Annotated in this window: 54 protein-coding genes; 10 read left to right on the forward strand and 44 right to left on the reverse strand. The window is 48.2% G+C overall.

The genetic code is table 11. The features are described from left to right. The 31 genes from LPA26_RS10875 to LPA26_RS11025 all read right to left on the reverse strand — a co-directional run. On the reverse strand, positions 1–462 hold a 462-nt coding region (locus LPA26_RS10875; protein WP_229008358.1), incomplete at its 3' end, for a transposase. A 60-nt stretch (positions 463–522) separates the two neighbouring features. Beyond that, positions 523–966, reverse strand: coding sequence for a hypothetical protein (locus LPA26_RS10880; protein WP_229008359.1), 444 nt, complete (start codon positions 964–966; stop codon positions 523–525). Beyond that, positions 963–15,212 (reverse strand): LysM peptidoglycan-binding domain-containing protein, encoded by a 14,250-nt coding sequence (locus LPA26_RS10885; protein ID WP_229008360.1) that lies wholly within the window; start codon positions 15,210–15,212, stop codon positions 963–965. The genes LPA26_RS10880 and LPA26_RS10885 overlap by 4 nt, the downstream gene beginning before the upstream one ends. Positions 15,213–15,494: 282 nt before the next feature. Continuing rightward, positions 15,495–15,872 carry a hypothetical protein gene (locus tag LPA26_RS10890; RefSeq protein ID WP_229008361.1) on the reverse strand — a complete coding sequence of 126 codons (378 nt, stop codon included), beginning with the start codon at positions 15,870–15,872 and terminating at the stop codon, positions 15,495–15,497. Next, a complete protein-coding gene (locus tag LPA26_RS10895) occupies positions 15,872–16,438 on the reverse strand; it encodes a hypothetical protein (RefSeq protein WP_229008362.1) in 567 nt (188 codons plus the stop codon). Before LPA26_RS10895 ends, LPA26_RS10890 begins: the two co-directional genes overlap by 1 nt. 20 nt (positions 16,439–16,458) lie before the next feature. After that, entirely contained in the window at positions 16,459–17,196 is a 738-nt protein-coding gene (locus tag LPA26_RS10900) for a sigma-70 family RNA polymerase sigma factor (protein ID WP_229008363.1), read from the reverse strand. 2 nt (positions 17,197–17,198) lie between these two features. Then, complete coding sequence (gene fliP, locus LPA26_RS10905) at positions 17,199–17,948, reverse strand: flagellar type III secretion system pore protein FliP (RefSeq protein ID WP_229008364.1); 750 nt, start codon at positions 17,946–17,948, stop codon at positions 17,199–17,201. 16 nt (positions 17,949–17,964) lie between these two features. Then, the gene (locus LPA26_RS10910) at positions 17,965–18,285 is read right to left on the reverse strand and encodes a flagellar biosynthetic protein FliO (protein WP_229008365.1); all 321 of its coding nucleotides are present in this window, start codon (positions 18,283–18,285) and stop codon (positions 17,965–17,967) included. Between the two features lie 30 nt (positions 18,286–18,315). After that, positions 18,316–18,681: a FliM/FliN family flagellar motor C-terminal domain-containing protein gene (locus LPA26_RS10915; RefSeq protein ID WP_229008366.1), complete on the reverse strand. Its 366-nt coding sequence runs from the start codon at positions 18,679–18,681 to the stop codon at positions 18,316–18,318. Positions 18,682–18,693: 12 nt separating this feature from the next. After that, complete coding sequence (locus LPA26_RS10920) at positions 18,694–19,479, reverse strand: hypothetical protein (RefSeq protein ID WP_229008367.1); 786 nt, start codon at positions 19,477–19,479, stop codon at positions 18,694–18,696. Next, positions 19,479–20,663, reverse strand: a complete 1,185-nt coding sequence (flgF, locus tag LPA26_RS10925) for a flagellar basal-body rod protein FlgF (RefSeq protein ID WP_229008368.1) — start codon at positions 20,661–20,663, stop codon at positions 19,479–19,481. Before flgF ends, LPA26_RS10920 begins: the two co-directional genes overlap by 1 nt. Before the next feature lie 15 nt (positions 20,664–20,678). After that, the gene (locus LPA26_RS10930; RefSeq protein ID WP_229008369.1) at positions 20,679–21,098 is read right to left on the reverse strand and encodes a flagellar hook assembly protein FlgD; all 420 of its coding nucleotides are present in this window, start codon (positions 21,096–21,098) and stop codon (positions 20,679–20,681) included. A gap of 3 nt (positions 21,099–21,101) precedes the next feature. Then, the gene (locus tag LPA26_RS10935) at positions 21,102–21,761 is read right to left on the reverse strand and encodes a hypothetical protein (RefSeq protein WP_229008370.1); all 660 of its coding nucleotides are present in this window, start codon (positions 21,759–21,761) and stop codon (positions 21,102–21,104) included. Then, positions 21,761–22,192, reverse strand: coding sequence for a hypothetical protein (locus LPA26_RS10940; RefSeq protein WP_229008371.1), 432 nt, complete (start codon positions 22,190–22,192; stop codon positions 21,761–21,763). Before LPA26_RS10940 ends, LPA26_RS10935 begins: the two co-directional genes overlap by 1 nt. A gap of 8 nt (positions 22,193–22,200) precedes the next feature. Further along, on the reverse strand, positions 22,201–23,535 hold the full coding sequence (locus tag LPA26_RS10945; RefSeq protein ID WP_229008372.1) for a FliI/YscN family ATPase: 1,335 nt from the start codon (positions 23,533–23,535) through the stop codon (positions 22,201–22,203). Continuing rightward, positions 23,535–24,266 carry a FliH/SctL family protein gene (locus LPA26_RS10950; protein WP_229008373.1) on the reverse strand — a complete coding sequence of 244 codons (732 nt, stop codon included), beginning with the start codon at positions 24,264–24,266 and terminating at the stop codon, positions 23,535–23,537. The genes LPA26_RS10945 and LPA26_RS10950 overlap by 1 nt, the downstream gene beginning before the upstream one ends. 17 nt (positions 24,267–24,283) lie before the next feature. Beyond that, a complete protein-coding gene (locus LPA26_RS10955) occupies positions 24,284–24,853 on the reverse strand; it encodes a hypothetical protein (RefSeq protein WP_229008374.1) in 570 nt (189 codons plus the stop codon). Next, entirely contained in the window at positions 24,840–26,294 is a 1,455-nt protein-coding gene (gene fliF / locus LPA26_RS10960) for a flagellar basal-body MS-ring/collar protein FliF (RefSeq protein WP_370634372.1), read from the reverse strand. Before fliF ends, LPA26_RS10955 begins: the two co-directional genes overlap by 14 nt. Positions 26,295–26,300: 6 nt before the next feature. Further along, positions 26,301–26,588 (reverse strand): flagellar hook-basal body complex protein FliE, encoded by a 288-nt coding sequence (gene fliE / locus LPA26_RS10965; RefSeq protein WP_229008376.1) that lies wholly within the window; start codon positions 26,586–26,588, stop codon positions 26,301–26,303. A gap of 1 nt (position 26,589) precedes the next feature. After that, entirely contained in the window at positions 26,590–27,024 is a 435-nt protein-coding gene (gene flgC, locus LPA26_RS10970) for a flagellar basal body rod protein FlgC (protein WP_229008377.1), read from the reverse strand. Positions 27,025–27,026: 2 nt separating this feature from the next. Further along, positions 27,027–27,377 carry a hypothetical protein gene (locus LPA26_RS10975; RefSeq protein WP_229008378.1) on the reverse strand — a complete coding sequence of 117 codons (351 nt, stop codon included), beginning with the start codon at positions 27,375–27,377 and terminating at the stop codon, positions 27,027–27,029. A gap of 17 nt (positions 27,378–27,394) precedes the next feature. After that, positions 27,395–28,513 carry a flagellar basal body P-ring protein FlgI gene (locus tag LPA26_RS10980; protein WP_229008379.1) on the reverse strand — a complete coding sequence of 373 codons (1,119 nt, stop codon included), beginning with the start codon at positions 28,511–28,513 and terminating at the stop codon, positions 27,395–27,397. Between the two features lie 10 nt (positions 28,514–28,523). Beyond that, positions 28,524–29,111: a flagellar basal body L-ring protein FlgH gene (locus LPA26_RS10985; RefSeq protein ID WP_229008380.1), complete on the reverse strand. Its 588-nt coding sequence runs from the start codon at positions 29,109–29,111 to the stop codon at positions 28,524–28,526. A gap of 2 nt (positions 29,112–29,113) precedes the next feature. Then, the gene (flgG, locus tag LPA26_RS10990) at positions 29,114–29,887 is read right to left on the reverse strand and encodes a flagellar basal-body rod protein FlgG (protein WP_229008381.1); all 774 of its coding nucleotides are present in this window, start codon (positions 29,885–29,887) and stop codon (positions 29,114–29,116) included. A gap of 47 nt (positions 29,888–29,934) precedes the next feature. Further along, positions 29,935–30,639 (reverse strand): flagellar hook-basal body protein, encoded by a 705-nt coding sequence (locus LPA26_RS10995; protein WP_229008382.1) that lies wholly within the window; start codon positions 30,637–30,639, stop codon positions 29,935–29,937. Further along, positions 30,636–30,914 carry a hypothetical protein gene (locus tag LPA26_RS11000; protein ID WP_229008383.1) on the reverse strand — a complete coding sequence of 93 codons (279 nt, stop codon included), beginning with the start codon at positions 30,912–30,914 and terminating at the stop codon, positions 30,636–30,638. The genes LPA26_RS10995 and LPA26_RS11000 overlap by 4 nt, the downstream gene beginning before the upstream one ends. Continuing rightward, positions 30,914–32,116 (reverse strand): hypothetical protein, encoded by a 1,203-nt coding sequence (locus LPA26_RS11005; RefSeq protein WP_229008384.1) that lies wholly within the window; start codon positions 32,114–32,116, stop codon positions 30,914–30,916. The genes LPA26_RS11000 and LPA26_RS11005 overlap by 1 nt, the downstream gene beginning before the upstream one ends. Beyond that, the gene (gene flhA / locus LPA26_RS11010; protein ID WP_229008385.1) at positions 32,113–34,149 is read right to left on the reverse strand and encodes a flagellar biosynthesis protein FlhA; all 2,037 of its coding nucleotides are present in this window, start codon (positions 34,147–34,149) and stop codon (positions 32,113–32,115) included. Before flhA ends, LPA26_RS11005 begins: the two co-directional genes overlap by 4 nt. A 7-nt stretch (positions 34,150–34,156) precedes the next feature. Continuing rightward, positions 34,157–35,230 carry a flagellar biosynthesis protein FlhB gene (locus LPA26_RS11015; RefSeq protein WP_229008386.1) on the reverse strand — a complete coding sequence of 358 codons (1,074 nt, stop codon included), beginning with the start codon at positions 35,228–35,230 and terminating at the stop codon, positions 34,157–34,159. Next, positions 35,223–35,990: a flagellar biosynthetic protein FliR gene (locus tag LPA26_RS11020; protein WP_229008387.1), complete on the reverse strand. Its 768-nt coding sequence runs from the start codon at positions 35,988–35,990 to the stop codon at positions 35,223–35,225. Before LPA26_RS11020 ends, LPA26_RS11015 begins: the two co-directional genes overlap by 8 nt. Before the next feature lie 5 nt (positions 35,991–35,995). Beyond that, positions 35,996–36,265, reverse strand: coding sequence for a flagellar biosynthetic protein FliQ (locus LPA26_RS11025; RefSeq protein WP_255659233.1), 270 nt, complete (start codon positions 36,263–36,265; stop codon positions 35,996–35,998). 403 nt (positions 36,266–36,668) lie between these two features. On the opposite strand from LPA26_RS11025, the gene LPA26_RS11030 reads away from it, so the two are divergent. The 4 genes from LPA26_RS11030 (at position 36,669) to LPA26_RS11045 (ending at position 39,868) form a co-directional block, all read left to right on the forward strand. Then, a complete protein-coding gene (locus tag LPA26_RS11030) occupies positions 36,669–37,244 on the forward strand; it encodes an MOSC domain-containing protein (RefSeq protein WP_229008389.1) in 576 nt (191 codons plus the stop codon). 412 nt (positions 37,245–37,656) lie between these two features. After that, a complete protein-coding gene (locus LPA26_RS11035; RefSeq protein ID WP_229008390.1) occupies positions 37,657–38,007 on the forward strand; it encodes a hypothetical protein in 351 nt (116 codons plus the stop codon). A gap of 132 nt (positions 38,008–38,139) precedes the next feature. Continuing rightward, positions 38,140–38,535 carry a YccF domain-containing protein gene (locus LPA26_RS11040; protein ID WP_229008391.1) on the forward strand — a complete coding sequence of 132 codons (396 nt, stop codon included), beginning with the start codon at positions 38,140–38,142 and terminating at the stop codon, positions 38,533–38,535. A gap of 25 nt (positions 38,536–38,560) precedes the next feature. Beyond that, positions 38,561–39,868 carry a chloride channel protein gene (locus tag LPA26_RS11045; RefSeq protein ID WP_229008392.1) on the forward strand — a complete coding sequence of 436 codons (1,308 nt, stop codon included), beginning with the start codon at positions 38,561–38,563 and terminating at the stop codon, positions 39,866–39,868. Positions 39,869–39,898: 30 nt separating this feature from the next. On the opposite strand, the gene LPA26_RS11050 is transcribed toward LPA26_RS11045, so the two are convergent. The 5 genes from LPA26_RS11050 to LPA26_RS11070 all read right to left on the reverse strand — a co-directional run bounded on the left by LPA26_RS11050 (position 39,899) and on the right by LPA26_RS11070 (position 44,357). Further along, complete coding sequence (locus tag LPA26_RS11050; protein WP_229008393.1) at positions 39,899–40,999, reverse strand: mechanosensitive ion channel family protein; 1,101 nt, start codon at positions 40,997–40,999, stop codon at positions 39,899–39,901. 148 nt (positions 41,000–41,147) lie between these two features. Beyond that, positions 41,148–41,894 (reverse strand): phosphatase PAP2 family protein, encoded by a 747-nt coding sequence (locus tag LPA26_RS11055; protein ID WP_229008394.1) that lies wholly within the window; start codon positions 41,892–41,894, stop codon positions 41,148–41,150. A 30-nt stretch (positions 41,895–41,924) separates the two neighbouring features. Further along, positions 41,925–42,725 carry a metallophosphoesterase gene (locus tag LPA26_RS11060; protein ID WP_229008395.1) on the reverse strand — a complete coding sequence of 267 codons (801 nt, stop codon included), beginning with the start codon at positions 42,723–42,725 and terminating at the stop codon, positions 41,925–41,927. After that, on the reverse strand, positions 42,722–43,738 hold the full coding sequence (locus LPA26_RS11065; RefSeq protein ID WP_229008396.1) for a diacylglycerol kinase family protein: 1,017 nt from the start codon (positions 43,736–43,738) through the stop codon (positions 42,722–42,724). The genes LPA26_RS11060 and LPA26_RS11065 overlap by 4 nt, the downstream gene beginning before the upstream one ends. Before the next feature lie 235 nt (positions 43,739–43,973). Continuing rightward, the gene (locus tag LPA26_RS11070; RefSeq protein ID WP_229008397.1) at positions 43,974–44,357 is read right to left on the reverse strand and encodes a DUF6232 family protein; all 384 of its coding nucleotides are present in this window, start codon (positions 44,355–44,357) and stop codon (positions 43,974–43,976) included. Positions 44,358–44,527: 170 nt separating this feature from the next. Between LPA26_RS11070 and LPA26_RS11075 the strand changes: the two genes are divergently transcribed. After that, complete coding sequence (locus LPA26_RS11075) at positions 44,528–44,683, forward strand: PEP-CTERM sorting domain-containing protein (protein ID WP_082504813.1); 156 nt, start codon at positions 44,528–44,530, stop codon at positions 44,681–44,683. 205 nt (positions 44,684–44,888) lie between these two features. Here LPA26_RS11075 and LPA26_RS11080 read toward each other — a convergent pair whose 3' ends face one another. The 4 genes from LPA26_RS11080 to LPA26_RS11095 all read right to left on the reverse strand — a co-directional run bounded on the left by LPA26_RS11080 (position 44,889) and on the right by LPA26_RS11095 (position 47,918). After that, entirely contained in the window at positions 44,889–45,767 is an 879-nt protein-coding gene (locus tag LPA26_RS11080) for an alpha/beta fold hydrolase (RefSeq protein ID WP_229008398.1), read from the reverse strand. Between the two features lie 2 nt (positions 45,768–45,769). After that, a complete protein-coding gene (locus LPA26_RS11085; RefSeq protein WP_055827647.1) occupies positions 45,770–46,390 on the reverse strand; it encodes a LexA family transcriptional regulator in 621 nt (206 codons plus the stop codon). Between the two features lie 154 nt (positions 46,391–46,544). Beyond that, complete coding sequence (locus LPA26_RS11090) at positions 46,545–46,919, reverse strand: DsrE family protein (protein WP_055827650.1); 375 nt, start codon at positions 46,917–46,919, stop codon at positions 46,545–46,547. Between the two features lie 114 nt (positions 46,920–47,033). Continuing rightward, complete coding sequence (locus tag LPA26_RS11095) at positions 47,034–47,918, reverse strand: LysR family transcriptional regulator (protein ID WP_229008399.1); 885 nt, start codon at positions 47,916–47,918, stop codon at positions 47,034–47,036. 179 nt (positions 47,919–48,097) lie between these two features. Between LPA26_RS11095 and LPA26_RS11100 the strand changes: the two genes are divergently transcribed. From LPA26_RS11100 to pdeM, 5 genes are all read left to right on the forward strand, one after another. Beyond that, entirely contained in the window at positions 48,098–48,736 is a 639-nt protein-coding gene (locus tag LPA26_RS11100) for a pyridoxamine 5'-phosphate oxidase family protein (RefSeq protein ID WP_229008400.1), read from the forward strand. 478 nt (positions 48,737–49,214) lie between these two features. Next, complete coding sequence (locus LPA26_RS11105) at positions 49,215–50,336, forward strand: ligase-associated DNA damage response exonuclease (RefSeq protein WP_229008401.1); 1,122 nt, start codon at positions 49,215–49,217, stop codon at positions 50,334–50,336. Next, the gene (locus tag LPA26_RS11110) at positions 50,333–52,096 is read left to right on the forward strand and encodes an ATP-dependent DNA ligase (protein WP_229008402.1); all 1,764 of its coding nucleotides are present in this window, start codon (positions 50,333–50,335) and stop codon (positions 52,094–52,096) included. The genes LPA26_RS11105 and LPA26_RS11110 overlap by 4 nt, the downstream gene beginning before the upstream one ends. After that, a complete protein-coding gene (locus tag LPA26_RS11115) occupies positions 52,093–54,885 on the forward strand; it encodes a ligase-associated DNA damage response DEXH box helicase (RefSeq protein WP_229008403.1) in 2,793 nt (930 codons plus the stop codon). The genes LPA26_RS11110 and LPA26_RS11115 overlap by 4 nt, the downstream gene beginning before the upstream one ends. Before the next feature lie 17 nt (positions 54,886–54,902). Beyond that, entirely contained in the window at positions 54,903–55,598 is a 696-nt protein-coding gene (gene pdeM / locus LPA26_RS11120) for a ligase-associated DNA damage response endonuclease PdeM (protein WP_229008404.1), read from the forward strand. A gap of 60 nt (positions 55,599–55,658) precedes the next feature. On the opposite strand, the gene LPA26_RS11125 is transcribed toward pdeM, so the two are convergent. The 4 genes from LPA26_RS11125 to LPA26_RS11140 form a co-directional block, all read right to left on the reverse strand. Next, positions 55,659–56,207 carry a GAF domain-containing protein gene (locus LPA26_RS11125; protein ID WP_229008405.1) on the reverse strand — a complete coding sequence of 183 codons (549 nt, stop codon included), beginning with the start codon at positions 56,205–56,207 and terminating at the stop codon, positions 55,659–55,661. A gap of 351 nt (positions 56,208–56,558) precedes the next feature. Continuing rightward, positions 56,559–56,906 (reverse strand): EAL domain-containing protein, encoded by a 348-nt coding sequence (locus tag LPA26_RS11130; RefSeq protein WP_370634376.1) that lies wholly within the window; start codon positions 56,904–56,906, stop codon positions 56,559–56,561. Between the two features lie 7 nt (positions 56,907–56,913). After that, positions 56,914–57,129 carry a hypothetical protein gene (locus LPA26_RS11135; RefSeq protein WP_229008406.1) on the reverse strand — a complete coding sequence of 72 codons (216 nt, stop codon included), beginning with the start codon at positions 57,127–57,129 and terminating at the stop codon, positions 56,914–56,916. Positions 57,130–57,137: 8 nt separating this feature from the next. After that, a complete protein-coding gene (locus LPA26_RS11140) occupies positions 57,138–57,620 on the reverse strand; it encodes a transposase (protein WP_370634377.1) in 483 nt (160 codons plus the stop codon). Positions 57,621–57,671: the final 51 nt, after the last annotated feature.

The raw sequence follows: 57,671 nt of genomic DNA on the forward strand, positions 1-57,671 counted from the left end.
ACAAAGCGAAGAAACTTTGCCCAATGCATTTATTTGATAACTAGACCATACATAACTTGCGGGGTCTCCAACCATATTTGCCCTGACAGGATTTAATTCTATGTAACGAGACAACTCTAAAAGATACCTCTCAGCATCTACCAAACAAGACTTATAGCGCCCCTCCCATAAAGTACCACTGCGCTTGTAGGTATAGTTATAGTACTGCACATAGAAACGCCCCAACATTTGCATCATTTTGGAAAGCCCATATTCTTTGTGGGGTGTGGCTAACAGATGTATGTGATTGGTCATTAATACATAGGCGTGAATATCGCATTGATGCTTTTTGGCCGCGTCTGCCAATTTATCTAAGAAGAATTGATAGTCGTCTTCCGCAGCAAAGACTGGGGCGCGGTTATTCCCTCGGATAATAACGTGCTGTGGGTGACCAAACAGAACAAAACGAGGGAGTCGGGCCATGGCAGATACCGCTCTCAAAAAACACAGAGGGATGCTCGAAAGCAAATTAATCCGACTAAGTCAATCGAGTCTGACCCCACTGATTACTTCCCTGATAGATGCTGCATGCGAAATACCAATCTGTTTCAATAATTGAAGTGCAGGCTCTGAGACTACCAGATTTAGCTCAGATGACATTCCAAAGTCATCTTTGCCAGCAACTCCAAACACCTTTAACCATAAAAAGTCCGGAAGTTTCAAATTTTCGTGTAAATCATTAAATTCGTCTGAGGTTGTAATTTCAGCATCAGAAAACATAACACCAGTATACTTTTGGTTTTCGATCTCATTAGCCAATCGAGTCGAGACAATAAAACAAGGCGTACTCTCTAAAAGCTCATCACCAAGCCACCCATCAAAGTGATAGTGTAGTTTCTTAACTTCAATACGTCCTGAAGAACGATCTATGACTGTTCGCTCTCCAAGTCCACCAGCAACTTCTGGTTCTATCACATAGTATTTCATCGATTACCACCTCCAATTGGCGGATTAAATTGAGAGCCATACTTAGCATCAATCTGCGTGGCTTTTTCTAAAAGCTGAGCCTGAGTGGGGCTTGTGCCATTTGCGATAAATGGCTTATAAAACCGATTCCACTCAACCCTAATTTCGCTTAGATGTACTTTATTATTTATCTCATGCGGTATACCGCGTAGATTCTCAAGTGAATGAATTTCAGTATTACTTACAACTCCAGGGAATTTTGTGAGAACCTGCTGTTCAACTGCATGATGAACTACAACTTGGCCTTTTAGCTCTGGATGGGCCGTAAAGAATGTTGCTTTATAGTCACTTGTTAAGGCAACGCCAAAAGTAGCATATCTGCTTGGATTTGCTAATGTAAGTTTACCACCTACTATGCCTAGCAATGAGGCCCCACCACTCCCAATCTTATCTGCATTGCCATAACGCAAGCCATCCGCTAAATCAAATGGTGCTCTTAATGTAGCAGTTACAGTTCCACCTACGATATTGGCACTATTTTGCAGTAAAGTCCCGTTTTGGAATGGCTGTATCAAGCCACTTGAGGGTTCAAATTTACCGGTTATCACACTACGCTGACTACCCGATACAAAGGCTTGAGCATCACTTGCAATATTGTAAAGACCAGTGATAGTAGAGCCGACTCCGCCTACAAGATTATTACCAATATTTGCCAAGCCTTTTAGACGGACACCTACAGGGTTAAATGTAGAGAAACTCTCCATCGGTGTCATCGCCCTGACTTCTGCACGTGGCAAACTCTGCGTAAGTCGATCTATCTGCATCAATCTGTCCGCTGTCTGGCCGACCAAGGTATCTACAGGGTTAGGGCGCTTGGCGGTCACTACAACATCTTCAAGTTGCAAATCATTGTTGTCACCCGCAACATTAATCCGCTGGCCAGTAAATACTGAATCAGCTTTTGCGACCTTACCTCCATCCTTCGGATTGTAATATCCAGCCAATGCTCCCACACCTGCACTCACACCACTAATCGCAACATTCGCCCAACTCAGCTTGCCTTTACCATCCAATGCGATTTGCGTCAGTTGACCCGCAACACTTGAAGCAAGGCCTTGACTCGCTGCAGTTATAAATTGTCCTGTTTTACTAATAGAATTGGCTGTTTGATCAAAAAATGCGCCACCCACCTTAACGCCAATAGAAGACCCGGCCGCTGCACCAGCACCTGCTGCTGCTACACTGGCCCAATTAAAGCCTTTCTGACTTCCAGTGATATTACCCACACCTTGACCAATCACATTACCGACTACGGCCCTTGCAGCAATTGCAGCAGTGGTGCTACCAAGACCAGACTGAATCGCTTTACCAATGACGCCAGATGGATTTGCGGCACTTGCACCCATGAGTCCATCGGTGATGCCAGCAGTAACCACTGCTGTTGCAAAGCTCTTGAAGTCAAAGCCTTTTTGAACACCTAATACATTTCCGGTAACTTGCCCCGCTAAATTCCCAACTACTGCTCCACCTATTGGCCCTAATGTGGCTGTCGCAACCACACTGACTGCAATCGTTACGATTGCCACTATCAGCTGCGCGAAGCCGCCGCATTTCTTTTTCTTCTTAGGCGGCGGCGGAGCTGTTGGCAATGTCGGGTTGATGTCTCCTATCGCCTCTCCTGGGTTATAAACTCGATAGGTACTACTGTTGTTATGGACATTAGTGATCTTGTTAGGGATGGTCAGTACTTGACCAGCCACTAATTCACTATTACTCGCAAGACCGTTAGCATCTGCAATCAGATACCACATTGCCGAATCGCCCCATACTGCCTGTGCAATGCTCTGCAGGGTTTCACCACTCTTTACCGTATAACTAGTCGCGGCAAAGCCAGGATAGCCGGGACTGACAGGCTCATAGTTTTGATCAAAGTCCGCACTGGATACGGGCTTAAAGTTCTTATACTCAGTTTTTGAGACACCTCGACCAGCCATAGCCTGCACATAGTCAGTACGACCAGGGCCATCATTACCCACATCGCCCACACGCTTGCCATTCACATAGTAAAAGCGTTGCACGCGATTAACGGAAGTACCGGCAATCTCATCCCGTAACAGAATCAGTCCTTGAGCATCCGTTACATAGCGGAAACTCCTATCATCTGCACTGCCTCTGTTACCATCAGCGCCCGCGTCATTAGCACCAGCCAGATGACCATTTACATCATATTTGAGATCAGAGTAGCCCGGCTTCCAGAACGCATTATTTTTCTTAAGCGTAGGGTTGTAACCCTGGTTGGAAATAGCAAGCTGTTTGGCCTCATCCCAATACTCGTAAGCATAGTAAGTGTTAACCGTAGTACCACCCTTAACGTTTTGTACCCTAGCTAATTGACCTGCTCCAGTTGCAACTGCGGCACTCGTGTTATCCGTGTTATTGGTGTGGTAAAAATAATCCGTCGTACCATCCGTACCAGTGTCTTTGGTAACTCGATTGTCTTTATCATAAGAAGTAGTCTTGGTGTAATTAACGGTAGTGCCATTCGTGGCATATTCGTTATATGTGGTAACGCGCCCCAACCCATCGTTAGTACGACTACTCCTGAGTACATTGTTGATTTTGACATCTGTCAAATAACCATCATTGGTATATGTGTAGCTCTCGGTACCGTTATTGCTCGCATAAAGTGCTTGCTTACGCTGGCCTGCCTGGTTGTAGCTGATAGACACAGCAGTATTCTGGTTAGGGCTACTCATCGTCCCTGTGACCCCTAAACCAATGCTGCCACTACCTCGAGTACCTGTAAAAGTACCCATACTAATCAGGAAGCGATTCATGCTGTCATATTTATACCAGTACTCTTGCGTTTGTTTGCTACCAGTCACTCCATCATAGTATTCACTTTTAACCATACGGCGATTACCAACAGCATCGTACTCGTAATTAATACGGGCTTTACTATCAACGATACTGATCATGCGGTTCATCGCGTCGTAACTGATGTTGGCATATTGGTAGTAATCTTTGGCACCGGCTGCAAAGTTAGATGCATCCTTGAGGCTGATATATCCTTCAAAGGTACGATTACCATCTTTGTCGTATTCGTAATAGGTGTACATACCCAAGGCTTTATCGTGTATCGATTTGATATTGCCGTTGTTATAGTAGCTATAAACAATATTCTGGCCACTATATTGTGAGCCTGCCCCTAAGCTGGTTTGGCTTGTAAGCCAACCCGCCTGGTTATAAACATAGGTAAACTGGTGCCCTCCTAAATCCTGATGCCAAGTGACATGGTTAAACATATCAGTCTTGTCCACTAGGGCTCTACCCACAGCATCGGTAGTAGTCTTTTGCCAGCCAGCAACGGTAGCGCTACCAACTCCAATAATATTACTGACGTAGGTATAGGCATAGTTAGTCTCAAAGCCCATGAAGCTGCTGGTTTTAGTCACGCGACCCAAACTATCGTAGTAGGTTTTCTCAATCTGGCGGGTATTATCAATCTGCGTAACATTAGTCACGTCACTACTGGTGGTATGGCTGATACGATTGCCAGCGGCATCATATCCGTACTCATCATAGCTTCTCGTACCATTGGCACGTGCCTGGCGATCAATACGCGTCAGGCGGTTTTCTTGGTCATAAGTGTAGTCAATACGGTGAATAGCATCTGCAGATGCAGTCGTGCGTGATGTGGCAAGCTCATCATATTCAGTGCGTTTATTACCAAAGATGTCATAGCCAACCGATTTGATGCCCCCATCAGCGTGCTTCTCTAAAACGACGCTTTCGCTACCAGTCACTCCCGTCAGCCATACTTGGGTATTCACATTACCATTGGCATCCTTAATAGCGATCACTCGACCAGCTGCATCATAAGTGTACTCAGTAACAGGAGGTGTATTGCTTTGCGCACCATTCTCTGCCGTGACACTGACTGTCGGCGCAGTCTTCTTCGTCATTGCTCCCATAGTATTATAGGTATAGCTAGTTACATTCCCGCGACCATCGGTTTCGCTGACGATCTCTCCAAAGGCGTTGTAGGCTTGGGAGCGATTGATTTCATTATTACCAGGGCTAGTAATATAAACCGTGACATTCGCAAGCGAGCCGATACTCAGTGCACCACTGGAATCTTTGTTAATCGTAGCTGTAACTGTACGTAATACAACCCCGCTACTATTTTTAATATCAAATTGCACCTCGTAGTCGTTGCTGTTACTCATGCCACTTAACCCTGTAGGATCAAGCACGAAGCTTCCAATACCAAAGCTTGAATTGGCAACAAAGCTTGTGCTTGGAGTAATCCAACTACCACCACTACTCTTGAGACGATAGCGCGTAACAACACTAGTTGCATCCGCTCCCTGATCAATCAATTGCAGACCAGAGGACATGCCAGCGACAGACGTATTAGTAAATAATGCGCGACCTATTCCGCCAATGGCTAATGGCGCTTGGACTGAGATAGATGGTGCAAACAATAAGGCAGTTGCAGTCGCAGCATTGCTCCCGAACTTAATATCATTCAATCTATAACCAGTATTATGGAAACTAGAGTCCAAGTAGAAAGTACGGTTAGCAGTGGTAGTGGCAGTACGGATGACCGTACCGTTTTTAAAATACTTAATTGTTGTACCTTGATACTCAATCGCCAATACATCTGATGGTGTATAAGCACCAAACCCGTTTAACTGTGTTCCACTTTCATAAATATAGAGATTACCGTCTGCTGCTGGATACCAGGCATAATCAAGAGAGGTGTAACTTTTATCTGTCATCGGATCACTATTTAACCCGAACATCCCATACAAGTTAGTCTGTCCGGCTCGTGCCGATACATATGCATTCGCTGTATACCCAAGAGTGGTGTATACATCTGCATCCCATACACCGTTTGCTCCCGTTTTTACTATTGAATTGTCATTATTTAAAACAACTGCTGCCGCACTTGAAGCGTTGCTTCCAAATTTCACATCATTAAAGATATATCCAGTATGGAGGAAGCTCGAATCCATATACAAAGTACGGCCTGCCGTTGTTGTGACACTGCGGATGACTGTGCCATTTTTTAGATAATTGACAGTCGTTCCCTGATATTCAACTGCCAGAACATCAGATGGAAGGTAAGCACCAAAACCTGCAGCCACAACGTTGGCACCATTCTCGTAAATGTATAATTTCCCATCTGCTGCTGGATACCACGCATAATCAAGAGAGGTATAACTCTTATCTGTCATCGGATCACTGTTTAGTCCGATCATGGCATATAGATTGGTTTGACCTGCGCGCGCTGATACATAAGCACTACCGGTATAACCAACTTTACTAAATGCATCGGCATCCCAAGCTCCGCCGTTACTTCCACCGGTTTTAACTAATGCAGTATCGTTATTCAGTACAATATCTGTAGCGCTCGCAGCATTGCTGCCAAACCTCACTTCATCAAAGACATACCCAGTGTTGTAAAAACTGGAATCCATATACAAGGTGCGCCCTGCCGTCGTTGTGACACTGCGTATGACCGTGCCATTCTTCAGGTAATTAACGGTGGTACCCTGATAGCTGATTTCTAATACATCAGAAGGAAGATAGGTGCCATAACCCGCAGCCACCACATTGGCACCATTCTCGTAAATGTATAGTTTGCCATCTGCTGCTGGATACCATGCATAATCCAGTGATGTATAGTTCCTGTCTGTCATCGGGTCGCTGTTCAACCCAATCATGGCATGTAAATTGGTCTGTCCGGCACGTGCTGTCAGATAAGCGCTACCGGTATATCCTATTTGGCTAAATACACCCGCATCTGTCCAAACGCCATTCGTTCCGCCAGTCTTCTTGAGACTATTGCCGATTTGAGTGAACGCATTAGGTGGGTTGTAACTGATGTTATTGGCAGGGTTAAGGCTGACCCCTCCGCCAGAAGCTGCAAATGTGGTGTTAAATGTTCCACTTTGCTGATTGAGGATTTGACCGTTACTATCGAGTGCAACATACTGAAACTCATACTCCCCAGCCCCAAGAGTACTCCAGTCAAAAGCATACATGCCGGACATCGCTGCACCAGCACTATTGAGCATCTGGGGGACGGATATCGTTGTATAAGCGCCTGTTGAACCTGTAGGTCGATAACTCAGCAATAGCTTCGAGGACGAAGGCGGCTGATTCGAAATATATATGACCTTAGCATTACTCCCGACACCATTAGCACTCGAATTAAATTCCGGCCTTGCTTCCCAGTTCTCAATCCAATAGTTGTCAGTTTCTAGTTGGCTTCTAATATCGTCTGTATATACTACTTCATTAAATAATTGAATTTGACCTTGCGCAGTTTCTTTTGTTAAGCGTATTTTTACACTCATTGCGGGGGTGTCTGGAAACCGCCAACTTCCTTTAAGCAAATACAATGTTGAGTCATATCCTCCGCTCCCACGCTCAGAATTGTAGTAGCCAGAATAATTGAAAGCCCCGCCGGAAGAGTCAAGATACTTCACTACCGAATCAAATTGCACATTTTGACCAATATCAACATATATCATCTCTAACTTTAGGTTGCCACTACCTAAATAAGAAGTATCTGCAATATTAATTGAAGTTGATAATGTGTGCATCCCGATAAGCCAGGCTATCCCATCATTCTGGGTCATATCTACCACGAATCGATTATTGGATGAGTAACTCCAGTTTAATAAACTACTTTTACTAGGTATCTGTAATGTCCCTGTTTTGACAGAATTATTACTATCCACATCCATGTTCGGCTGCACAGTGGTAATCGCCTGGTTCTTCTTGTCATACACACTGTAGGTATACATCGTCTGCTGTGCTACGTTGCTCTGACTGTCCAAAGACCTTTGATTCACTACTTGCGCTAATGTCATATTGCGCATATCCAACGTGCCACTAATAGCCGCCGTTGCATTACCATTCTTGTCGTTAATGTAGACTTTTGTTACACCTTCACCAGAATTAGACTTCCATACCCTGCCAGCCTGATCATACTGGCTATACTCATCCCAGCTAGTAGGGTTTACGCTGGTTGTGTAGGTGCGTTTACCCGTCACTTGGTTAAAGTTGTTGTACTGAACCTCCTGTACTACTGTCGTACCTTGATCCGTGGTCTTGACCTGACGGCTGAGTGAGTCGTAGGTATAGGTGGTGACATCATCTACCCCTGTACCTGCTGCAGTCTGATTCGCATTCCTGCGATCCTTCTGCACCTGCTTGATCACATTTCCGTTCAGGTCATATTCATACTGAATCACTGCACCTGCTGCATCAGTTTCGCTGATCAAGCGTCCACCTACACCGTAGGTATAGGTCGTAATCTGGTCATCAGTTTCTACCGCATTATCACGGCCACGACGGATTTCCCTGGTCACATTGCTGAGGCCATCATATTCCTTATCCGTACGTGTTCTGACTGCATAACCCTCGAAGTCATTAAACTGTGGATTGATCACACTAAGCTCACGACCAAGACCATCATACTCCCAGTTCTTTACAGCACTCGTCGCATCAGTTTTCTGTATGACATTATTCAGGCCATCATATTGATAGCTAGTCGTCACATTAGTAGACGATGCCGCAGTGAGTACCCCTGTCGTTGCATTAACACTGCCAGCTTGCACATTGTTAATCGTCTCAGTACTCACACGGTTCAGCTTGTCATAAACAATGTTGGTTATGCGGTCATCTGTCGCTTTTCTTACGACATAGACACTGTTACCTTCAGGCGCTACATCCACTGGAACAGGAACGCTACTATCCAACGTTGCCGTACCGCTTAGCTGCACTTTATTGGCATAACGCGTCTCTCGACTGATATTGCCATACATATCCCGATCCCAGATGGTCACATAGCCTTCGGCATCCAGCTTGGCGACTATCTGACCAGCCTTGTTGTACCAGCTACGGGTCACGTTGCCGTTACCATCGGTCTGCTTGATGATATTGCCCAATGCATCGTATTCGGTTTTAGTGGTGATGCTGCCAGTGCTGACCTGGTACTGGCTGCTGGCAGTGTTATACACACCTGTGGTGATGTTCTGGATTTCAGTGCCGGTCTGACGACCTACCTTGTCGTAGGTGTACAGGATGCTACGGTCATTGGTAGCATCGGTAAGCAGGTAGACCGCATTACCGCCTGGAGCTGTTGTCACCAGTTGTATGCTGCTGGTCGCAGACAGTGTCCCGGTACCGCTGACCTGTATCTTGTTGGCATACTGTGTCTGTTGGCTGATATTGCCTAGGGCATCGTAGGTCCAGGTGGTGTAACTGCCATCCGCCTTGACGCTGGCTGTACGACGGTCTTGCTGGTCATAGTAAGTGTAGGTCCAGTTGTTATTGGCATCTTTTTCAGAGGTGAGGTTGCCACGGGCATCATAAGTCTTCTGGGTAATCGCAGGCGCACTGACCCCAGTAGTCGTCTGTACACTTTGCGTAGTCTGTTGCTGACGGCCCAATTTGTCATTTACGTAGGTGGTCGTGCGGGTGGTGAGTGCACCATCAGCTTCAACTTTAGTGAGCAGGTTGCCAAAGGCATCGTAGGTAAAAGTGTTGCTGACGGCGATATTACCGCTGTTGGCAGCATTGCGTGTTGTGACAGGCAACACTTCCGTCAGCTTGCGGCCGGCAGCGTCATAGCTGTAAGTGGTGGTGGCGCCGTTACGGGCGGTAGTGCTTAAGGCATTGCCCAGCGCATCGTAGCTGAAGCTTTCGCTGTAGTAGTCAGTAGCGACGTTACTGCTGGTAGCGCCAATCCAGGTTTTAATATTGAGCTTACGGTTGAGGCTGTCATAGGCGGTGGTCTGCTTCTCGTCTTTATTGGCGTCGCTAAGCACGTAGACGCTATTTCCGGAAGTGGGCGCCGCGCTGACGATTTGCGGGATAGTGGCGGTGCCTAATGTCGCCGTGCCGATGGTTTGGATGCGGTTGGCGTAGCGCAGACTTTGCGTCAAATTGCCCAGCGCATCGTAGCTGTTCTGTGTGACTGCGCCGTCCGGGTTGACCTGCAGGACAGTACGTCCCGCCGCATCGTAGTAGTAATAGCCTAGATTGCCCAAGGCGTCCTTGATGCTAGTGATATTATCGGTGGCATCGTATGTAGTTTCGGTACGGTTACCCAAAGCATCGATGGCGGCGATCTTGCGGTTGGCAGCGTCAAATACCTGCTGCGTGATACGGGCATTGCTGAGGTCAGCGGGTGTGGCCAGGTTGTAGCCGACGGTGACCTTGACCTGGTTGCCGTTGGCGTCATAGTCGTAGTGGGTGGTGACGGCATTGGCGCTGCCGTAACCCAGCGTTTCATTGACCAGGCGGTTATCCTTGTCGTAGCCGTATTGTGTGACCTGGTCTGTTAAAGTGGTCGCCGGCGCGATAGTGACGGCGGCATTGCTCTGCGCACTAGCAGCGACGTTTGTCTGTAAGCTGGACAGTGCGGCAGCAGCCAGCGGCGTGGCATAAGCGGTCTTGGTACTGATATTGCCATTGGCATCATATTCATTCTTGGTAATGTAGCCTAACGGATCAACTGTATATACCAGACGGTCATTCGCATCATAGGTATAGACGGTCTTGTTACCATTTGCATCCGTCTTCAATACTACGTTGTCGTTCTTGTCGTAAGTGTAGCTGGTCGTCAGGTTGAGCTTGTTCGTTCCTGGATCAACGATGCTGCTGGTCAGGCGACCCAGTTTGTCATATCCATACTTGGTGGTGCGCGCTGATGTAGTACCATCCCCTTCGATCACCGTCAGCTTCTTGCCACGCGCATCATAGGTGTAGCTGGTCACTAGACTGAGGCCAGCGGCATTTGCAACCGACCCCGTGATTACGCCGTTCGCATCGTTGGTCGGCACGCTAGTCGGATCGATGGTGACCTTGGTGAGCTGGCCCTTTTTATCATAATCCATCCGCGTCCAGATATTCTTGGCATCCTGAGTCCAGATCTGGCGACCTTGGGCGTCATAGCGGTATCGGGTAGCCAGGTTTAACCCTGACGGATCAACCGTTTTACTCAATACCCGGTTAATCGGATCCCAATTGTATTGAGTAATGGTGCCTTTAGCGTCCTTGGTCTGATAGACACGCCCAGCCTTATCATAGATATTCTCAGTAGTAATGTTGAGCTTGCCACTGCCACTGTGCTCTACTGTTTGGGTAAGTTGGCCATCGGTATTGTATTGATAGCTGGTGATACCGCCTCGACCATCGGTGACTTGCACCACTTCACCAAATGTATTCCTCGTGGTGACTACACTGATATTCTCAGGCGTAGTCATCGTCATGGTACGATTGGTGGCGTTATAGCTCCAGCTGGTAGTATTGCCTCTGGCATCCAGCAAACTCACCTTGCGGTCAAACGCATCGTAAGTCACGGTGGTGTTCTGGCTCAGGGCATCAGTAGTCGTCACCGTGCGACCTAAACGGTCATAGCTGTATTTGGTTAGGGTATTGCGGCCATCGATGGTCTGCGTGACTCGGCCAAACGCATCATAAATAGCAGAGGTAATACGATTGATGCCAGCTGAGTCCTCTGTGGTCGTCTTTAACAGGCCTTTGCGGTCATACTGGTAGCTAGTGAGTACATTGGTACTGCCATCTATTTTGTCTGTACGGTTATTCAGCTCACCAAAGGCATTGTAGGTGCGGCTATTCACATTCGTCAGTTCATCAGTCGTACTGATCAACTGACCCAGCTTGTCGTAACCAAGTTGGATATTGCTATACCCACCGGCATTAATCCCGGTAATCGCACTGGCCACCGCAGTATCCGCACCACCCGTCAAACCTGCCAAGGTGGCAGACGCAATCCGGGTGTTATAGCGACGAGTCTCAGCTACCTGGTCGAAGCTGTTATACACTGTCTGGCTCACTTCACCCAACGCATTGATGGTGTAGATCAGCTTGCCTTCTTTGTCGTAGTAGTACAGGGTCCTGTTACCCGCTGCATCCAGACCATTAGGCTCTATCTTGCTGATCAGTCGGCCTGCAATGTCATAGCTATAGCGAGTGCCATAGCTGTTCCAGATGCTGTCTATCTGTGGCTGGGTCGGGCTGGCACCCAACAAATTCAATGCAGCAACGCCGACCGGACTTAACTCGGCTATCAGGTTACCGCGGCTGTCATATTGACGGCGTTCTATCCTATGGTCCGCCTGATTGAGATTAGAATAAAATTGCCTTGTGGTGACCAAATTACCAACACTGTCGTACTCATAAATAGTGTTCAGTCCGGCTTGGTCAGACTTCGTCACCAACCGGTTGTTGGCATCATATTCTGTAACAAGGTATTGGTCTTCCGGGCTTCTCACCACATAGTTTCCAGTTCCTGCACTTTCCAATATCTGCGGCAATGTATTGGCAGTGAGCGTACCTACCATCCTGTTGGCAAATCGCATGACTGCAAAATCATTGCCCGCGTAGTCATATGCGTATAGTGTCAGGTAACCTTCTGAATCCACCATCCCAGTTAGCTGACTTGCTGCATTGTAGATATAGTCGGTGACGATATCTTTGGTGCTGGATCTTGCTGTTACGTTATCCGTGATCACATACAATGTATTAGCGCCACTAGCAAGTGCCGCTGTTACGACTTGGGGAATAATCCCGCTATCTAGGCTAGCCACGCCGGCAATTTGTACCTGGCCTGCATACTTCACTGTACGGGTCTTGCGACCAGCAGCATCGTAGTCATAACGGGTGTAATAATTTTCAGCATCGATAGTGCTGATCAAGAGACCATCTTTGTTGTAAAGATTGCGACTGATCCGGTCATTAGTACTGTCTGCCGCAGGAATGGTATTGCTGTCTGTCGGCAGGATCTCGCCAGTCGCGGCATTGAGGGCATTCAGTTGAGTGGTGTTTAGCGAATTAGCGTAAGCAATGGTCTTCAGCAAACGGCTGGCACCATCATAGATATATTCAGTGACAGCCCCCAAGCCATCGATCTCTTTCGCCAATCGGCCCGCTGCATCATAAAGTTTATGCGCAACACGGTCATTGGCTGCATCTTTAATTCTGACGCCACTAGTGGTCAGCGTATTGGTCAGTGCAGTAGCAGCACTAAGGGTAGCGGTGACGGGGCTGTTATATTGAATGCTGCGGATGACCTGTCCGTTGTTGTTATATACCCACTCCGTCAGGTTCTTGTTTTCGTCGATCTCACCTACCTTGCGGTTTGCACTGTCGTACAGGTAATAGGTGATGTTGCCTAACTCATCGGTCACCGTACGCAGGTTGTTTTGATTATCGTAGGCGTAGCTGACTGTGCCAAGGTTAGTAGCGCTGGCATCCGTCTTCTGTACCGACATCAGCCGGCCTGCCAGGTCATAGGTGCTGGTAGTCACCAGGCCATTGGCCAGAGTGAGCGTGACCTGGCGGCTGCCTTCATTATAAGCTGTCACAGTAGACACACTTCGAGCTTCCAATCCGGTAAAATCGTACTGCTTAGTCACGGTCAGGCGGTTCAGACCATCGTAGCTATAACTGGTCAGGTAATCGTTGGTTGTGGTGGATGCCACACCTCGTGCATCGATCTTTTGTACCAAATTACCAGACTGGTCATACACATACTGGGTTCGCATTTGCGTGCCATCAGCTATACCATTGCCTTCACTACCTGCCGTCGCATCTACATTTGTGTAAACAATCTGCTCTCTCAATTGACCTCGAGAATCATAAAGGTAATCCGTGCGTTGTGATTTGGACTTGATCGCAGCAGTCAGCCAGTTGTTTATTAATGCTTCAGTCTGGTTACCTGTGTTAGTAAACAGGTTGTCTGTATATTGGTGTGTGCTGCTTAACTGACCTTGCGCGTTGTAACGGTATTCAGTCACCCGTCCTTCAGCACTAATAGTGAAGCGCACATGGTTCTTGCTGTCGTAGGTATAGCGCGTGGTTTGGGTTGTGCCATTGCCTGCAATGGTGGCGTCGCCTGGTGTGGCGTCCACTGCCGTATAAACCGTTTGAGTGAGCAACTGATTGAAGCCTGTCGCTGTGCTGTCGTAAGTGCGGACGATGGTATTGCCCAAGTTGTCCTGTTGGGTTAACTGGTTACCTTGGGCATCGTAAGTGTACTTTGTCCAGTTACCACGACTGTCGGTTACCTGAGTGACATCACCGTTAGTGTTATAGGTGTAACTGACATTCTGGCCAGACCCTGATGGACCCTGGATATTGGTTAACTGCTTATTAGTGTCATATGTGAGTGTCGTCACCAGGCTGGTACCAGCGTTATTGGTGTTGGTCACCGTCGTGGTAGTGGCACTGGCGTAGCTGAGGGTGGTGGTGTTATTGATGGTGCTGCTGTTGGTGACATAGTCACTAATGGTCAATAGACGGAATGACCCACTGCTCTCATAAGTAAAGCTGACTTTGCTGCCATCACTGTTGGTGATGCTGGCAATCCGCTTGCTGGTACCATCGTAGGTGTAAGTCGTGGTGTAGGTCTTGCCATCGGCAATGCTGCTATCGGCTGGGGTCAGGTCTGTGGAGACAGCGGTCAGGCGCGCGGTGGTAGCTGTACTCTCGTAGGTGTAAAGGATACGGGTAGTAGTGACATTGCTGCTATTGATGACGTTGATCTGCGTCAGTTGTTTGCTGCTGTTGTAGATGAGTTGCGTGATCTCACCATTGGCACTGGTGACCTTGTCGATTAGGCTGGTTAAGCCTGAGACTGTGCTATAAGTGTAGGTGAGGCTATTGTTGTCCAGGTCGGTGACACTGGTGATGCGCCACTTGCTGCTGTCATTAGGATCAACCGCGTAGCTTTCCTTAATGCGGCTATCCCCATCTTGCCATACCCAGGTATTGGTACCTGAGGTGTAGGTCAGGGTGTCGAAGCTGCCTGAGCCATCCTTGTTGACGTATTTTCCTAGGGTAGCACTGCCGGTTGTGCTGTCGTAGGTATAGACTAATGGAGAGCCATCGGCACCAGTACGGGTAACTGTGCTACCTGCGGTATTGTAACTACCAGTATGACCAGATAACTGGCGATACAGGGAGACTTGCCAGTTGTCGTTATTATCAAAGTCTAGACTACCCTGGCTGTTGTAGGTCTGGTATACGCCGATATCTGGACCACGGCCGATAAGTAACTCATCCTGGCGCTGGATGATCAGGTTGCCATTACTGGCATTCACATAAGCTGCTCCCGCAGCTCCAGGTAACTGCCCTAATCCTAACTGCCCACCTTGACCCAATACCTCAGATGAACTCTTGCCAAGACCTACGCCGTTACCAGTGACGATCGCTACCATAGCTAAACCTTCCAGATTAGTGTTGTTTGTGTGATCGAGTACCGTGCGTCAAACATCTATCCGACACAATGATACTTCCCCTACTTAAACAACTTATCCGGACTTTTTTGAAAGTGTTTAGCGAAATGTAAGATTTATTTTAAATTAAATTGAAATATCTAAATTTCGTACTAATTTATGGTCGGCATTGGCATTATGAAGAAGAATAAATATAGAATTTTTTTGAAATATACAATACGCCTTTAATACACTGAAAGAACTGAAAAAGACGTGACAGGCTTATCAAACGAGTTCGTTCAACATTGTCTCGAACTGTCGTTTTAAATTAGCATCCTGAAGCATTAAGTGCTCAACTTCATAAGCAATTTCATTAAAAGCAGTATCGTTCAAAATCTCCGACCCAAGTTTCCAGGCCAGTATATTGTGCACAAAAATACGGAAGGCCTTGCCGCTGAATTCAGGGTCTTTTTTGTCCATCTTTTTCAGCTGTTCTTTCACACTTAGCTTTACTTCTTCCAGCGTAGCCGCAGTACTCCCTGTAAAATGCCCACCTGCAGCAACCGTTTTTGCATTGCCTCGTGCAGTATCTTTGGTGACCTGGCCCGATGACTGCTGGCGTTGATATTCCAGCAGTTTTAAAAGGGAACTAATGGGATCCATTATTCGCTCTTATTCATCCCATAAGCATTCATCCATGCCTGGCCGCCTAAAGCTTCTGACGGATCAACTTCGCTATTTATCTCGTCGTTGGGTAGCTCATCAAGCACCATTCTCATATCTTTGGTTAATTCCGGGCTAAAATCGTTGGCCTGAATCCCCTCTTCCAGTAATTTTCTGGCAAGCTCATTTTCCCCGGCGACCATATGATTCAGGCCCGTTTTAAAAAGCCATAAACAATGTGTTTCCGGTAAAGCATCTAGCGACTTCCAACTAATTGCAGCATCCTGATTTCGCCCCTGCGTTAATTGCATCAACCCCAGTTGGAAACTTGCCGTGTGCAAACTAGAATCCAATTCAATGGCTCTCCGCATTTCCAATTCAGCTTTTTCAAACATGCCAATTTGCGCATATTCTGCGCCGAGCACATAAGCAATCTTAGGATCGTCAGCAAACTTTTCTACGCCTTCCTTAAGGTAAGAAATAGCAACCCCATGGTCACCTTGTTTGATTGACTCAATCGCAAGATGTAATAGTTCTTCCTGATTTAAATTCGAATAAATGGCCATTATGGATTCCTAATTTTTAATCAATAATCAATCCTATGAAGTTTTAGCTCATCATAGTATCGCTGTAAACCTAAAATTGCTCTTTTATGAATCTGGGATACTCGCCCCTTTGTAATTGCAAGTGAGCGGGAAATTTCATCAAACCCCTGTTTTTGATAATAATGCAGCTGCAGTACTTGCTGCTCCTGCTTTGGCAACAACTCAATCAATCTTGTAATCAGTTTTGATAAGTCAGACAACTCGCGCTTTTTATATACATCTGATTGTACCTGTACCACTTCAGTATTAAATAGCGTTGTTCCTTCAAGCATGATACCAATCGCAAGGCCAAATGCGACTTCAGCCAACTCCAAGAAAGCATCGCGCTCTACTGCTTTAGCTTGCGTATTTACCAAGCTCTGCATACGCTCTTGTCTTAATCTAGCAAGGTGCGAAATCTGCTGCTGCTGCTCGGAGTACTTTTCAATACCGCTAAGAATGGAGCCACGAATACGGTGTGTCGCATAAGTTTTAAAATGCACACCCTGGGCTGGGTTAAATCGCTCCAACGCCTCTAGCAATCCAACCAAGCCATATTGCTTATATTCATTAAACTGTATGTCGATGACCTGTCTGTTCGCAAATAAATTAGCGGCAATCGCATTCACATACCCATCATAACTAGCCACTAATACTTTTTTGTTTTCCTGAGTAGGATTAGAAATATATGTGTCCCATATATATTTCTCTTCCTCCTCTGTGACAGAAAACCGTTGCATACCTACAATGCAAAACTTGCCATCAATGCTTTCACAACCAGGTTCCAGCCATCAATCAGAATAAACATCAGAACCTTTAATGGCAACGCAATTGTCACCGGTGGCACCATCATCATGCCCAAGGAACTCAATATACTCGCGACAATAATATCCACCAACAAAAAGGGCAGGAAAATCATAAAGCCGATCTGGAATGCCGTTTTCAGTTCGCTCAGCATAAAAGCAGGGATCACTTTGAGGATGGAAACATCCTCCACCATCTCTGGCGGCTCTTCATTGGAAACCTCATACATCAACTGCAAGTCGCGCTCTTTAATATTGTGCAGCATGAAGTCTCGGAACGGTTTCTGCGCTTCATTGAAAGCGGTACTGAATCCTATCTGGTTATTATTGAATGGCTGCCAGGCGTTATTAATGACCTGTGTGAATACGGGTTGCATGGAAAAAAGTGTCAGGAACAAGCCTATGCTGATCAGCGCCACATTGGGTGGTGTGTCCTGCATGCCGATGGCATGTCTGAGCATGGACAGCACAATGATGATGCGCAGGAAAGAAGTGGTTGCCACCAGCAGGGACGGCATCACACTGAGCAAGGTTAGGTAGACAAAAGCCTTTAACGGCTCAGCCAGCGCCGTGCTTTTTACACCAGGAAACAGCTCGCTGGCGCCAGCTGCGCCATTGATTTCAACAGCATATGCCGCATGCTGAAAAATGAACAATAGCAGCAAGAGAAGGAACGATCTTTTAAGCATGTGTAATAGCCTGCTTTTACTCATTATTTTTTAATTCTGTTAAAAAGGTGACGTTATCGCCCGCTTGCGAGAGCATAAAACGCTGCTCCCTATAACTGGCGACAATCAGTTGGCTTTTAGGACCAAGCTGTATGCGCTCTTCCACTTTAAGTTGTTGTGGTTTGCTTTTAACTTCGCCCAGCCCATATCTTTTTTTCAGAAAAGCCAACACGCCCACTGCTACAATCGCCAGCGCAAGAAAGCTACTGAAAAAGTTCATCCAATAGTGACTCTCATCTCCTGCAGTTGCCTGCGGATGCCCTTCACTGCCTGTCATGTATTTACCTTGTGTTTGCAAAATGCTATTCCTGTCAGTGAATCCAGCAACTTAATCTTGTGGTTGCTCAGTCTCTATGGATTCGATCTTGAAAGCGAAAGAATCCTCCTGTACCACCAACTGCCCGGTAGCGATGACTTTGCCATGCATCTTGAGCTTGATCGGGGTATCCACGTTTTCATTTAACCGGATGATTTCACCTTGCTTCTTGGCCATGAGAGCACTCACAGTCAAAGCCACTTCTCCAACCACTGCATCTAAGGTGACTTCAAGGTCGGAGAACAACTCATACTTTTTCTCGCTCAGCCCGGCTTCGCCGATATGCTCTTGCAATTCGGGCAAAGCTACTTTTTTATCTACTGCACTCTTATCCGCTTCTGTTTTACCTGATCCACTTGCTGCTTTTTCTTGTACCATGCTTTTTTCCTGCTATTTGATTAATAATTGGAAGACTTTATGTGCGCTCTGGCGCCCATATTGCACATCTTCTATATGGGTAGGAAGCGGACCATGCCCTTGGTAAACCAGACTGAAAGGCTCAGAGGTTTTCTTGTCAAGCCGCAGCACCTGTCCCACTTTGAACGCTTTTACCGCTTGCAGGGGCAATGTCAATCCGCCGGCTGACACCGCCACATGAACGCTGAGCTGATCGAACAGTGCCCTGCCAAAAGACTGCGCACCTCTAGTATCTGCCTCCCGGACAGTGAACCGTTCAGCGAGCAAATGCTTAATGAAGTCGCCGCCGAGTGCCAGATTGAACACCTGTTTGTTTGCCATGGTCACCTTCAGCACCAGCGCGCCACAACCTTTGTTTTGCAGTAGAGCGTGAACGCCCCCTAACACCACCTGGCCTATACTGCCAAAGATGATTTTCCTGAAATCGGCAGCAAAACGTTCATACAAAGCTGAGATCATGGAAGAGCTTTCAGACACTTTGCGCCTGGGGATGCCTGTCAACTGCGCCATGAAAAACTCATTCAACTTATCCGCATGTTCGATCGCCATCCAAGTAGATGGTGTATTGCTGGCAATCTCCCAATGTGGGACATGAATATTCAGGTGCTGGTTAGCACTCTTAATTTGCAACTCAAGCGGCTGTTTATCAGAAAACCAGCCTACCCAAAAAGGCTGTATCACCTCCTGCAACCTGCTTAGTACTTTCTTGATATCTGAATCACCAAGCAGCACATACGGGTAATATTCCTGGTTAACCACTATCGTCTGCCCCTGATATCGCCTAATTGCTGGATCATTTCATTCGCTGCAGAAATCACCTGTGATGAAGCCTGGTAGCCGCGCTGTACCACGATCAACTCACTGAATTCCCGTGCCAGATCGACATTGGATAATTCCACACCGGATACTTGCAAGGTACCCAAGCCCATGTTTCCCGCTGTGCTGATCACCAGCTTGGCCTTGCCATCCTGTGTGAAGCGGTTACCTCCAACCGGCGTTAAAGACGACAGGTTATCCACGTTGGCTAGTGCCAGTTGCTGGAACTGTCTGGTTTGACCATTGGAATAACTCAGGACCAGGAAACCATTATTGTCCAGCGCCGTTTTGGTGAGAAAACCTGCTTTCACGCCATTCTGGCTGGATAGCTTGATGGAGGAACTGCTGGCGGACAAGGAATTAGTATTGCTGAAATCGATAGTCACCTGATTAGAAATGGCACCAGTCGGCGCAAAAGTAAAAGTGAACTGCTCCTGCCCAGGAACCGGGACGCCAGAGCCAGAGTAATTAATCGCGCCTGTGGCTAGTGTGTTGGTGCCTTCTTTAATGGTGAAAGTCCATTGTCCGGCAACCGTGGCATTGTTATTAACAAAGCTGATGGTCACCGGATGCTCCTTGCCTAGCGAGTCGATGATATTTACATTGGATAAATTAAAGGTGGCGTCATTGATGGACAACGTATCTGACAGCCTGACCTGAGTGGTGGCGGTGGCTGGCACACTACGGCTACCAGAGATATTGATATTTTTGAGCGAAGTACCACTGTAGCCTTGCACCAATGCGCCGTCATCTCTGGTGACCAAGTTACCGCTATCATTGATTTCAAATTGTCCGGCCCGCGTGAAAAAGGTTTTATTGTCTTTCTTGACAATAAAGAAGCCATTACCGGTGATGGCGGCGTCAAGGTCATTACCCGTTTGTCGGAAATCGCCCTGGGTGAACTTGACAGAAGACTCACCTGCTTTCACACCACTACCCTGATAATGGCCATTACCGTTGGAGGCATACCCGGAAGAAAGCTGGCGCTGGTAAAACAGATCTAGAAACTGTAATTCGCTGCCTTTAAAACCTGTTGTATTCAGGTTGGCGACATTGCTACTGATGTTGGACAAGCCCTTGGAAAAACTGGTCAGGCCACTCATCCCTATATAAATACTATCAAGCATATGTGTCTCCTTGCCTTATCGGATGACCGAAATCTGGGAAAGCGTAATGCCAGTCAGTATCTCGCCATCAGCTTTTTTAACATTGATAAACGGCTGCCCACTGGAAAAACTTAGTGATGTGACCACACCGACTGCAGCTACATCACCTACCGTGGATTGCACTTCCACCGTGCGGCCTATCAGACCTACCGATTGATTGGCTGACTGAATATTAAGCAGGGTATCTATCCTGTCATTTAATTGCGAAGTCTGTGCCAGTGTGGAAAACTGCGCCAGTTGCGCCAGGAACTGCTGGTTATCCAAAGGCTTGAGCGGATCCTGGTATTGCAACTGGGAAAGCAATATCTTCAAAAACTCTTCCTGGCCCAATGAGCTTTGTACAGCATTGGTAGCCTGCTGTACTGAGGATGCGCCACCTAATAAATCGACCGCCATAAACTACTCCTTTATTCCGTGATTTTTTGCAAAGACCAACTGACCATTGACCACGACACTGTTCAACTCCACCCCTAATTGCGACATAGAGCCTAACAAGCCCGCAGCCAGCTTTCCTGTCATTCCTTTTGTAACCGTATTGTCCCGAATCCATAGCTGCTTCACACCCTCGATATCAGACATGAAGATGTGCTGCTTCTGCCAGATGCGTGCATTCGTCAACAACGGCTTGAGGCGCGGACTGAATAGCGAGGCATCCGTTTTATTCGCAGCCACGGCTCCCTCCACACTGTATTGAGGAAGCGCCCCAGCTTGAGCAGTCACGGCTTGACCATGACGCTCGACGCTATGCAGGCCCGCAACGGTGGTGCGGCTGGCTACCGCAGCTTGAACATGCTTATCCATACTCGGTTCAACCAAATGCTTGCTGCCCGTCGTAGATAATTGCTCGGCCTGCAAGTGGCGGGCTTCGCTTTGCGCATTCTGATGGCTGTCTCGTTGTGGTAAATCATATTGGCTCTTGAAGGAAGTAATAGACAGGTTGGTTTGCCACAACGAAGCCTGTTCCAGCTGTTTCTGCCATAAACCTTGGTTTTGGTTTTCACGTGGCATTTGCCCAGTCACAAGGCTTAACGCCTGGCCACTAATCAATCCGCTTTTCACTATTTGCCTCCCTGTGCCAATAAGGCCATCTCATCATCCAGCTTGAACTGGGCATTCAATGTCTCAGCCAGGCTGATTGAGGCGCGACGCTCGAAAAACCGCTCCAGCACCCGGTACTCCTGCATGGTTTCGTTCAAACTTGCAAACGCATCTTTTACCAGTTGTCCGGCTTGCTCAATTTTTTGATGCATCTGCTTTTCTGCCTTCGCCAGCAACTCAAGGTAGTTTTTGTTTTGCAATAAGACATCACGGCTGAACCCGGCCGCTGTGAATTGTGATTCCGCGATGAATTGCTGCACCATGTGCCTGTGATCGCGCAGCTCTTTTTGCAGTCCTTGCTCCATGTCAAGCAGGCGCTGGTAATCGGCACGCTGTAACTGAAGGGTCTGCTCCTTCAGTTTTAACAGGCTCTTTAATGATTCCAGTCTCATCCTGTCACCTATTCATTCAGTATCTTTGCCAGGTGCAGGAACAAAGTTTCCTTTGCCACCAGTTCGCCCTGGCTCTGTGTCAGGAATGTCTCTAGCCTGGGCAATATCGCTAGTGCCCTATCCAGCTCGGGATTACTCCCGGAGCGGTATACGCCCAGATCTATCATGTCTTTGTAACGAACCGATAGACTGAGCACTTTCAGCAGGCCGCTAATGACTTCTTTCTGTTCACTATTCCATAGGTCGCTGGCCAGGCGACTAATACTTTTCAGCACATCTATGGCCGGGTAATGGTTTTTATTGGCCAGGTCTCTACTTAACACGATGTGCCCGTCAAGCACTGCCCTCAAGCTATCTGCTACCGGCTCATTCATGTCATCACCTTCTACCAGTACCGTATAGATGGCGGTGATGGAACCCCTGTTTTTGAAACAACCAGCCCGTTCAATTAATTTTGGCAACTCAGTAAAGGTCGAAGGCGTATAGCCTCGGGAAGTCGCGGGTTCTCCAATCGAAAGCCCTAATTCTCTGAGCGCCATGGCAAAGCGGGTGACGGAATCCATAATCAGCAACACGTCCTTACCTTTTTGCGAGAAGTATTCTGCGATGGCAGTCGCGGTATACGCCGCCATCTCGCGCAGCAAGGTAGGTTGGTCTGCCGTTGCTACCACCACGATAGACTTCTTGATGCCATCTTCACCCAGCGTATGGTCGACGAATTCATTGACCTCACGCCCACGTTCACCGATCAGGCAGATCACATTGACATCGGCTTCGGCATTTTTGGCGATCATACCCAGTAGAGTACTTTTACCTACGCCACTGCCAGCAAAGATGCCTATCCTTTGCCCTTTGCCCACCGGGATAAAAGCATCTATTGCGCGTACGCCGGTCAGGAACGGGCGATCAATCTTTTGCCTTCCCAGCGGATTAATGGCAGGCGTCTTGACATTCACTTCTTCATGTTTCTTGTAGCCATCACGGCCACTCAGGCTATGGCCCAGGCTATCCACCACATCGCCTAGCATATCGTCTGCCACTTTTATCTTGAATGACTTACCCAGTGCATTTACTTCACAACCGATGCCGACACCGGCAGTATCGCCCAGCGGCATCAGGTAAGCGCTTGCTTCTGTCACCCGTACCACCTGGGCCAGTAAGACACCTGCCGCCTGCTGGCTGGCAATGATCTCGCACAGGTCACCGGCTGCCGCTTCCAGCCCTACCGCTTCCAGCCCCAGCGGAGAGACGGAAGTCACCTTGCCACCTTTGCGCACGAGCGCTGCCGTTTCAAGCTTGTGCAGGTATTGAGTCCAGCGCTCTGTCGGCAGCAAGGTATCCATTACGATGACTGTCCCAGAGTATGCTGAGAAAGGTGCACAGCGAATGCCTGCAACTGTTTGTGTATATCCGTATTCACAATTCCCTCTTTGAACACAATGCGACAACCACCCACGGCGACTTTGCTATCAGGATAGACTAAGGCTTGCAGCGTCGCCTGCTCGGCATCGCTGTGCTGTAATGTCTGTTTGAGAGTCTTTATATCCGCAGGATTAACCAGTATCTGCAACATGTGGTGGCCGTCATACTGCGCAATCACCTGCTGTATGATTTCAGCACGATTCACCGGCTGCTTGATCTCGCTGCCAACAATTTTGAGTACGGCTTCAAAAACGATAGCGGCAATCACCGTGTCCAGGTCCGCAATGTATTGCTGGCATTGTTCCTTGAAGGTCTCTTCTACTTCTTTTAATAACCCCAGGCTTTGCTTCATGTCAGCAGAAACTCGCTTGAGTCCATCTTCCTTGCCTTGCGTCAGGCCTTCGGCGTAGGCTTTTTCATAGGCCAGGGTTTTGAGCGCTTCTATTTCCGAGAGTAACTTTTCACTATTCTCCGGCTGTGGCGCCTCAGCCGGCATTAAGGTTTTATCATGCAATGGTACAGAGGCGACAGAAGCAGATAGACTTGTATCGGGGGCGACCTGTGCAGGTGAAAAGATTGCGTCAATCGCTGGCGTGACAGGCACTTCCACCGGTGGAAGCTGATGCAATATGGGAATCAGGAATTCTGACATATGAATGATCGTTTCATCTAAAACGGCTGCTTACGCCTAAATGTGCAGGCGCGGTGGATACCACTTTTCACCGTCTCACTGAACTTTGCCCAGCGACTTTTACCTATATGTGGCACCAAATGGGCATCGTTCAACAATGCATCGCCAACGATGCTCAGCAAAGCTTCTTTCAGCAATGGTCTTTCGACCCAGTGCTCACCAAACTGATGACTACGGCGTTTCCGGTACTCAATGAATTTAGGGCTGCTTTTCCATTGCCAATCATGCAAGCTGCTGAACAGTGGCAACAAGGTATCCGTTTCATTATGAAACAGCCGTAATAAATCCTCCCATTGCAGGTCGTTCATCAGCTCGTGCTGGCTTTTTTGTTTAGCTGCATCCTTCTTGCTATTTAACTTTAGCAGTTCGATCAGCTCTGCATACTGCAACCCAAAATTCAGCTGCCTTATCTCATCAACCAGCGGAATCAGCGTATGCAATGTGTCCTCAGGCACATGCGCCTGCACCCATTGGAAATCCTCAGGGGTCAAGGTACTCAGTTTTAAAGCCAGCATCCTGGTCTGGTTCAAATGCTCAAGGTCCATCATGCTTGCCAGTCGCCCAATGGTTGATTTCTTGCAGCAATTTATCCCGCTCAGCCTGCGATAGCTTATTGGATGGCTGGGGGCGGCGCCATTTCAGCAACAACACCAGTAACAACAGCACAGCCAGTATTGGCACCAGCCAGTAATAAGCCGCATATTTACTGGTCGCTGGCACCGCGATAGCATTCGTTGACTGCGCTGGCTGTTCCAAAGCGGGCAATTCAGACATTTGGTCCGGCGACTGACTGACTTCAGGTTGGCTGGTTCCAGACTGGTAAGTACTGATAGCATGCACGATGACTTGATCGCCACGTACGGGGTTGATGCCAGCAGAAGCAGCCACAACTTCCCTGACTTTTAACAGTGTCAGCGAATCGGTGTTTTCTGGTAACACCACCGCTACCGATATCTTATGTATGGCCCCCGGTGCACTTAATATATGCTCAATACGCCTGTTATTGGCAAACTCAACTTCTTGAGAGCCACTGGTTGGCGGCGGCATCTGCGCCTGATCCTCAGAGAAATTACTTAGTTTGTCGGCCGACTCTACCTGGCTGGTGATACGCTGTTTATAGATGGCGCCCACCGATTGCCCCTTGGTATTGGGCAAGGGAACAATATCTTCCTTGGTGACCTTCACTTCATCGTAATTGAGGGAGATATCAGTGGTGACGATGGCCTTGCCGCTGCCCACTACTTTATCCAGGATACGATTTAGCTTATTGGTGAAATAATTTTCCAGCTGTTTCTTGACCTCTAATCGCTGGTAGGGATCGGCCTCTTCATTGTTAAGCATAACCTGCTTGTTGAGCGCGACGCCCTGCTGGTTCATCACAGTGACATCCGCCGGGCTGAGATCAGCCACTGAAGAAGCCACCAGGCGCTGAATACCCACCACTTGTTCAATGGCGATATCCTCGCCATCTTTGGTGACAATAGAAACAGAGGCTTTAGTCTTACTGATCTTGCGCTTGAACAGTGTGGATTCTGGCAGCACCAAATGCACCCTGGCACTTTTCACACCGGCAAAAGTCACGATGGTGCGCTCAAGCTCGCCTTGCAATGCCCGCAGATAATTAATCTTTTGCGCGAACTCAGTCATACCGAATTCGGCATTATTAAATAACTCGAAACCAACATTATTGGTACTCGCGACACCTTTGCCAGCCAGTTTCAACTTGATTTGTGCAGCTTCCTCTTTTGGCAACAAAATGGTCGTACCTGACTGATTAAGCCGATAAGGCACTTTGACGCGCTCCAGCTCGGTGACGATGGCAGCGGCATCCTGTTGCGTTAGATCATCATAGACAACTTCATACTCATCTTTTAATAGCCAATAAGCCCCTAATCCGGTAAACACAAGGATCAGGCTTAAAAAAAGCACGAACATCACTTTCGCCAGCGGACTTGATCCCGCCCAGCTTGTTTTTATAAAATCCACCACTTACCCCTAAATTTGCATTCTTAATATTTCTTGGTAACCTTCAACCACTTTGTTTCGTACCTGCAAGGCCATTTGCAAAGTTAATTTGGCATCTTCCAGCGCTAGCATGACATGGTGGATATTGTCGGTTTTGCCCGCCGCCAAGTCTTGTAATAAGGCTTCACTGCTGGTGACGGTATGGTTGAGTTTATCCAGCTCATGCATGAATAAACCCGGTTGAACTGCAGTAGCAGGCTCGCTACCCTGAATGGGAAACGCTGCCCCTACTGGAAATACACCTTCTAAACCTTGCATCTTAAGCTCCTGAACCCAGATCTATCGCTTTCATGGCCATCGCTTTGGCGGCGCTGATGGCCACTGTATTTGCCTCATAGGCGCGGACCGCTGACATTACGTTGACCATCTCCATGACCGTATCTACCCCAGGATAAGCTACAAAACCTTCTTTATTGGCATCCGGATGAGAAGGTTCGAATACCAGTTTTGGCAAGCTATTGAACTGCTGGGTGACACTGGCGAATGGGATGGCAACACGGTCGCCCATCTGCAATCCCTGTGCCTGGAACCCTTTAATTTTGGAAGAGGTGGTCACGGTTAATGGGATGTATTGCGCGCCATTGACCGTACGGGTGGTATGCGCATTGGCAATATTCATGGCACTGGCATCCAGCCGGGTACGTTCCACGTTGAGGCCAGCCGCACTGATCTCAAATGCTTTTAGATAGTTCATACTTAACCCCTGCCCTCTCTCAATACAGCACTCATCATGCCGAGGTAATGGTTCATACCTTTGATCAGCGATTGGTAGTGCAAGGTATTCTGGTTTAGCAGCACCATATTGATATCCACGGCGTTGCTTCCGCCTGTGGTGTTGGCACCATAGGTGATTTGCGGCGTTAGTCCTTGATGGCTACCCGCCATGCCGCTGCTACGCAGGGCTTCAACCTGCGACTCAAATTCCACCTGCATAGGCCTATAGTTTTCCGCATGCGCATTGGCAATATTGCTTGCAAGTGCCATGTGCCGAAGCGATGTGCCATCAAGTGCAGATTCGACCATCACTGACGTTAGTGAATGAACCATTTCTTATACTCTCCTGATTATTGGATGATCAAGTCAGCATGCAGTGCGCCAGCTGTCTTGATACCTTGCAATATAGTGATCGTGTCTCGCGTGCTCGCCCTGGTTTTCTTCAGGGCATGCAGCAAATCACCCACACTGGAGGACTCGGGTAACTCCACCAGATCGCCTTTTTCTTCATTGACGTTGATTTGCGTATTGGGGATGACTTGAGTACGGATGCCAGCTGAGGGACGGAATAGAACGCCCTGTGGTTGTGAAACCGAAAACCTGTTCTGGATAGAGACACGCAAATCACCATGGGCGATTGTTACTTTGGATAGTTTGACTTCGCCACCAGAAACGATAGTGCCGGTTTTTTCATTGACCACCACCCTGGCCCGGGTATCAGGTTCGATCTGAATCGCTTCTATGACAGAGACGAAATCCATCCGGTTATTGGCAAACCTGGCAGGCGGTGTGATATGCACTGTGCTGGAATCAACAATTTTCGCGTAGCCGAAGCCCAGTTTTGAGCTCAGGGCGCGTTCCACTCTTTCCGCTGTTGTATAGTCGGGGTCCGCCAGCACATAATTGACTGAGCCATCAGCGTTAAGGGCAGAAGCGATGACTTCCACTTCTACCTGCGCCCCACCAGAGATTGCACCTGCGGTAGGATGGTTTTTTTGCGCGACATTGCCAAATTGGTCATAACGATAACCACCCACCGATACCGGGCCTTGTGCCAAGGCATATACCTTGCCATCTGGCCCTTTCAATGGCGCCAGAAGCAAAGTGCCCCCGACAAGGCTTCTAGCGTCACCCATTGAAGTAACAGTGACATCAACACGGTCACCAAGGTGTGCTACTGGCGGCATTAAGGCCATCACACTCACGATTGCTACGTTGCGGCTATTTACCTGCTCGGGAGCAATCAACACATCAAAATTGGACATGAAGTTGGCTAATGTCTGGCGAGTTGCTTTACTCCTTGTGGAGTCGCCGGTGCCAGCCAGGCCGGTTACGATACCGAATCCCACCAAGTGGTTTTCGCGCCATCCGTCTATCTTGCCTAATTGCTTCAATCTTACCGATTCAGTGGCCTGTACTGATTGAACAGACACCAGCATGCATAGCAAAAGAAATTTCATTGTGCGCATCACCCGTCTCCTAAAATAAACCAAACAAAGTGATCAGCCTGGAAAGCCAGCCCTTATGCTGACTTTCAGCCAGTACACCATTGCCTACATAGGTGATCTTTGCATTGGCAACTCTTGTAGAAAGCACGGTATTGCGCTCATCAACATCAATAGACCTAACTTTCCCGGCCAGGTTAATGGTTTGCTTTTCATCATTGATCTCAATATCCTGCACGCCGTTGATCAGCAGGTCGCCATTCGACTCCACCCCTTTGACCTCTACCGAAATTTGCGCCAGTAACTTGCCGGTCCTGGCGCTTTTACCGCCACCATCATAGTTTTGGTCTATGGATAAACCGTAGTTTTTTTGCGTGGTATTAGGAGATGAAAATTGCACACCCAATTCATTGCTTTTATCGGTATTGGTGCCAGCAGTGGCCGAAGCTGAAGAGTTCTCGACAACCAACACGGTGAGGATATCGCCTACCCTATGCGCGCGCCTGTCCGACACCAATGGCCGATATTGGTCGGCGCGGTAAAGGTTTTGCGCCAGGCCATCAAGGCTAACCAGCAGCAACAGCGCAGCCGTTATAGGCAATGTGAAATGGGATGTTCGCATGGTTATCTTCTCAGGTTATTGCTGATTGAAAGCATTTCGTCAGAAGCCTGTATCACTTTGGCGCTAAGCTCGTATGCCCTTTGTGCCAATACCAGGTTGACCATTTCTTCGGATAATTTGACATTGGAGCCTTCCAGGTAGCCCTGCGCCAAAGTGCCCAGGCCATCTTCACCCGGCTTGTTAACAGTGACTTGCCCGGCAGCGTCCGTCACCGTGAAAAGATTATCCCCCACCGGCTTTAAGCCTTCACTATTGGAAAATGACGATAACTCGATCTGCCCGATCTCAGCCAGTGCGTTATCTTTCGAATTACGTGACGACACTTTCCCACTGGCGTCTATGACCACTTCTACAGAGTCCACGGGGATCTCGATCTGTTGCTTGAGTTCATAGCCGGACACTGTCGCAAGCACACCATTCTCATTGACTTTCAATGCGCCGTGCCGGGTATAAGCACTACTACCGTCCGGCAGCAACACTTCGAAGAAACCATTGCCACGGATAGCCAAATCCAGAGGTGACTCAGTCGCTTTCACATCACCCTGCAAAAAAGACTTGTTGTTACTGGCAATCAGCGTGCCCATGCCCAGCAGGATGGCCTGGTTGGCCTCCCCACTAGCGGAGAGTTGTTGCGCCCGGTAATAGGCATCCTGAAACAAGACCCGATTCTTCTTGAAACCCGAGGTATTTACGTTGGCCAAGTTATTGGCAATCACATCCACATGCTGTTGCTGTGCCTGCATGCCGGTGGCACCTATATATAATGCGTCAATCATTATTACTCCCTGTGTCTTTTTTATTGTTTAAACAACTAACTGCCTACTCAGAACTGCCCGAGATTCCTGACCATCTTGTCGCTCAAATCATCATAGGCCTGCATCACTTTGTGACTCAACTCGTAATGACGCATAGTTTCAATCAAACTCACCATTTCAGAGGCGGAATCCACATTCGAACTTTCCAGTCCACCCTGCACTACTTTTGGGTTATCCAGTAACTGCGCCTGTGTGTTGTCCTGCGGCAAATAAATGCCGCCCCCTATGTGCTGCAATGTGTCTGGTTGCGCCACATCCACTATTTTCAACTGGGCAATCAATTTGCCATTCTCGTAAACCTGGCCTTGACCATCAACCACGGGGGTATCTGTCAGTAATGTGATTTTCCCATTCACGCCATAGACAGCATCACCCTGTTGTGTCACAAGAGTTCCGTTTTCATCCAGCCTGAACGCTCCCGTGCGGGTATATGCCCGGCCATGAATAGTGTCGATTTCAAAATAGCCTTTACCAGAAATCGTAAAATCCAGAGAGCGACTGGTTTGCCTGTAAACCCCGGGCCTATAGTCCACATTTGATGACAAAGTGGTACTAAGCAAAGGTGGCATACTGAAATCATATTGCCCGCTCAGGGAAAGAAACTCGCGTTTGAAGCCTGGCGTTAGTGCATTGGCGGCATTATTTGAAATCGTATTCAGGCGCTGAACATCGTATTGGACGCTGCTACCGATTAAATACACTGGATCAATCACGACTTACTCCTCTTTAATAATGCCTCAACCGAAAACACATGCACAATCAGCATGGCGACTAGCTGGTATAAATCCGGTGAAATAACACTATTCACCGGCAATGCCGACAAGCGCTGTAATAACTCAGGGTCTTTGATGATCCGGTGATCAGCATGTACTTTCCTGAATTCGGCTTCAAAATTTTCCGCATATTTGCCACTATCGTTAAATACGACTTGCGGCAGCAAAGACTCTGGGGCGAATGACAAGGCGACCACGGTTTTTGGCTTATGCATCACAACACCCGCTCCATACTGCCCTGTGCAAGCACATGGTCTATGACTGCCGCCATGGCTGAACCTTGCGTGGTATGCGATGCATAATGTGCCTGCTCCAATATCCAGCCTGCTTCAGTCAATGTCTCGGAAAACGTCTCTTTTTGCTGCTGCAAGGCTTCAAGTAGCGCGGACTGTTCGGCATTGAATGCCAGGCTGAGCCGGTTATTCACCAGCTTTGCCACCACACCAACTTTGCCTGCGCCGGTTTCCAGTTCGAACACGATTTGCTTGCTTGAGGTTGCACCAGTTTGCGTGTGCGCCTGGTCAAAAAAAGCAACATCAAATTCCAACAACCGATCATTGATAATAAGGGAGAGCACATCAAAAGAATGGGCAATAGCGCCTTCGGTATCAATATTCAGCAACTTCATGAAGGGTGTCTGCTCAGACTCATCATCGAAGTCGGATTCACGCTGTTCAAACATTGATGCGAGCGTATAACCACCATTGACATTTTGGTCCCGCACGCCATCTTGTGTACGAGATTCCTGCGAGGCTTCATTCTCATTTTCTGGATGCATGCTTGCACCTCTGAATGCTTCGGCTATGGCCTGGTAAAGCACGGGCATTTCTTCAGAAGGCCTGGACAAGCCAGCATAGTCTACGGGTGTGTCAAGCACCGCCAGCCGTGCAGGCTCGGTGGCACTTTTTATGAGGTTTCGGATCAGCGGTTCTGACACAGGCAGACCATTCTTGGCCAGATATAAGGCCAGTTTGATAGCAAACTTATCCTGCTTGAATGACTTTGCGATACCGTCTATGGACTGTTGCTGTGCTGTAGTCAATCGCTGCAGGTTAAACTCTCTGATCAAACTCTCCACCAAGGTTTGGGCAGTGGTTTGTTCAGGTTTAGCAGAAAATGTCTCGTTGCCAGAAGAACGTTCAGTCAGCTTAAGGGAGACTTTGTCACCCTGAATATCCATTACTTTAGTACTGAGTTGCTGGCCAACGTGGAATGCAATAGTGGAATCCACCACCCGCTCCTGGCCGCCAATCATGACTCCATAACGGTTGCCATCATAGACTTTCAACACTTTGCCTTTGATGATCTGGCCCAGGGAAATGGTTTTTAACCAGTCCTGCTGCTGGATAACCAATGAAAGGTCATCATTCGGCCGGTTGGCCTGGTTAATGATAGGAGGCACATTGGTCAGTTTCATGTTTTGACCACCCCGAACGAACTCAAACGCAAAGTGACAGGCACTTCAGTCATGGAGACCACATGCAGGTGCGGTAATACGCGCTCGGTGAGTGTGCGGATATGTCGCCTTAACTCCGGCGCGCACAGCAGCACTGGCGCCATATTGTTCTTCATCATAGATTCGACCTGTGCCGCCAACCTGGATACCACTGCCTCGGTAAAGCGCGGATCTATCATTAACTTGCTAGCCTCTTCGGAAACATGGATGGATTCCGCAATCTTCTGCTCGATGTTGGGGTCCAGTGTAATTACCGCCAATTCCGACTTGCCCGACATCAAGCTCTGGCAGATCGCCGGCCCAAGTTTGTTGCGCACCGCTTCAGTGAGCTGGTCTGCATTCTTAGTCTGACGACCACTATCGGCCAGCACTTCGAAAATACCTTCCAGGTTGCGGATAGAAACGCCTTCCCTGAGTAAATTCTGCAATACTTTCTGAATTTCAGCGGCAGAAAGCACATTAGGAATGACTTCATCGACCAAGGCACCGTTTGCTTCACGTATACGGTTAAGGATGGAAGTCACTTCAGTGCGGCTCAAAAGATTGGAGGCATTCTTTTTCAGAATATCCGTCAAATGCGTCATGAATACGGTAAGTGGATCGACCAGGGTATAGCCCTTGGCTTTAGCCATAGACCGGTTAGCCTCGTTCACCCATACCGCAGGCAGGCCATAGGTCGGGTCACGTGTTTCCACACCTTCCAGCTTTTCACCACGCCCACTTGGATGTATGGCCAGAAAATGACCGGGCAAAATTTCCGCATCGCCATACGCGACGCCATATAAACTGACTTTGTACTGGAAAGGATTAAGTTTCTTATCATCGCGCATTTTGATGGCAGTGATGACGAAACCTGCTTCGAGTGCGTATTGTTTCCTGAAACTGGAAATGCGATCCATGACAATGGCATCATCCGCATTGACCAGTTGTATGAGGTCCTGACCGATAGATATTTCTATGGGGTCTATAGTAAGCAAGCTTTCGACGCTTTGTTCGGCATCATCTTCCGCTGTTTCGGATTCTTTCTTGGTCGCCGATTTTGTACCTGACACCCAATAGGCCAGCAAGCCGAAAATAACCATAATCAATAGAATGGGAAATACCGGCATGCCTGGCAGGAACGCAATACCCAGTAAAGCGGCAATCACCAGGTAAATAGCTTTAGGGTGCGCGGAAATCTGCGTTGCCATTTCCTTGCTTAATTGACTGTCTTCACCAGAGCGGGTGACGATAATACCGGTGCCTACAGCAATCACAAGTGCCGGCACCTGCGTCACGATACCATCGCCTATGGTCAGCAAGGTAAAGGTTTGCGCCGCTTCTCCCCATGACATACCCAGTTGCATGACGCCTACAGCCAGCCCCCCGAAAATATCGATAAGCAGAATCACGATACCGGCAATCGCATCGCCTTTTACAAACTTGCTGGCACCATCCATAGCACCATAAAAGTTAGCTGACTTTTCGATATCCTTACGTCTTTTCTGCGCTTCTGCCTGGTCAATGAAGCCCATATTGAGATCGGCATCAATACTCATTTGCTGGCCCGGCATACTGTCCAGTGTAAAACGTGCTGCCACTTCAGCCACCCGTTGCGCACCATTGGTCACCACCACATATTGCACCACAACCAGGATAAGGAAGACCACCAGCCCGATCACGTAATTGTTCTGTACCACGTAACTACCTATGGCACCAATGACCTTACCGGCATCGCCTTCACCCAGAATAAGCCGTGTCGCGGCCACATTGAGTGACAGCCTGAACAAGGTGGCCATCAACAACATAGGTGGAAACGTGGAAAAATCGACCGGCTTTTCTACATAGAAAGTCAGCAGCAAGATAAGCAGGGCAAAACTTAAATTGGCCAGTAGCAAAAAATCCAATAACTGAGAAGGGATGGGCGTGAACAGGACAATCAGTATCCCGACCATGGCAAGAATCAGGATAATATCCGCCTGGTTGCCAAAAATCTTTTTCAGGTTCTTCAACATATAGGACTCACTGCACAGCCGCTGACTTTTTCAATTGCGATACCCAGAACAGAATTTTTGCGATATCTGCATATTGGGAAACCGGGATATGCCCATCGATGACAGCTTCTTTAAATAGGGTCCTGGCCAACAAGCGTTGCTCTATGACAGGCACGCCGTGCAGGCGGGCAATATCCTTCATTCTTGCTGCCATAAAACCTGCCCCTTTTGCCAGCACAACCGGCACGCTCATGATGGATTGATCAAATTTAATCGCTATCGCAAGATGGGTAGGGTTGGTGATAAGCACATCTGCTTCCTTGACTCGGCCTAAGCTCTTGGCGCGTTTCAACGCTTCGCGCTGCAACTCACGGATGCGGGACTTAACGCGCGGATCCCCCTCACGGCGTTTGTGCTCGTCCGTGATATCGCGACGGCTCATACGTAAGCGCTTGGAATAATCCCAGCGAGAGAGGATCAGGTCCAGCAATGCAATAAATGCAAAAGCGATCAGCAATTTCAACCACACCGACGATACCATCGCAAACATGGCAGCACCTGCCTGCCTGGCCATCACATTCTGTATCCAGAAAAATTCCGGCAGCATGCCTGAGAATACAAAAAAGAACACCACGCCCAAGATCACAAATTTCAGCACGGTTTTAATCGCCTCAAACAGCATCTTCATGGAGAACAGACGCTTAAAGCCTGCGATAGGATTGATGCGGTTTAAATCTGGCTTGAGCGGCACCCACGAGAAAATCGGGCCGATTTGAAAAAAATTAATTAGAGCGCCACCTACTACTAGTAACGCAAGAAAAGGAGCCAGCACCATGATGGAGGCTTTCAGATAGCTCGACAACAGCGTCGCCATCGGGTCTACTCCAAATACCGCGTTGGGAATATCCTGGAAGATACGTGCGAACAGCGACAACTCCTGACTGTAGATGCGTGCACCAAAGATATAAAAACCAATCAGGGCGATTGCCAGGATACCAAAGGAATTCACATCCAGGCTCTTGGCAACTGAACCTTTTTTGCGGGCCTCCTCGCGTTTAAACGGGGTGGCCTCTTCGCTACGGTTTTGGTCCTGTTCAGCCACCACTCGCCCCTAACAATTGATCATAGGAATCAAACAGGGCATCAAAGATACGCCTTAACAGGAAACCGGCATGCGGCAATGTCATTGCCAGCAACAACAAACCGACAATCACTTTCACCGCCAGCGACATCACAAACACATTCATCTGCGGCATGGTGCGTGACATAAACGCCATCGCCAGATCCACAATAAAAAGCGCCACCACTACCGGTGCCACCACCATAAAGCCAAAAGAAAAAACGCTACCAAAATAAGCAACCATTGCCTGCGGATTTACTTGATAGAAAGAGCTACCGAGCGGAATGACTTCATAGGATAACTGCACCACCTGCATCAGCGCCCAATGTCCGTCCAGCGCCATAAATGCCCAAATCGCTGCCATACTTAAGACGGTGCCCAGTAGCGGCATATTATTACGAGTCGCCAGATCCACTAAACCTGCCAAGCCAAAACCAATCTGAGAGTCCAGCAGGCGCCCAGCAAAATGGAATACCGCAAAGGTAGCTAGAATGGAACATGCCAGCATAGCCCCCGCTAGACACTCGGTCACAATCAGTACCATCAAGTTAGCAGGATCAATAAGGAAAGAAGGATTCAGTTGCGTCTGATTTAAAAATAGCAATGACAACCCTAAAACCAGGATGATCTTAGCAGTGCGCGGCACCGGTACATTCCCCAGCAGCGGAGTAGAAATGAAAACCATTCCAAGTCTGATGGAAGCCATCAGCACTAATGCAGCCCACGCTAACAAATTTTGCATGACCATTACTGCAAATACTGCGGAATGGAATTGATTAATTGAGATGCGTAATTAACAAGCGAACGCAACATCCAAGGACCGAATACCTGCAAAACCACCACAAGAGTAATCAGCTTTGGAACAAATGAAAGAGACATTTCCTGAATTTGGGTAACTACCTGAAAAATACTTACCAAAATGCCAACAAACATCACTAATAGTAGTAAAGGAGCCATAATGAGCATGCTCATCCAAAGCATCCTCGATACTAGTGTTAAAGCAACATCCGCTCCCATAACTCACCCGAAACTTGTATATCAATTATTAAATTAGTGTCAATTTAAAGCTAACAACTAAAAACATTAATCAAACTTTATAAAACGCTGTTTAATATAAATTATCTTTGAAGAATAGATGATAGCCAATATGTAAACATATGTAAATAAATAAAATTTTAGGAACTTTTGTTTATTAACCACCTAACTTTTTTAGAAAATGGTTCCTTACAACCAAGATATGGGCAATCCTAAAATGTGAAGAAGGGTTTAAAAAATAAAAACACAAGAAAATCCTGCCATCCCGTCAACATTAGATATCATTAACATACCTGATAATCTGGCCGATAAGGCTGGAAAATTCCTGAAACTTCGCTGGGGTAAAGTTTGCCAAATTAATTCTCATTTGAACATGATCTTCTAAATGCAATTCTTCCCCCTACGTCAGTTGACTCAACATTTTAGCCAGCACGGACGACTGGATGCCATTTACCTGCGTCCGGACCGTGATCAGCCTTGTTTGCAACAAGATCAAGTCCAAGCGATTGCTAACCTTGGATTACAGGGAGATCGCATAAGTTTGCGCCAGTCATCGACTCCGAATGGAAATAAGCGACAAGTGACATTACTGCAGGCAGAGCATTTACCCGTGATAGCAGCGCTCACTGGTCATTCACAGGTTGATCCGGCTTTGCTCAGGCGCAATCTGATTGTTTCCGGCATCAATCTGCTGGCGACAAAATCGCTATTCAAAGATCAGCCGTTACATTTATTGATAGGTGATGTGGTACTGGAGGTAAGTGGCCCTTGTGAGCCATGCTCAAAAATGGAACAAGTGCTAGGGACAGGTGGTTACAACGCCATGCGCGGCCATGGCGGGATAACGGCACGGATTATACGAGGTGGTCTGTTACGTATTGGAGATTCGGTAAAGATAGTTGTAGGGACTGACATTGATAAACCTCAGCAATCCTCCCTACCCTTGTTTGGCAATGACTAGCAGCAAACGTTTTAAAACTGTGTAATCCAATTTGAATCTTCTCACTGTGGGTTGAATGTATATCCAAAACTTATTTTCCCGTTAACAACAAGTAATGTTCCCCATAGGATGCGCCTATTGCATCACTAATCCTTTCGTAATGATGTCAGGTTACTTCTTAATTCCACTCATAGCCGGTAAGTCTCATCCTACAATTAAATGAGATAAATGCTGATGTATTGAACATTACATGCAGCGTTAAATACCACTGCGATAATCAATTTATCATACCAAAGAAGAAGTTTACTTGTTTATCCATCGCTAATATCAGTTTTGGATAATTCGCGACGACAGTGAAAAACTCAAAGGTGGTTCATCTACACAAGAATTAACTTCCTTAGAGTTGCTTGATAAAAAGTTATGGAGAAGTAATATGAATTTAGAGATCGTAGCTATTCACAACCACGGAAATCTAAGGGATGAATTTGTTGAGCTTAAAGCCAAAGCAGCATGCCAACTCCAAAATTATATGGTTGCAGATGCGGACTATGACACTTCATTCTCAAATAAGCTATGCCAGGTGTATTGGTTCTATCCTAAAGAGGTCAAGGAAGGAGATATTATTCACTTGCATACTGAAAAAGGGGATGACATTTCCACACCGAATGTGTTTGGGAGCACGACGCATATCATCCATTGGGGTTTGGAGGAAGTGGTTTGGAATACTGGAGATGTAGGTGTTTTGTTCGAGTTGAACAATTGGAGCCCCAAGAAAACTGGATAACTAAACTCTGAAACATCGATTTATTGATGCATTAGAAAAATATTGATAGAAAAGACTCGAATGCTGTTAGTTGAGTCTTTTTTACGTTATGTTTAGTCAATCATCTCTTCCGCATGCAAAAGGGGAACAAAAATGCGTAGTATCGGTAATTTTCTCTGGTTTATTTTTGGTGGTTTTTTCATGGGCCTGGCCTGGTGGTTTTTTGGCATTTTGGCCTTCTTAACAATCATCGGTATTCCTTGGGGTAAGGCGTGCTTCGTGATTGGTCAATTTACTTTCTTGCCATTTGGTCGAGAAGCGGTGAGTCGGAGAGAGTTAAATCACAAGGATGACATTGGCACAGGTACACTTGGATTTGTAGGAAACGTCATTTGGTTTATCTTCGCTGGTGCATGGCTGGCGATTGGTCATGTTGCTTCTGCGCTTGCCTGCTTCATCACAATTATCGGTATCCCTTTTGGTATTCAACACCTCAAACTTGCAGTGCTTGCACTGGCCCCTATTGGTAAAACCATAGTGACTAAATAGTTTGCCTTAACGAAGAAAAACAATAATGTTCAGCCAATTAAAAAAAATAGTGTCATCGATTCAACTGAGTGATGTTCATGCCTGGCTGGGCAGATTCATTATCTGGTCGGCCGCTGCTGCCACAGGTCTGGTGATCGTTCTTTTTGCAAAGGCTACCGAGAAAGCAATCTCATTTTTTGAGGGGATTCAATCCGAGATTTGGTGGGTACCTATTTTGATGATGCCGGTGGTAGGCATTTTCATTATATGGGTTACCAGGACCTGGTTTAAAGGAGCTTCCGGTAGTGGCATCCCGCAAACGATGGCGGCTTTAAATCATGATGAACACCAGCCTATCAGTCATTTGATATCCATAAAGATAGCCATTGCTAAATTCTTCCTTGTCACATTGGGGCTTGCCGCGGGGTTTTCGGCAGGGAGAGAGGGGCCATCTGTGCAGGTTGGCGCAAGTATCATGCACAGCTTTCGAAGATTCTTGCCGGCAAGCTTCACCATAGACCCTAAACACCTGATACTTGCTGGCGGTGCAGCGGGCATCTCAGCCGCTTTTAATACGCCATTGGCAGGAATTATTTTTGCCATTGAAGAGTTAAGCCGTAAATTCGAACAAAAAACCAATGGCGTCATGATTACAGCGATTGTGCTGGCCGGGCTGGTTTCTATATCTATTCAAGGTAATTACACTTACTTTGGTCATCTGAATGTGGGCATCATCAATAAAGATATTTTGCTGCCGGTACTGATCTGCGGGCTGGTTTGTGGGGTAACCGGCGGTATTTTCAGTAAGGTTCTGATCGAGTTTTCAGATAATCTGCCCGGTAAAGTCACGACCTTTCGCACTAATCACCCCTATTACTGGACCGGGTTTTGCGCTTTGTTGGTGGCAGGGCTTGGCATCGTGAGTCACGGTGCGGCGAATGGCTCAGGATACTCGCTGACTAAAGCGATGCTGCATGGCTCAATCGATGAAACTTGGTACTATCCAGTGGTCAAGTATCTAGCCACTATTTTCACGTATTTAAGTGGCATTCCCGGAGGTATCTTTGCGCCAGCGCTTTCGATTGGGGCAGGCATAGGCTACGACCTCGCGAGTATCTTTCATTATGATGGAATGGTGATTGCGATGACCGCTTTATGTATGGCTGGCTTTCTGGCTGGTGTTACACAGGCACCCATTACCTCATTTATTATCGTGATGGAAATGATAGACGGGCACGAGATGGTCATCAGCCTGATGGCGGTTTCACTGATCGCCACCGCGACTTCGCGTGTATATAGTCGCCCGCTATATGCAGTGCTTTCTACCAAGTTTGCAAAAGGTGTGCAAACCTAGTAGCTGCTAAGCAGTATTTTATAGCGCTTGTCACTGTAATGAAGGGCTCAGTGTACCTTCAGGAAGTCGCATTTTCAGCTCAGCATTTTTAGACAGATTCAACGTCATGGTTGGGAAAGCAAAGCTGACGTTCATGGATTCCAGTTCGCGCATTAGGTATAAATTGATTGCTTGTTGTTTATCCATATATATGTTGTAACTGCTATCCAGCACGTAATAAACCACTTCAAAATCCAGTGAGCTAAGCCCAAATCCCTTAAAGTGGGCGCGGTCGAATCTGGTTTGGGATTGTGATGTGATTGCTTGCTTAACGATCTCCGGGATTTGTTCAACCACATCTGCTTTGGTCCCGTATGTAACGCGAAACTCAAAAACCACTCGTCTTTCTGCCATGCGTTTGTAGTTATGAATGGTATTTTTAAGTAACTCAGTATTGCCACAGACAATCTGTTCGCCACTCAGGCTACGAATATGCGTGGTTTTTAAACCAACGCGCTCTACCGTGCCGAGCACATCACCGAAAATAATAAAATCGCCGATCACAAACGGTTTATCCAAGCCGATCGCTAGCGATGCAAATAAATCACTGAGTATATTCTGCACGGCTAAGGCAACTGCCACCCCGCCCACGCCCAGACTGGCGACAAAAGCGGTGATATTCACACCCATGTTTGCCAGAATACTTAGCAGTGCAATTGACCAGACAACCGTTTTGAAAATCCAGGAAAGCATCGTGGTCAGCACTGCATTTTCGGCTGAGCCATCGGTGGCGACCACTTTAGCTTTAGCCCATAGGCTGATTCCTTTGCTAAACCATATGGCTACCTGAATACCAATTACAAAGAAAGAAAGATAATCCAGGCGAGTGACCCACTTGGCGTTCAACTCCAGGAAGTGCATGGCAAACAGCAATGAAAATAATGCAAACGTTAATTGATTGGTACTGCGCATTACCTCGATAACCAAATCACCCAGTTTTGTCGGGTTTGTTAAAGTAAATTTAGAGATTTTCTTAATGGTAAATTTCCGGATCAGCAGCAATCCCATATAGGTGATCGCGAAAATCAGCAAGGTATAGAGCCACTCATTGATGGTGAAACTTAGAAATTTATATTGAAGCCAGCTATTCATTTCTTTCCTTATATGAAAGGTTAATGATTAGTCAGGATGTTTATTTGAACTTACAGAAGAAGCAAACGAGGTTTTGAGAATTTCACAAACAGAAACACTAACCATTACCCAACACAGAGAAAATAGGATAAAAATGAGGTTTGATAGTTCAATAAAAAATTGAACGTTGTTGGTAACAAATACGATGGCTATGGATAGCGGTTAAACACAATACCAGCCAGGCAATGGCTTCCAGAAATGCTGCCAGTACATCACTTAGATAATGCGCGCCTAGATACAGTCGGCTAAACGCAACCAGTACAATCATCGCAGAAGCGATCAGCAGAATAACTGCGGCTCCACTCCGCGAATGCGTTTTTGTAATCAGCAGTGCAGCCAATACACCATAAAAAACCGTACTGGCGACGACATGCCCGCTGGGGAAACTGTAGGTAGTCAGCGTGATAAGTGGATTTTCAAATGATGGGCGCGCCCGGTGAAAAATTTGCTTGGCAAGTAGATTGAGCAGCATGCCTCCTTGCACAATTAACAAAATCGCCAAAGCTGCATACCAACGTTTTTTCCAGGCGAGCGTTAACGTTATTAAAGCGGCGACAGGGCTAATCACCCAAGGATCATGCAAGTTGGTAATGATAAGCAGGCATTGAGTTAAAAGTGGAGAGCCATGCTCATGCAACCATTGGGCAATTTCGATATCGACGACTGTCAACGTACCACCGCTGACAACATTGTTGGCAATAAAGCCAAATAGTGACCCTGTGAGCATCACCATTATGCCGCCGAGCGTTATATGGATCCGCAGTGATTGAGGGCTATCCATCACTCGACAACCCCAAACCACCAGCATAATAACGAGAGCGACGGACAGGATACTGCCAAGTAATATCCACGACATGGTCAGCGCTTAACCCTAGTTTGCATATCCCTAAGAAAGCTTCAATAGCTTGTTTTCTGCAATGATAAACCGGGAGGATGCTGCATCAAAATCCATCCGCTCCACTATGCAAGAACGTAGTACTGAGTCATAGCGGATAAGATTCACTGAATTTGGCTTTTTTTCGCGTACCCGCTTCGATACGGCAGTACCCGCGGACACTATCCAGAATGGGCGTGTGACATCCTGAAACTTTTCTTGCAGATTGCGGATATAGGCTAGATGAATATGCCCACTTAAAATCAGGTCTGCCCCCGCTGCTGCCCAGGCCGCTATCGCCTTTTGGTGCCCATGCAGCAAATTCTCTTTATCGCTTTCGCGCTCAACGTATACCGGCTGGTGCACAACGACGATACGCAACTGATTTGGTGATGCGCTCTGCAATTTTTGAGAGACACTTTCAATTTGCTGCCTGGAAACTTCACCATCCGCGTGACGCCAGGGCCGAGTGGTATTCACGCCAATCACCTGTACATCCTGATTGGAAAATTGCGGCGCAAGCTCCCGACCAAATACGCGTCGGTAATTGCCATAGGGATTAAAAATACGCGCAAAAATATTAAACAGGGGAATATCATGATTGCCAGGAATCACCAGCTTAACCGACGCAGCCAATTGATCCAGAAAGCTGCGGGCGCTATCAAATTGTGTGGCGCGGGCACGCTGCGTAACGTCTCCGGACAGGATGGCGATATCAGGGCGTATTTCTTGCGCTAGCTGCAATAAAGCAGCCATTACTGGTGGTTGCTCGGTTCCGAAATGAGTGTCGGAAAGATGGAGGATCACACTCATACTTCGTTTCCTGACGATATATGGGCAACCAGTCGCAAGGGCTTGGGCCCGACTCGGAATGTCAAAGGCGGCTGCATGCGTGAAACTTCACCATCCATCGCCACCTTTACAGAACGCTTGTGGCGGCGCAATAAGGGTTCAACCACCAGCTGACGACAGGCAAAGTGGGTGACATTCTGCGACTTGCTTAGCACGCCTAGCATGCCGTGAAATGCCACCGCCACCCGTTCAGTTGCTGTCATAGGCGGGAGTGCAATAATGGCAAGTTGTCCATTTTGGACCTGTTCAGATTCAGGCTGGAGGCCGATAGCCTCCAGCTGTATCGCGTTGTTGCCTACAAAGATTGTTGAAGCAGGCAGGACTTCCTCCCCGCTTTCCTGTTGCCCGCCGCTATGCTCAATGCGTAGCAGCATTTTGATATCGCGCTTTAACAAGGTAAGAAAAGCCGCCACTTTGGCGACCGCGCGGTTACGGCCATGCTGCTGTTTAAACTCCTCCCGGTCTGCAAGTAGTTGCGGATAGAGCCCCAGGCTGGCATTCACCAGAAAAACCTCATCATTGAGTAGCCCCACCTGTATTTGCCGCTCACTACCAATACGCATGCCATCAATCAACGCTTTAGCGGCTAACGCCACATCCTGCGGTATTCCATTGTCACGCGCAAAGTAATTGAAGGTGCCTAGTGGCACTATGCCAAACGGCAATCCGGCAGCCAGCACCTTCTGCGCGACAAAACGTATGGTGCCATCCCCGCCCGCTGCGGCGACCACCCCATGACGATGACCTGCCTGTTCCAATGCCTTGTTGGTCATTTCTGGCAGGTCTGAGCCGCGCTGGCATAAAAACAACTCATAGGGCTGCTCAGCCTCGTGAAATATTTTTGCCAATTCATTGGCGACCGTCGCTGCATCTTTTGCGCCGGAACCGGCGTTTAAGACGATAAATAGTGGAGGAAAATGATTGGATGGATTCTCTGCAGAATGCGGCGGTGGTTGCGGGAGTGAGTTGTTCATATGTTTAATACATAAAGATGTTCATGAAGTTTCACACCTTTTGCAGATTTAATCCATACAAAAAATAGTTGTGTTAATCATTAACGAAATAATTAATCATCTGAACATAAAATCTTTTAGGAAAATGCATGTATGCAATCTCGGCTTGAAGCGGCAGATCGTGGGCAAAAAAATCTCTCGCATCCTGAATCAAGCTAAGGATCACGAGAGGCAGAGGAATCTAACTCGAAATTACTTACACTTGCGCTGAGCTGCCACGCAAGGCAAGTGCGACATTCAAAGCTGTCAGCACGTTTTCAACATCTAAAATGTTATCGCCGATGACTGCCTGGATATTGCCAGCCAAAGTATGGATCACCACTGCATATTGTGGGGTGGCAAGCAGCCACATGACCGCACCATAGACCAATGAAAAGGTACCGATCAAAGGTAAGTTACCATTACCAAAAAGCATTAGCAGACCGCCCATCAGGCAAACTTTAGCCATACCCAAGTTTGGGCTAAGCTTCTTCGATTCGACCGTTGTGACATGTTTGATGGGTATCGGTTTACCGTTAACAATAAACCGGCTGTTACTGACACTTATGCCGTGATGACTGAAGTAAATGGACTCTTCCATAAATTCACCTCCATCGTAGTGATAAAATGTGTTAACATTATATTACTATAAATATACAATAAATAACAATATATTTTAGTCCTTTAGTCTTAGCCAATGTGGGCCATTGTTGTAACACAATGCCCCTCATAGAATTCTCAGTGTCACCACTAACAACAATAAAGAAAAATATGTTTCAGAAATTGATTTTTATTACAGGCTTGCTCGCTACAGCAGCAGCTAATGCCGCTTCATCTACTAACTCTCCAGTGCCTGAACCAGAAAGCATTAGCCTGATGCTGTTTGGCGTGGGACTGATTGGTGTGATTGTGTTTCGTCAGAAATAGACGAGTGTTTGAATAGTAGTTGCCAGTATCGCTTTAACCTTGCCTGGTACGCTACCTGTGACTCTCACTGAGAGCAATGACGGATTCCGAAATACAGTATTTTCAGAGCTCAAAGGCTGATACGTCACCAGCGAGCTATCAAAAATCCGTTTTTGCTGCACTGTTTATAAGTGAACCCAAGATTCACTTATAAACTGGATTTACCTTAATACGCACCTGCAGTCTGCAGAGAGAACCTGCCTGGTTTCTTGATATGATTTGTGGACGTTACTTTTGGTTTTAGAAATGTATCAATTGCCGCAGCCAGGCGCGCAGGTTCATCGTACGGTAACCCATGCCCGACATCAGGAATCAGCTTGTATTGCAGATCCGGGTTCAGTGCATGCAATTCGCGCGCTGTCTCGGCAGACACAATACCTTCGCTGCCAAGCACCAATAACGTCGGTACATAAATATTGCGGATCAGTTCGTCAAATTCGGGGTTAGGCGGAATCAGCACATCAAATGCGTTCTCGCTGGTCCGTAACCTTGCCTGCACAATGTATTCGATGACCTCGGATGAGCGATAGCGGTACCTGGCTTTGGCTTCCCTGAATAACTCCTCTTTGGTCGACTTCAGCATCTGCCGGTGTTGCTCAACCATATCACTCTCGTACACGCGGTTTTGAAATTCAGGGCTGACAAACGTAGGGTCGGCCAGGATAATGCCGCTGACAGCGAAACCCAACCGGCTGGCAACCATTGCCGCCGTCATGCCGCCCATCGAGTGACCAAGCAGGTAGGGTGATTTAATATCCAGCGTCCTGATCAGCTCGATCACATCATTGGCATGGTCTTGATAGGTGTAGCCATGCTGTGGCGCACTGGAATAGCCATGGCCGCGTGCATCAGGCATGATGATGTCGAAGTGCTCTTCCAGCTCACGCGCCAATTGCGACCAGCACGCACCACTACCGGTCAAGCCATGCAGCGCGATTAGTGTAGGCTTGTCTGCGCCACCCGTTCTTAAATAGTGAATATTGATGCCGTTTGCGCGGCACATCGTATCCATCCAGTTTGCAGAAATAATGTTTTTGCGTGTCATGATTAAAACTTCCTGAAAGAACCGGTCACCACACCCCAGATTGCGAATTGCATTTTGCCCTGGATGAGGATAGGTTCATATTTACCTGAAGAGTTGGCCGGCAATAACTTGGGGTCGCCGTTCTTTTGTTTGGCTAAGGTTTTGATGGTGAATTCGCCATCAATCATCGCCAGCACGATATCGCCTATCGATGCCTGTTTTCTTTTATTCACAATTGCTTTATCACCGGGCAACAACCCGGCCTCGATCATGGATTCGCCCTGGATAGTGACAAAAAAAGTATTGGCCGGATCCTGGATCAAATAGCCATTCGGGTCCATGCGCGACTCTTCATCGCTATCAGCCGGAGATGGCAAACCGGCGGGCACTTTGGACTGGTACAGCGGCAAACTTAAACTATCCAGCGTTTCGGCTAACTGTGCAAATTCACCCACACTATCCAGATTGCCTTCCATCTGGCGCAGCCGTTGCTTCTTGGCATACGCCTCCAGAAAGCTGGCAATGACCGGCTTTTGGCTGTCTGGTACGCGGATAACGCTGGTCGCTTCCATGTAAGTACCGGTGCCATGCTTGCGGCCTGAACCAGGTCTTTTGCCACCATTTTTCTTGTCTTCTTCACTCATGGATTTTATTGTAACAACAATCAGTTTTTATTGTAACAATAATCAGATTAATTTTATGTAAATCGTTGAAGTGTGATGGTGCGGATAAATCGCAGCTCTTTTTAACTGGTCGCTAGCACCTTTATTTCAGGCGCTAGCGACAGAATGGCACTGATCAGAAATTGAAAATGGTGTAGCCGTCGCTGGATAACTGGGCGATGCTGGTCAAGCCAGACGTCCCCGGCACACTGTTATCTGTCACCAGATCAAAACCATGTTTTTCTGCTTCGTCCCTGGCACCAAACACATCCGCGCAGCCACATGAAACACCGGCGACCACATCAGACACTGCGGAATACAGTTGATATAAAGGATGACCGACTTTGTTCAGGTGACTAACCCAGCGCGTGCCGGTGCCCTGAAAATAAACTGCAACGTCTATGTTTTTCTGCTTGAAATCATAGGCGGCTGCCAGGCCATTGAAGGCGCGTCCCAACGCTTCTTCACCGCCGTGGGTGGGATCGGAAAAAATGATGATGGCTGCTTTCATGTTGCTCTCCTTTGTTCGGGTGATGTCTTGATTGACAGCCCGAATGTTAGAGATTGAAGGCAGTGGGAAAAACTACTTACGGTGAAATGGATTGTTTCGCCAGGCGCAATATCGTCAAGGATTCAATTTTCGGTTCGCACGCAAGTTTTCGACAATGTAGTCGATGAAGCTGCGTACTTTGGATGAGCCTAGTTTATCTTCTCTGTGCACCACATGCACAGGCCAGGGCTCTTCTTCATAGTCTTCGAGGATCACATGTACGGCGTTTGTTTCAATCTCGTTCCACACCTGGTATGAAAGCAGGCGCGCAATACCCAAGTCGCCGATGGCAGCCGCGAGTGCCGCATCATTGCTGGTAACGGTCAGGCGCGGATCCATACGTACCTGTAACGGCTCATGACCGGCTTTAAAATGCCATTCGGTATGCGGTGATACGGCGCTGGATGAAATAATGGAATGTTTAGTCAAATCAGCGGGCTGCCTGGGCGTGCCGGATTTTTCCAGGTATGCGGGTGATGCACAGAGTACCCGCCGGACCTCCCCTACTTTGATCGCACGCAGCCCGGAGTCAGGCAAATGCCCGATACGGATCGCGACATCCATGCCTTCATCCACCAGGTTGGTGACGCGGTCAACCAGGTTTGCCACCATATTAACCTGTGGGTAACGTTGCATGTAATCGATCAGGCAAGGCATGACAAACAGGCGCCCGAACATCACCGGTGCGGTGATTGAAAGCGTGCCACGCGGTGTGGCATTACTTTCAGCAACCGCTTCATTCGCCTCGGCAATGCTGACCAGGATAGCCCGCACATTTTCGTAATACTGACGGCCGGCATCGGTCAAGCGCACATTCCGTGTGGTTCTTTGCAATAGCCTGGCGCCCAGTTGCTCTTCCAGCGCCACCACCGCACGCGTGACTGCCGCCGGGGAAATATCCAGCTTGCGAGAAGCAGCCGCAAAGCCGCCCTCTTCAGCGACGCTGGCAAACACGCGCATTAAATGAAACTGGTCGATAGTATTTCTCCCATGATTACGTTTCTCTTATACATTCATTAACGACATGGTCACCTGCAATATTTCTGTGGGCGAAATAATGTATTGCGGCTAGCCCTGATTCTCTCCTTCGCATTATTTACTAAAATTCGTCCATCAGTAAACAAGCAGAGGAGAAGATCATGACTGAATCATTCGCTTCAACCTTGGTATCCCCCAGTGACGTCGTATTCACAGCAGCAGTGAAAGCCAGACAGGAAGAAATGGGGTCGAGATCGGGCTATGCAAAATTCGAAAGCACCCGCGGTTGGGAATCCCGCGTGACACCAGTGCTGGCCGACTTTATTGCAGCGCAGACCAGTATGTACATTGCCACGGCCAATGCCGAGGGACAACCTTATATGCAGCATCGCGGCGGTCCGCTAGGTTTCCTGCATGTGCTGGATGAGCAAACGCTGGCCTTTGCCGATTATGCGGGTAACAAGCAATACATTACAGCAGGCAACCTGGATGAAAACCCAAAGGCACAGCTTTTCCTGATGGATTACGCCAATACACAACGCGTCAAAATCTGGGGCGAGGCAAAGATTGTGAGCGGCGATCAGGCGTTAATCGCGCGCGTTACTTCACCCGATTATCCGGCCAAGGTTGAGCGCGTGATTGTCTTTACCATCAAGGCCTGGGATGCGAATTGCCCTAAACATATTCCGAAACTCTTAAAAGTAGAGGATGTGATACCGGCAATCCAGGAACGTGACCAGAGGATTGCTTTGCTGGAAGCGCGACTGAAAGAGTTAGAGAGAAAACTCTCCAATGTATGAAGGGTGATCCTCGATAGGTATTCTTAAAATATTCATTTCGCCTCTTGGCGAGTTACTTTTCTTTGCTTGCACAAAGAATAAGTAACCAAAAGAAATGCACCCTAGCTTCCGCTTGTTTCCTGCGTTGCTCATCAGCGTGGGCGTCCAGCGAAACTCGCCCTGACAAGCCACACACGCCGTGGCTTGTTGCGGAACTTGAACAGACGCTGACCGACATCTCCCACGCTGACTGCGCTACTCGGCGCGTCAGATAGGGGCCCATAAACCACAGCACGATTAAATAGCCGTGGAACATAAAAGGCAGTGGGCGCTCAGTCACTTTAAGTCGATCGCTAACCTAATAATCTATTTGTTGCTTTATCCCTCAATACTGAGATTTTTGCTGTTTGCATTTTTTATTCCGCATGCAGAATGAAATTGTATTAGTGCTGTCATATCCCCATATTTAATCATCCAGATAAGTGTTGGATTTAACCTCATGGAACTAGTGGTAGCCCGTCCCGAAGGGTTGTATTGCCCACCTGGCGACTTTTACATTGATCCCTGGCGGCAGGTAGAACGTGCCGTCATCACGCACGGGCATGGCGACCACGCGCGCACTGGTCACTCGCATTACCTGGCTGCGGCCGCTGGTGAAGGTATTCTGCGCAAGCGCCTGGGTGAGGATATTAATCTGCTGACGCTGGAATATGGCGAAGTCATCAATCACCATGGTGTGAAGCTGAGCCTGCATCCCGCTGGGCATGTGCTGGGTTCTGCCCAGGTGAGGCTGGAATACAAAGGTGAAGTATGGGTAGCTTCGGGCGATTACAAAGTAGAGCCCGACGGCACCTGCGCGCCGTTTGAAAGCGTACGCTGCCATACCTTTATTACCGAATCCACCTTTGGCCTGCCGATTTACAAATGGCAGCCGCAGGACGAGATTTTTGCTGACATCAACCAGTGGTGGCAAAGCAATGCCGATAACAATCGTGCCAGCGTGCTGTTTTGCTATTCTTTCGGTAAAGCGCAACGGTTGCTGTCCGGGCTAAACCCGCACATTGGGCCAATCCTGGTCCATGGCGCGGTCGAACCCTTGAATAAAGTCTATCGGGAAGCGGGCGTCAACCTGCCAGCCACCCAATATGTCAGCGACATGCAGGATAAATCTCAGATAGGCAAAAGCATAGTGCTGGCTCCGCCCTCAGCGCAGGGTACACCTTGGATCAAACGTTTTGGTGATTATTCGGATGCGTTTGCCAGTGGCTGGATGCAGTTACGCGGCACTCGCCGACGTCGTGGTGTGGACCGCGGTTTTATTATGTCTGACCATGCAGACTGGCCTGGTTTGCAAACTGCCATTCAAGCCACTGGTGCCGAACGCGTGTTTGTCACGCACGGGCAAGTACACCCCATGGTGCGCTGGTTATGCGAGCAAGGCCTGGATGCGCAAGGCTTTGTCACCGAGTACGGCGAAGAAGCAGCTGAAGCAGAAACAGACCTGTCACCTGAATCTTCAGAAAGCAGCCAAATAACGGAGACTGCTTTGCCACCCGAAGCCGAGCTGCCACCTGAGACTGAGGGCAGCGAGCAAATGAACATAGCAAAGGCGACCGTTTGAAAGCGTTTGCCGATTTATATAGCAGGCTGGATGCCACCACCAGCAGCAATGCCAAACTGGCTGCGTTGCGTGATTATTTCCTGCTAGCCTCTCACGCTGACGCCGCTTGGGCCGTCTATTTCCTGGCTGGTGGCCGTCCGCGCCAACTGGTCCCAACCAAACTTTTACGTGAACTGACACTGACTGTAGCCAGCCTGCCGGAATGGCTATTTGAGGAAAGCTACCACTCGGTGGGCGACCTGGCGGAAACCATGGCGTTGCTGTTACCAGAATCCGCGCATACGTCAGAAGAAGGTTTGGCCACCTGGATAGAAAACAAACTACTCCCGCTGCGCGGCCTGGCGCCAGACGTGTTGACCCTGCAATTGACACCGTTATTGCAGCAACTGGATCAGCGCAGCAAGCTGGTCTGCATCAAACTGATTACCGGCAGTTTCCGCGTTGGTGTTTCGAAACTGCTGGTCACGCGTGCCCTGTCTGCGGTGGCTGAAATAGATGCCAAGCGTATCGCCCAACGTCTGGTTGGCTATACCGACCTTTCCGCACGTCCGACTGCCGAGCATTATTTAAGACTGATTGCGCCGCTGAATGAAGAGGGTGACGAGCGTAGCGAAGGCCAGCCTTACCCATTTTTCCTCGCCCATCCTTTACAGTTGCCGACTGACGAGTTTGAAACTGCGATTGGCAGCCCGCAAGACTGGTTAGTGGAGTGGAAATGGGATGGCATCCGCGCGCAGCTGGTCAAACGCGACGGCCAGCTATGGGTATGGTCGCGCGGTGAGGAACTGGTGACTGACCGTTTCCCCGAATTGAATGTGCTGGCGGAAGCCCTGCCGGATGGTACGGTAATTGATGGCGAGTTGGTGGTCTGGAAACATGCGCCTGCGCCTGATGTTGAAGTTGACCCGGAGAAGATAAAAGATCAAATCGCCGACCAGCCTGCGCCCCAAAGGACACAAGGACAGGTTCAACCGTTTGCCTTACTACAACAACGCATAGGCCGTAAAACGTTAACCGCTAAAATCCTGGAAAACCTGCCGGTGGTGATCCTGGCTTATGACCTGCTCGAATGGCAGGGTGAGGACTGGCGCGAACAACCGCAGTCTGCCCGCCGCGCACAGCTGGAAAAGGTTGTTCTGACCTGCGACCGGCCACAATTGCAGCTATCGCCTTTAGTCACAGGCAATAGCTGGCAAGACCTCGATCGCCAGCGCGAAGCCTCGCGCAGCCTGGGTGTGGAAGGCTTTATGCTCAAGCGCAAGGATGCGCAATACGGCATAGGCAGAACCAAGGATGTCGGCGTGTGGTGGAAGTGGAAGATAGAGCCTTACACCGCAGATGCGGTGCTTATCTACGCGCAGACCGGGCATGGCCGCCGCGCCAGCCTGTATACCGATTACACATTTGCGGTGTGGGATAGTGACCAGGGTAATCCGGACCGGAAACTGGTGCCATTTGCCAAAGCGTATTCCGGCCTCACCGATGCCGAAATGCGGGAAGTGGATGCGATTATCCGCAAGACCACGGTTGAAAAATTTGGCCCCGTGCGCAGCGTAAAACCGACCCTGGTATTCGAGCTAGGATTTGAAGGTATTTCTTTAAGCGGACGCCATAAAAGCGGCATCGCCGTGCGCTTCCCGCGCATGCTGCGCTGGCGGCAGGATAAGCCGGTGGCAGAAGCCGATACCTTACAGACTTTGCAGGCATTGTTGCCGCAGGTTTCACGCCCTGAACCTAAAGAAGAAGCGGCTTTGCCATGACCCTGGAAGACTCTACAGAATCGACGCTGCATGATGAGCCCACTGAAAAGCCAAAACGTAGCGCTTTTCAGTTAAGCCGGCAATGGTTTGCTACACATCAGTGGCAGCCGTTTCCTTTCCAGCAGCAAGTATGGCAAGCAGTCTCTCAAGGTCAATCCGGCATGCTGCACGCGACCACCGGCGCCGGTAAAACCTATGCAGTATGGATGGCGGCAATTGAGCGTTTCGCCCTCACAAAACCGAAGGCATCCGCTAAACATTTAAAGACGGCTGCTGAGAAACCTGCCAAACGAAAAGTATTGATGCAACCGCTGACCGTATTATGGATCACGCCCATGCGTGCGCTGGCCGCAGATACCGAGCGTGCATTAATGACGCCAGTGAATGAATTAAACCTTGATTGGAGCATCGGTTTACGCACTGGCGACACCAACAGTGCCGAGCGCTCGCGGCAATCCAGGCACCTGCCGACCGCGCTGATCACCACGCCGGAAAGCCTGACCCTGTTACTGACGCGCCCGGATGCCGCCGACACTTTTGCCAGCCTGAAAATGGTAGTCGTGGATGAATGGCACGAACTGATCGGCAACAAACGTGGTGTGCAGTTGCAACTGGCCCTGGCGCGCCTGCGACGCTGGCAGCCAGCATTAATCACTTGGGGATTATCGGCAACATTGGGGAATTTGCAACATGCCATGGATGTCCTGATTCCCGGCGTATCCGATAGAAGCCCCTCTGGTCCAGACGCATCCTATACAAAACAATTCAAACCGGTGCTGGTGCAAGGCAAGCTGGCGAAACACCTGGTGATAGATACTTTATTGCCGCCCGGCATTGAACGTTTCCCCTGGGCCGGTCATTTGGGTTTACGCATGCTGCCGCAAGTAGTGGAGCAGATTGAATCCAGCCCGAATAGCCTGATCTTCACCAACACCCGCTCGCAATGCGAAATCTGGTACCAGGCTTTGCTGGAAGCGCGTCCGGACTGGGCGGGTTTGATTGCACTGCACCACGGCTCACTGGACAGGAATGTACGTGAATGGGTGGAGAATGGCCTTAAAGAAGGCACGCTAAAAGCCGTGGTCTGTACCTCCAGCCTGGATCTGGGCGTGGACTTTCTGCCGGTGGAGCGCGTATTGCAGATAGGCTCGCCCAAAGGCGTCGCACGCCTGATGCAACGTGCAGGCCGCTCTGGCCATGCGCCCGGCCGCGCTTCGCGCCTGACCGTAGTGCCTACGCATAGCCTGGAGCTGATCGAATCGGTGGCCGCCCAGGATGCGATTGCGGCACGTAATGTGGAGCCGCGTGAGTCCCCGCAAAAACCTTTGGACGTATTAGTGCAACACCTGGTGACGATTGCGCTGGGTGGTGGTTTTACTGCAGATGACTTGCTGGCAGAAGTGCGCAGCTGTTACGCCTACCGCCATTTAACCGATGAAGAATGGCGCTGGGCACTGGCGTTTGTGCAACACGGTGGCGAGTCGCTGACTGCCTACCCGGATTATCGCCGCGCAATTCCAGACGAAAACGGCGTCTGGCATGTGCCGGATGCAATTCTGGCCCGACGGCACCGCATGAGCATAGGCACCATCGTCAGTGATTCCAGCATGGTGGTTAAATTCTGGAGTAAAGGCGCGTCTGGCAAGAGCTTGGGATCGGTGGAAGAAAACTTTATCGCGCGGCTCAAACCCGGTGACCACTTCCTGTTTGGCGGACGCCTGCTGGAACTGGTACGCGTGCATGAAATGACGGCTTTTGTGAGCAAAGCTACAGGCAAAAAAGCCGCTGTGCCGCGCTGGAATGGCGGGCGCTTGCCGCTTTCTACCGAGCTTGCCAATGCGATGGTAACGCGTATGGATGCGGCGGCGCACGGCCATTTCGATGGCCCGGAAATGCAGTTAATCAAACCTTTGCTACAAGTGCAGAGCAACTGGTCCGCATTGCCGACCAACCTGAATTTGCTAGCCGAATCCATGCACTCGCGTGAAGGCTGGCATTTGTTTCTATACCCTTACGCCGGGCGCAGCGTCCACGTCGGGCTAGCCAGTTTACTGGCCTGGCGGGCAGGCAAGCATCAGCCGAATACGTTTTCCATTGCGGTGAATGATTATGGTCTCGAACTGCTTTCCGCCACAGCGGTGGATTGGGACGCGTTATTAACAAAAGATATTTTTTCAACCGACAATCTGCTCCAGGACGTGATTGGCAGCCTGAATGCGGGCGAACTGGCACAAAGACGTTTCCGCGAAATCGCGCGTATTTCCGGACTGGTGTTCGCCGGTTTTCCCGGTGCGCATAAAAGCGCCAGGCAGGTACAGGCTTCATCCAGCCTGTTTTTTGATGTATTCCGCAAATACGATCCCAAGAACTTATTGCTGACGCAAGCGCAGGAAGAAGTGCTGCAACAGGAATTGGAGATAGCGCGCTTGTCTGCCACCCTGCAACATCTGCAAAGCAAACAAATACAATTAATGCATATCAAAAGACCGACGCCGTTTGCGTTTCCTTTACTGGTAGAACGTTTCCGTGAAAGCAGCAGCTCGGAAAAACTGGCTGAACGTATTTCACGTATGGTGGCCGACCTGGAAAAAGCCGCTGGCGCTGGCGCTTACATCCCGGAAGAAACCGTGAATGCGCAGGCAAGGTTTAACGTGCAGGAGAAGGTGTATAAAAAACGTGAACGCGTGCGCAAAACCGGTTTGCCCATGGAACCAGATACTGAAAGTGCAACGAATCCGAAACGACGCCGCACTGGAATTATCCCGCCTAAAGCGCGACATGGTTTTTGAGGAAGTTTATGTAATCAATGAAAAATGAATTACCTTTAAACATTCGTTCTCACACCGTGCTTTTGCTAGCCGACAAAGCCATCTACTGGCCGCAGCAGAAAGCGCTGTTGATCGCAGATGCGCACTTCGGCAAGGCCGCGGCATACCGTGCCTTGGGTCAACCTGTGCCGCAAGGCACCACTAGCCAGAACCTTCAACGACTGAACGCACTGCTATCTGCTTACCCGTCCGAGCAACTGATTTTCCTGGGAGATTTCCTGCATGCGCCCAAGTCGCATGCACCGGCCACTTTGGCCGCGTTAAGACACTGGCGTGCGCAACATCAATCGATGAAATGTATCCTGGTACGCGGCAATCACGATAAAAATGCCGGTGACCCGCCAGCGGATTTGAATATTGAAACAGTGGGTGAGCCTTACCTGATGGGCGATTTTGCATTACAACATATTCCCGCACCCCACCCTACACATCATGTGATTGCCGGCCATATCCACCCTACTTTCCGTTTGCTGGGCAAGGGTCGGCAGCGCCTGATTTTGCCGTGCTTTCACCACCAGGAAGGCATGACCTTGCTGCCCTCTTTTGGTGACTTTACCGGCGGGTTTGTGTTGGAGAATAAAGCAGGTGACTTTATTTGCGTGACAGATGGTGAATGTGTCTGGTCAGTTCCGCACAATCAGAAGCGAATAAATAACGAAGCTTTCAATATCTAATGGTGAAGCAAGCCAGAGGAAAAGTAAGAGGAGATGATCGGCCGAGCTTTAGTCAGCACTCTATACAGGCTGATTAGCGTGCTGAGTCGCTACTTTATTTAACTCTTGCAGGGAAATTCTTCTCGCAAGCAAGGCTTTTGTTGTGATGTTTGCGAGGCCAGTTAACACCTGTTTCTGCATATCATTCAGTGCATTTGGTTTAGTATCAATCACACACACAGTACCAATCTTTTCCCCTAGAGGCAGGGCAATCGGCGCACCAGCATAAAAAACAATATTAGGATGGCCTGTTACCAGTGGATTATCCAGAAAACGGCTATCTTTGGTTGCATCCTTGATCTCCATCAAGCTATTTTCACGGATGGTATGCGCACAAAACGCCAGTTCACGACTAGTTTCCCTCACACCCTCTAAACCAACCTGTGCCTTAAACCATTGTCGCTCACTATCAACCAGGCTGATCAGGGCGATTGGCATCCCGCAAACCTGGGAAGCCAGCAATGCAATGGCATCAAAAACAGCCTCGTAAGGGGAGTCTAAGATAAGCAGTTTACGTAAGGCCGAAATACGATCAGGTTCGCTAAACTGCTCTTCATGATGACTAACCATAACAACCTTTATTACTGAAGTGATAAACGTCAGAGTGTACTATTGTTTACCACAGTTTCATACAAATAATGGATGTGAAAACTACACAAAGGAGAGTATTTAGTTATTTTTTTATGGTGAACAAACTACCAGGAAAGACAGGAAAATATTCATTAATATCAATGTATTGCAAAAATACCCCATATTTCATTGCTAAAGACATGCATCTTTCCATGAGTAAAAATTTGAATATTTCTTGCTGTAACTATTCTTGCGATAAATATAGGGTTATTTTTATAAGCGGGCTTATTCATGATCAAGATTTTGTTAGCACTTTTCTACAAGTCAATGTTAAAACCAAACTGCAACCCATTACCTTTTCCTCGCCAAAAGCCAGGTTTCAAAAACAGCCTGCGGCAAGGGTTTTGAATAGAAATATCCCTGGATAAAATCGCAGCCCATGCTGTTTAACAGTTCCAATTGCGCTTCAGTTTCTACACCCTCTGCAATGACTTTCAATCCTAATTGATGCGCCATCATGATGATGGCTTCAACCAGGGGGAAATCAGTAGATTCAGCGGCTATATTAGTAATGAATGTACGGTCAATTTTCAGGTAATCGACATCAATGCGCTTGATATAAGCCAGCGAAGAATAACCGGTGCCAAAGTCATCAATTGCGACTTCTATGCCCGCTTCGCGAACGATAATTGGGGTCAGAGTAAAATTAAACCTGACTTTGTTCTTTAAGCAAACCCATGGGCCTACCCCTTTTCTGGGAGCTTTTTCGTCTGTTAGTCAAAACCCCAATTTTTTGTTTAAATCTGTCCTGTCCCAAAGCCATCCCTGCTTTCGCAGCTTGGCGAATATCATCTAACAACGCGTCATCCACGTGGCTTTTAAACAAATCACGATAGGCCTGCGCTCTTTCTAGCGTATCCATGCCTAGCCTTACATATAAATCATGCGGGAACAAAGCGAAGAAACTTTGCCCAATGCATTTATTTGATAACTAGACCATACATAACTTGCGGGGTCTCCAACCATATTTGCCCTGACAGGATTTAATTCCATGTAACGAGACAACTCTAAAAGATGCCTCTCAGCATCTACCAAACAAGACTTATAGCGCCCCTCCCATAAAGTGCCAGTGCGTTTGTAAGTGAAGTTAAAATAGCGCACATATTGTCGGCCAATCGCCTGCATCATTTGACTAATGCCATTTTCAACTTTAGGGATAAATAACAAATGGACATGATTGCTCATTAACACCCATGCATGAACCTCTACCTCATACTTCTGTGAGTACTCCTTCAACCAACCAAGGTAAGCAATAAAGTCTTCCTCGCTAACAAAACATGTGTGGCGATTATTACCGCGCTGAATAATGTGTTGTGGAACGCCAACTGGTGCAACTCTTGGTAGTCTTGCGATTCGTCATTCCATCTGTAAGAAAATACTCAATTTATCTTAATTTTACTCTGA

Origin of the sequence: Methylophilus sp. Leaf408, from assembly GCF_916856905.1 — a bacterium.
Classification (GTDB): Bacteria; Pseudomonadota; Gammaproteobacteria; order Burkholderiales; family Methylophilaceae; genus Methylophilus.

Coding starts and splice junctions, on each gene's coding strand:
- LPA26_RS11135 (WP_229008406.1), bottom strand. CDS start 57,129: ATGGATACGCTAGAAAGAGCGCAGGCCTATCGTGATTTGTTTAAAAGC.
- LPA26_RS10980 (WP_229008379.1), bottom strand. CDS start 28,513: ATGCGCACAATGAAATTTCTTTTGCTATGCATGCTGGTGTCTGTTCAA.
- LPA26_RS11040 (WP_229008391.1), top strand. CDS start 38,140: ATGCGTAGTATCGGTAATTTTCTCTGGTTTATTTTTGGTGGTTTTTTC.
- LPA26_RS11065 (WP_229008396.1), bottom strand. CDS start 43,738: ATGAACAACTCACTCCCGCAACCACCGCCGCATTCTGCAGAGAATCCA.
- LPA26_RS11115 (WP_229008403.1), top strand. CDS start 52,093: ATGACCCTGGAAGACTCTACAGAATCGACGCTGCATGATGAGCCCACT.
- LPA26_RS11095 (WP_229008399.1), bottom strand. CDS start 47,918: ATGCGCGTGTTTGCCAGCGTCGCTGAAGAGGGCGGCTTTGCGGCTGCT.
- LPA26_RS10950 (WP_229008373.1), bottom strand. CDS start 24,266: ATGTCAGAATTCCTGATTCCCATATTGCATCAGCTTCCACCGGTGGAA.
- fliE (WP_229008376.1), bottom strand. CDS start 26,588: ATGCAAGGTTTAGAAGGTGTATTTCCAGTAGGGGCAGCGTTTCCCATT.
- LPA26_RS11000 (WP_229008383.1), bottom strand. CDS start 30,914: ATGCATAAGCCAAAAACCGTGGTCGCCTTGTCATTCGCCCCAGAGTCT.
- LPA26_RS10930 (WP_229008369.1), bottom strand. CDS start 21,098: ATGGCGGTCGATTTATTAGGTGGCGCATCCTCAGTACAGCAGGCTACC.
- LPA26_RS11055 (WP_229008394.1), bottom strand. CDS start 41,894: ATGTCGTGGATATTACTTGGCAGTATCCTGTCCGTCGCTCTCGTTATT.
- LPA26_RS11050 (WP_229008393.1), bottom strand. CDS start 40,999: ATGAATAGCTGGCTTCAATATAAATTTCTAAGTTTCACCATCAATGAG.
- LPA26_RS11125 (WP_229008405.1), bottom strand. CDS start 56,207: ATGGTTAGTCATCATGAAGAGCAGTTTAGCGAACCTGATCGTATTTCG.
- LPA26_RS10885 (WP_229008360.1), bottom strand. CDS start 15,212: ATGGTAGCGATCGTCACTGGTAACGGCGTAGGTCTTGGCAAGAGTTCA.
- flgF (WP_229008368.1), bottom strand. CDS start 20,663: ATGCTTGATAGTATTTATATAGGGATGAGTGGCCTGACCAGTTTTTCC.
- LPA26_RS11035 (WP_229008390.1), top strand. CDS start 37,657: ATGAATTTAGAGATCGTAGCTATTCACAACCACGGAAATCTAAGGGAT.
- LPA26_RS11030 (WP_229008389.1), top strand. CDS start 36,669: ATGCAATTCTTCCCCCTACGTCAGTTGACTCAACATTTTAGCCAGCAC.
- flhA (WP_229008385.1), bottom strand. CDS start 34,149: ATGTTGAAGAACCTGAAAAAGATTTTTGGCAACCAGGCGGATATTATC.
- LPA26_RS10880 (WP_229008359.1), bottom strand. CDS start 966: ATGAAATACTATGTGATAGAACCAGAAGTTGCTGGTGGACTTGGAGAG.
- LPA26_RS10915 (WP_229008366.1), bottom strand. CDS start 18,681: ATGGTACAAGAAAAAGCAGCAAGTGGATCAGGTAAAACAGAAGCGGAT.
- LPA26_RS10940 (WP_229008371.1), bottom strand. CDS start 22,192: ATGAGACTGGAATCATTAAAGAGCCTGTTAAAACTGAAGGAGCAGACC.
- pdeM (WP_229008404.1), top strand. CDS start 54,903: ATGAAAAATGAATTACCTTTAAACATTCGTTCTCACACCGTGCTTTTG.
- LPA26_RS11020 (WP_229008387.1), bottom strand. CDS start 35,990: ATGCAAAATTTGTTAGCGTGGGCTGCATTAGTGCTGATGGCTTCCATC.
- flgC (WP_229008377.1), bottom strand. CDS start 27,024: ATGAACTATCTAAAAGCATTTGAGATCAGTGCGGCTGGCCTCAACGTG.
- LPA26_RS11005 (WP_229008384.1), bottom strand. CDS start 32,116: ATGAAACTGACCAATGTGCCTCCTATCATTAACCAGGCCAACCGGCCG.
- fliP (WP_229008364.1), bottom strand. CDS start 17,948: ATGCTTAAAAGATCGTTCCTTCTCTTGCTGCTATTGTTCATTTTTCAG.
- LPA26_RS10895 (WP_229008362.1), bottom strand. CDS start 16,438: ATGGCCATTTATTCGAATTTAAATCAGGAAGAACTATTACATCTTGCG.
- LPA26_RS10975 (WP_229008378.1), bottom strand. CDS start 27,377: ATGGTTCATTCACTAACGTCAGTGATGGTCGAATCTGCACTTGATGGC.
- LPA26_RS11105 (WP_229008401.1), top strand. CDS start 49,215: ATGGAACTAGTGGTAGCCCGTCCCGAAGGGTTGTATTGCCCACCTGGC.
- LPA26_RS11060 (WP_229008395.1), bottom strand. CDS start 42,725: ATGAGTGTGATCCTCCATCTTTCCGACACTCATTTCGGAACCGAGCAA.
- LPA26_RS11070 (WP_229008397.1), bottom strand. CDS start 44,357: ATGGAAGAGTCCATTTACTTCAGTCATCACGGCATAAGTGTCAGTAAC.
- LPA26_RS11025 (WP_255659233.1), bottom strand. CDS start 36,265: ATGGGAGCGGATGTTGCTTTAACACTAGTATCGAGGATGCTTTGGATG.
- LPA26_RS10955 (WP_229008374.1), bottom strand. CDS start 24,853: ATGATGGACCTTGAGCATTTGAACCAGACCAGGATGCTGGCTTTAAAA.
- LPA26_RS11080 (WP_229008398.1), bottom strand. CDS start 45,767: ATGACACGCAAAAACATTATTTCTGCAAACTGGATGGATACGATGTGC.
- LPA26_RS10900 (WP_229008363.1), bottom strand. CDS start 17,196: ATGCAACGGTTTTCTGTCACAGAGGAGGAAGAGAAATATATATGGGAC.
- flgG (WP_229008381.1), bottom strand. CDS start 29,887: ATGATTGACGCATTATATATAGGTGCCACCGGCATGCAGGCACAGCAA.
- LPA26_RS10890 (WP_229008361.1), bottom strand. CDS start 15,872: ATGGATCCCATTAGTTCCCTTTTAAAACTGCTGGAATATCAACGCCAG.
- LPA26_RS11045 (WP_229008392.1), top strand. CDS start 38,561: ATGTTCAGCCAATTAAAAAAAATAGTGTCATCGATTCAACTGAGTGAT.
- LPA26_RS10985 (WP_229008380.1), bottom strand. CDS start 29,111: ATGCGAACATCCCATTTCACATTGCCTATAACGGCTGCGCTGTTGCTG.
- LPA26_RS11075 (WP_082504813.1), top strand. CDS start 44,528: ATGTTTCAGAAATTGATTTTTATTACAGGCTTGCTCGCTACAGCAGCA.
- LPA26_RS11100 (WP_229008400.1), top strand. CDS start 48,098: ATGACTGAATCATTCGCTTCAACCTTGGTATCCCCCAGTGACGTCGTA.
- LPA26_RS11090 (WP_055827650.1), bottom strand. CDS start 46,919: ATGAAAGCAGCCATCATCATTTTTTCCGATCCCACCCACGGCGGTGAA.
- LPA26_RS10945 (WP_229008372.1), bottom strand. CDS start 23,535: ATGGATACCTTGCTGCCGACAGAGCGCTGGACTCAATACCTGCACAAG.
- LPA26_RS11085 (WP_055827647.1), bottom strand. CDS start 46,390: ATGAGTGAAGAAGACAAGAAAAATGGTGGCAAAAGACCTGGTTCAGGC.